Origin of the sequence: Nocardioides sp. NPDC058538 (genome assembly GCF_042719275.1) — a bacterium.
Taxonomy (GTDB): Bacteria; Actinomycetota; Actinomycetes; order Propionibacteriales; family Nocardioidaceae; genus Nocardioides.
In genome coordinates, this window is the sequence record NZ_JBHXNY010000006.1 from 54,430 (window position 1) to 109,553 (window position 55,124).

Genomic DNA, 55,124 nt, shown 5'->3' on the forward strand with positions numbered 1-55,124 from the left:
GGGTCTGGGACCGGCAGGCGAGGAGCCTGTCGTCATCGGCTTCGACGTGGTCGTGGTCGACGAGGACCAGCGGATCCGTGACGTACGCGGCTTCCTCGACAAGGTGCCCGCCTGAGATCAGGCGCGTGGCAGCACGCCCATCTCCGCGCCGCCACCGACCAGGCTGTCATCGGCGGCTACGGACCCGGCGGCTGTGGACCGTCTCCGGGGAGCTCACCGGCGTACGCATCCCTCCTGCTCAGTCGCGGGCCAAGGCTGCCAGAGCTTCGGTCTCGAGATCGAGGTAGCTCTCGTCGCTGACGTCGACCGCGACGCCGAGGATCTTCCCTCCGGTGAACGTGAACGGCGCCCGGTAGCTGCGGCTGACCGCATCGGCGCTGTCGAAGCCGACACAGAGGCCATCGCCGCACAGGGTGAACTTGCCGACCTGGGCGCGCATCTCCCCCGTGGCCACGATCTGGTCGTCGACGTACAGGTTGGTGGTGCCGACGGACTCCTTGTACCGCCCCGCGCCTTCGCGGATGAACTCCATGCCCAGCGCGTGCGGTCCCGGGGTCAGCGGCTCGGAGACGAAGGTCTGCTCCGGCGGGATGCCGAGGAAGTTGTAGACGTAGTGCAGCTTGCCGTCCTGGAGGAACAGCGCGTGGCCGCCGAACCGCGAGCCGTGCGCGAAGATCACGCCTTCGGCACCGTCGCTGATGTCGACGTCCGCGATGATCTTGTAGGACCGGCCGCGCACGCTGACCGCCACGCCCTCCGGAACCGCGCCGCTGCCCGGGTAGTAGATGTATCGGTTGCGCGCGGGCTCGGCCTGGGGTCGTTCGACGGTGATCATCTCCATCGCGGAGCGGTCGTCGAGCGGGAGTCCGTGATACTTCTCGGCCTCCTCGAACCAGGCCGCGACCAGTTCCTGCACCTTCTCCGGATACTGCTCGGCCAGGTTCTTCGACTCCGACCGGTCCTCGTCGACGTGGTACAGCTCCCACCGGTCCTGATCGAAGTGGCCCTTCCCGGTCAGCGGCGCGTGGGTGGCGGCCGCCTTCCAACCGTCCTGCCAGATGCCTCGGGTGCCGAGCATGCAGAAGTACTGGCGCTTCTTCAGGGTCGGCGCGTCGGCTGTGTCGAAGCTGTACGCCATCGACACACCCGGCAACGGCTCCTGCTCCACCCCGCGATAGACCTCCGGCATCTCGAGACCGGCGAGCTCCAGGATGGTCGGCACGATGTCGGTGACGTGGTGGTACTGGTGCCGGATCTCGCCCCTCGCCCGGATGCCGGCCGGCCAGTGGATGACCAACGGGTCACACGTTCCACCGGAGTACTGGCTGTACCGCTTGAACATCTGGAACGGCGTGCTGAACGCCGCCGCCCAGCCGGTCGGGTAGTGGTTGTACGTCTCCGGCGAACCGAGCTGGTCCAGCATCGCGAGGTTCTCGGCGAGCTCGTCCGGGTAGTTGTTGAAGAACTTGTTCTCGTTCACCGAGCCGGCGTCCGACCCCTCCCCTGAGGCCCCGTTGTCGGCGCAGTAGAACACGATCGTGTTCTCCAGCTGACCGGTCTCCTCCAGGTAGTCGACGACGCGGCCGACCTGGGCGTCGGTGTACTCGCTGAACCCGGCGAAGACCTCGGCCATCCGGGCGAAGAGCCGTTTCTCGTCGTCGCTGAGCTCGTCCCACGGCGTGACGTGGTCGGCCGGGTTGGCCTGGTCCTCAGCCACGGGGTTCCACGGGGTCAGCTCGGTGCCCTCGGGCAGAATGCCCCTCTCGATCATCCGGGCGAGCACCCACTCGCGGTAGACGTCGTAGCCGTCGTCGAACGCGCCCTTGTACTTGTCGATGTAGTCCTGCGGCGCGTGGTGCGGCGCGTGGTTGGCACCGGGACAGAACCACATGTACCAGGGCTTCGACGGGTTGGACGCCTTCTGGTCGCGCAACATCTTGATCGCGCGGTCGGCGAGGTCCTTGGAGAGGTGGTAGCCCTCTTCGGGCGTGTAGGGCTGCTCGATGTAGTGGTTGTCCTCGGCCAGGTCGGGGTACCAGTTGTTGGTCTCGCCACCGAGGAAGCCGTAGAACCGGTCGAAGCCCTGCTGAAGCGGCCACTGCTGGCGGCTGCCACCGGCGGAGTTGTCCTCCTCCGGGACGTTGTGGTTCTTTCCGAGCCAGAACGTGCTGTAGCCGTTGTCCTGCAAAATGTGCCCGATCGTGGCGCACTCCTCAGGGATCCGGCCGGCCTGACCCGGGAACCCGTTGGTCCCTTCCATGATCGAGGCGACCCGGTTCGTGGTGTGGTTGCGGCCGGTCAGCAGACATGAACGGGTCGGCGAGCACAGCGCGGTGGTGTGCCACTGGGTGTAGGTCAGCCCGTTGTCGGCCAGGCGCTGCAGCGTCGGCATGTTGACCCGACCGCCGTACGGCGACCACGTGGCCATGCCGGTGTCGTCGTAGAGGACGACGAGCACGTTGGGCGCGCCCTTCTTCGCTGCCGGAAGCACGTACGGGGACCAGTCCGGAACGGAGTCCCGGACGTCCAGATTGATGACGCCGTTGAATTCCTTGTCAGCCATGACTCGTCCTCTACTCAGCGGATCCGGGCAACCACCGACCACCACGAGACGTACGCCAGGACTGAACCTGCACCTGAGGAGGTCGGCCACGTCCACCCTTGGCGCACCCTGCCATCACTGCTTCACCCGGTTCGAGTGAGTCACCCCTCGGGTATCAGACCTGGTCGACGACCAGCGGCGAGAGCGGCCGCTCGAAGAAGGTCTCCAGAACCACCGTCGCCTGCGTTCCGCTGACGCCCTCGATGGCGTAGAGCCGGCGCAGCACGTCCTGCAGCTGCTCGGTGGTCGCGGTCCTGACCTTCACCAGCACCGAGGCGCTGCCCGCGATGATGTGCGCCTCCACGATCTCCGGAAGCTCGGCGAACGCCTGCGCCGAGTCCCCCATCCACGACGTCGAGTCGACCATGACGTACGCCAGGACGCCGCTGCCCACGGCGGCCGGGTCCACGTCGGCGGTGGTGCGCCGGATGACGCCGCCCTCACGCAGCTTGCGTACACGCTCGTGAGCCGCGCCCGCGGAGAGGCCGACGGCTCGGCCGAGCGCGGCGTAGGACTGGGTGGCGTCGCGCTGGAGCTCGGCCAGCAGCTCGCGATCGATCTGGTCCACAGGTACTCCATTCAGAAATATCTTGCGCGAACCGTACCTCATCTTGCAGTCTTCGCTTCAGGCCGATTCAGGTTCGGTCTTCCGATAAGAATGAGGAGTGGACTCCATGAGCAGCGATCGCCCTGGGCTGTACGAGATGCTTGACGACCGGTTCCGCACCGGGCGGTGCATGAACGGTGACGAGGCACTGGAGGTCCTGTTCACCGGCTGCCGCTGGGCCGAGGGGCCGATCTACCTGCCCGCCTGGCGCCAGGTGGTCTGGAGCGACATCCCCAACGACCGGATGCTGCGCTGGGACGAGGAGACCGGGAACGTGGGCGTCTTCCGCCGCACTGCCGGGCACACGAACGGCAACACTCTCGACCGCGAGGGCCGGCTGATCACCTGCGAGCAGGGCAACCGCCGGGTCACCAGGACCGAGCACGACGGCACGATCACCGTGCTGGCCGAGCGCTGGCAGGGCAAACGCCTGAACAGCCCCAACGACTCGACGGTGAAGTCCGACGGCTCGATCTGGTTCTCCGACCCCGACTTCGGCATCACCAGCGACTACGAGGGTTACCGCGCCGAGAGCGAGATCGGCTCCAACAACGTCTATCGGATCGACCCCGCGACCGGCGAGGTCCGCTTGGTCGCGGACTGCTTCGGCGCCCCGAACGGACTGGTCTTCTCCCCCGACGAGCGCCAGCTCTTCGTCTCCGACACCCGAGCAGGCAAGATCTGGGTCTTCGACGTACGCGAGGACGGCACCCTCTCCGACGGATCGGTCTTCGCCGAGGCCGCAGCCCGCGACGACGCCCGCTTCGACAACCTCCGCTTCGACGACGGCGGCCGGCTCTGGGCCGCCGCGATGAACGACGGCGTGCACTGCTACGACCCCGACGGCACCCTCATCGGCCGCCTGAACGTCCCCGAAGCCGTCTCCAACATCTCCTGGGGCGGCGCCAAACGCAACCGCCTCTTCATCACCGCCGAGACCAGCCTCTACTCGGTCGTCATGGGCGTCACCGGCACCCACCCGACCGGCCCCGGACGCCGGCCCTGGCGTTAGCCGATCGCGGCCGCCCTCCACGATCAGCTGAGCGATGGCTTCGGGTCCCTCACCTGAACCGGGGGATGCGACCGGACCCGCCAAGAGATCAGTGTCTGGAACACACGACCAGGGACGGAGACGAGATGGCCAAGCAGTTCAAGGGAATCGTCAATCTCGACGTGCGGGACTCGGTCCCGGACTGGACGCCCTTCCGCGAGCCGCCGGCCCCGGAGGGCGCTCCCAACGTGCTGCTGGTTCTCTACGACGACACCGGCATGGCCGCGTGGTCACCGTACGGCGGCCGCATCAACATGCCGACCATGCAACGCCTCGCCGACAACGGCCTGACCTACACCCAGTGGCACACCACGGCGCTCTGCTCGCCGACCCGCTCCTGCCTGCTCACGGGACGCAACCACCACGAGAACGGGTTCGCCCAGATCGCCGAAGGCGCCCAAGGGTTCCCCGGCCACACCGGCCACATCCCGATGGAGAACGCCACCATCGGCGAGGTCCTGCGCGAGAACGGCTACAACACCTTCTGGGTCGGCAAGAACCACAACGTCCCGCTCGACGAGTGGGCGGTCGGGGCGAGCAAGCGGAACTGGCCGCTGGCGCGCGGGTTCGACCGCTTCTACGGGTTCATCGGCGGCGAGACCAACAACTGGTTCCCGACCTTGGCCGAGGACAACCACTACATCGACCAGCCCTACCTCCCCGAGGACGGCTACCACCTCTCCAAGGACCTTGCCGACAAGGCGATCTCGTTCATCGCCGACAGCTTGACCTCAGCACCGAAGAAGCCGTGGTACCTCTGGTTCTGCCCCGGCGCCAACCACGCTCCGCACCACGCGCCGAAGGAGTACATCGCGAAGTACGCCGGCCAATTCGACGACGGCTACGAGGCCTACCGCGAGTGGGTGCTGCCACGAATGGTCGAGCGCGGCATCCTTCCCGAGGGCACGGAGCTCACCGACATCAACCCGCTGCCCGGCGAGGCTGCGCAGCCGATGGACCACGTACGGCCCTGGGAGTCCCTCAACGACGAGGAGAAGCGGCTCTTCGCCCGGTTCGCCGAGGTCTACGCAGGGTTCTCGGAGTACACCGACGCCCAGGTCGGTCGGATCATCGACTACCTCGAGGAGACCGGCCAGCTCGACAACACGATCGTCATGTACTGCGCCGACAACGGCGCCTCCGGGGAAGGAAGCCCGGACGGCACGGTCAACGAGAACAAGCTCTTCAACGCCTATCCCGAGGACCTCGATCAGAACCTCTCGATGCTCGACCAGCTCGGCTCCCCGGACACCTACAACCACTATCCGACCGGCTGGGCCACGGCGTTCTCCACGCCGTTCAAGATGTTCAAGCGCTACACCTACCAGGGCGGCGTCGCCGATCCGCTGGTCATCTCGTGGCCGAAGGCCATCGCTGCGCGCGGCGAGGTGCGCAACCAGTACCACCACGCCGTCGACATCGTGCCCACGCTCCTCGAATGCATCGGGCTGGAGATGCCGGAGGAGGTGCTCGGGTACACTCAGTCGCCGCTTCCGGGCGTCTCGATGAAGTACAGCTTCGGCGCGGATGGACCGACTCAGAAGGTCATCCAGTACTACGAAATGCTCGGGACCCGAGCGCTGTGGCACGACGGCTGGCACGTCGTCGCCCGGCGCGCACCGAACGCCGGCGGCACCGCGGCCGACCTTGTCAACGACACCTGGGAGCTCTACCACTCCGAGGCCGACCGGTCAGAGGCCCACGACCTCGCCGCGGAGGATCCTGAGAAGGTCAAGGAGCTGGTCAACCTCTGGTACGTCGAGGCCGGCAAGTACGACGTACTGCCGCTCGACAACCGGTCCATCGCCGACCTGGTCAAGGAAATGCCGGTCGCAGACATCCCGGAGGGCGGCATCTATCGCTACTACCCCAACACCTCGCCGGTCCCGGAGTTCGCGGCAGCGGAGATCCGCGGCCGGTCGTTCAAGATCCTTGCCCAGGTGGAGCTCGAGGCCGATGCCGAGGGCGTGATCATCGCGAACGGCGCCCGCTTCGGCGGGCACACGCTCTTCATCAAGGATCGAAAGCTCTGGTACGCATCGAACTTCCTCGGCATCCCACCCGAGCAGCAGCTGGTCTCACCGGCCGAGCTGGCGCCCGGAGCGCATGTGCTCGGGGTGGAATTCTCCAAGGAGAGTCACGGCGAGCACCAGCAGGCGATCGGAACGGCGACGCTCTACGTCGACGACCAGGCGGTCGCCAAGGGCGACTGGAAGACGCAGCCCGGCCACTTCGCGCTGTGCGGCGAGGGGCTCACCGTGGGCAAGGACGGCGCCGACCCGGTCTCGCGGGAGTACTCGTCACCCTTCGCTCTCACCGGGGCCAAGATCAGGGTGGTCGAGGTCAACATCGGCGACGACGTCTACCTCGACCTGGAGCGCGACTTCCACGCCGCGATGTCTCGAGACTGATGAGGATCCTCCCGTCCGGCGGGACGTGACTCATCTTCGGCCGTGTGATCGAGCAGACCGATCACACGGTCGAAGGCCGTTGGGCGTCATCAGAGGTTCTCGGCGATCTGCTTGATGGCAGCAAGGCGACGGTCCCACTCGATGCCGATGGCATCGAGGCGTCGGGCGACGGTGCTGAGTCCGGAGCCGACGACCCGATACTGGACCTCACGCCCGGCCTGGACGGTCTCCACCAGGCCGACCTCGTGCAGGACGGCGACGTGTTTGGCGATGGCTTGCCGGGTGATGGGCAGGCGCCGAGCGAGGGCGGACGCCGAGGCGTCGCCCTCCCCCAGAGCGGCAAGGATGCTCCATCGGCTCTCGTCGCCGAGTGCGCTGCAGATGTCGACCACGACCTGGTCCACGATATCGCCGTTGTTCATGAGGTCTGCTCGAGGAGGGCGACGAGCTTGTCGAGCTCCTCGTCCCAGCCGCCACGATGGTCTGTCATGAGCCCTGCCGGGTCGCTGGTGTGCTCGAAGCCCGTCTCGACGACGGTGAGCTGAGTCCCGCCAGGGGTTGCCTCGAGGGTGAACCGGAAGACCGTCGAGCGCTGTTCGTCGACCGCCTCCGGCAGCGGACCCTCCTCGTTGCACCAGCGGTAGGACACCTCCGAGGGCGGATCGAAGGTGTCGACCCGGATCGGCACTCTGCGCTCACCCGGCCAGCCGATCGTACCCACGGCGCCGACGCCGACACCGGTGAGAGTGATCTGGCCGAACCACTGCGAGATCAACTCGGGCTCCGTGACGGTTCGCCAGACCTTCTCCCGGGGGGCCTCGATGTGGATCGTACGGCGCACGGTGAACGTGTCGGCCTCGATCTCGGCCAGCGGGTTCTGTGTGTTCTTCATGAGTTTCCTTTTCTCTCGTGTCGGCATCAGCGGATGGCGACGAGTTCTGGTTCCGGTGTCCGATCTGGTTCGGTCGAAGTTGAGGACGCGGGACGCAGCGAGCGGCTGGCGATCGCGGCGGCGACGGCGACGGCGGCGAGGACCGCAGCGGTGAGGAGAGCTGCGTCGATGCCGCCGACGGTGAGCGCCTGCCCTCCGGTGAAGGCGCCGATGGCGTCACCAAAGTTTCCGGCGGAGGCGGGCAGCGACGCCGCGAGGATCGCACCAGGACCGGCGAGGCGTTCGACGCGGTGCTGCCACGGGGCAGTGATGCCCGCGCTGCACATGCCGAGGCAGAGGACCGAGAGAACCGCGACGACGGCGCTCGTCCCCCACTGGACCATCGCGAAGAGTGACGCCGCGGAGCCGACGGCGCCGACTGTCAGGGCGCATGCGGCACCGATGTCGGCGAACCTTCCACCGGCCAACGACCCGACTGCGGCGGCGATGCCGTAGCCCATCAGGCAGGCTCCGATCCAAGGCCCCGAGACCTCGGCCACACCACCCAGGAACGGGACAAGGTAGGTCAGCGCCGCAGAGACGCCGGCGAACAGCAGCACGCCGACCGCCAGCACCGCGAGCACGCGCGGGGCAAAGGCAAGCCGCAGCTGGCCGAGCATTCCGACCTCGCTCGCTGCAGGAACCCGGGGAACCACCAGGAACGCGACCACAAGGGCGAGCGTGGACGCCAGGACGACGGCGAGGAACGATGCCCGCCAGCCGACGGCTTCGCCGAGGAGCCGGCCCAACGGCATTCCCACCGCGCCGGAGACGGCGAACCCGGAGATCACCACCGCCATCGCTCGGCCAGCCCGTTCCGGGGGCACGATCGCTGTCGCCGTGGTGATGGCGGCCGCGATGAACAGCCCCTCCACGGCGCCGATCACGACCCGGGCGGCGATGAAGGCCTCCAAGCCGGCACCGAGCGCGGGAAGAAGGTTGAGCCCGGTGAATGCCGTGATCGCGGCCAGCAATACCGTACGCCGGTCGAGGCGGGCGGTGAGGAAGGCGAGAAGCGGGCCGCCAACCGCGATCCCGAGGGCATTCGCCGAGACCAGCACGCCCACCGCCGGGACCGGGACGGCCAGGTCCTCAGCCATGAGGTCGAGCATGCCCATCACGAGCATCTCGGCACACCCCATCACCAGCGTTCCCGTGAACAGCGCGCTCAGCGCGATCGCCGCTCGTGAACCGCCCGTTACCGAACACCCCTGTCGATGAGACATCTTTCCCCCAGGCATCTGCAACCCAATGGTTGCATGCCACTCTGGCACGCCTCACGCCGAATAGCAACCCCAAGGTTGCACTAACAGTCCTGGGTGACTTCGGGCTCCCCTGGCGATCAGACCTCCGACGTGGAGAGGGCGTCGACCAACCACACGTTCCGTTGCCCCAGCAGCTTCGTCATGTACCGGGTCAGCACGAGGGCGTTCAGCAACCGCCCGACCGAGCGGGACCTCAGTGGTGAGCTCGATCCGTGGCACCTGCCGATCCTTGGCGGGGCTCAGCCACGCCGATGTCTGATTCTGGGCAGAGCGATCCTGCGGCATGCCCCATCAGCAGCTTGGGGTAGTAGGACCAGGCGAACCATGGCGCGACGGTCGAGCGCCCCAGTGCACGGTCGAGAACGAGACCACCAGCGGTCAGAGCCAGCCCCAGGCTGCGCCGATGGGTCGGGGAACGTCGGATGATGGCGGTGGACAGCATCATGTAGCCGTACTGGGCCGCAGCCCAGGCGACGACGTTGTCGCGGGCACCCACGCGATGGTCCGCCCAGGCGACCACGGCAGGATGTCCGTGCAGCGCTGCGAACCTGAGGTGATCGGCATCGCCCTGGCCGGCACGCTCGTACCATCGGACGGACGCGCGAGTGTTGTTCACATACGCGCCACCGATCAGGTCGGCAGCCAGTACGGCCATGGTCGTCGTCGACCCGCCGCCCGCTCCACTGCGCTTCGCCCACATCGCTGCCCCGGCCAGTCCGACGACTGCGGACCCGAGGGCGATCGTGGTGTTCGCACGAGTGGCTTCCGGTCCCACCAGGTTCGCCCAGCCACGCTTGACGGATTCGGCCCATACGCTCATCGGTTGCCTCCAGAGGCGGTTCAAACGGTTGGGTGGCTCTCGGCAAGGTCCTGCGCGGCGGCGATCACCTCGGCAGAGTTGGTGATCATTGGTAGGTGCGCGCTGGCGATCTCGGTCACGCCGCTTGCGCCGAGCCGCCCTGCGTAGCCTCGCTGCATACTGACGGTCAGCTCGGCATCATTGGTGGTGACGACGTACTTCTTGAGCGGCACCGCGCGCATCGCGTCGTGCCCCGTCGTGCGGGTGGTGAAGTACTTCACCGGCTCGGGTTCGAGGTCGGCGATCAGCCGCTGCACGGTCTCTTCGTCGAGCCCCGCGGCGAGGCCCTTGCGGATCACTGACTCGGGTGGTCGGGTTCCCGCGACGCGGAGGATCAGAGGACGAACGACCTTGTTGGGGAACGGCAGCGACGAGGCGAAAGATCCACCGGAAGCGGGGATCACGGCGGCGACTCCGAGCACTGCGGCCACTCGACCCGCGGCGAGCCGTGCCAGCTCCGTGGCGACCACGCCTCCAGCAGAGTGAGCGACGACGCCAAATGATCCCTCACCCGGGCGCTGCTGCCCTCGGGGTAGCCGCACGGGCCCGGATGCCGAGGCAGGGCTCCTTCACCCCGGCGTCGGTCACGACCTCGGTCAGTCGAGGCCTTCGACGATGCGGAAGTCTCGCTCGACGCCGCCGGCGAGGGCGGCCAGCGCCTCCTGGTAGGCGGCGCTCTCGTGCGTCGCGACGGCCTGCTCGAAGCTGTCGAACTCGATCAGGACGGTGCGCTCGGCGATTCCGGCGTCATGCGCCTCGACCCGACTGCCACGACTGAGTACCCGACCGCCCCCTGCCTTGACGGCCTGCGGGGCCAGCTTGTTGTAAGCGGCCAGCTTTTCGGGGTCTGAGATGGTGCGGTAGGCGCTGACCCAGTAGCCCTTGGGCATGGAACCTCCAGTGTTGGGTTGAGGCGGGGACGTGTCATGCCCGCTCAGTATCACCCATGCGGATCACTCCGACGGCCCCCACTCATGAGCTGCGCCATTCGCCGAACCCCAGCGGAGCCACCGCTCGATCCGTGAGCGACGCGCCGGATGGGGTAGCCGCGGGGCGTACCGCTATCGCCTGAGTGTTCAGCCAGGCCAGGTCAGTGGGTCGAGACGCAGATAGAAGCTCCGACGCTCGGCGTCGAGACGGATCCCGTACAGCTCGGCGAACTCACGATCGGCCCGGGAAGCGGTGGCCTCATCACGCCATGTCTCACGAGCGTTCCCCAGCAGCAGCGCGATATCAGCGTACGGATCCGCACGACCGAGCCGCCCCAGGTCGATCAGTCCGGATACGCGCATCGTGTCCGGATCCACGAGGATGTTCGGAAGGCAGAGGTCGCCGTGGCACACGACAGACGCGCCGCGTTCTTGAACCGTACGCTGCGGCAGCTCGTCCTCGATCCCGTCGAGAATCATCGCCGGCGGCACCTGCTGCAGCTCTACTGGCAGGAACTCAGCCTGGGCCCGACCCGCGGCCACCACCTCACGTGCGAGCGGCATCATCGTCCCAAGGCCCCTGTCGAAGGGACACTCCTCCACAGGAAGGCCGTGCAGCGTACGAACGATCTCGGCGATACTCGGCCAGGCGCGTCGAAGCGCAACGGCATCCAGCTGGTCGGCCGAGACTCCGGCCACCGCACTGGTGATCAGGCACGCGCCATCGCCTGTCAAGCGCCAGTCGAGCACAGAGGCGACGGGGAGACCTTCCTCGCCGAGCCAGGTGATCCGCTCTCGTTCCGCAGCCAGGTCCTGCGCCGCAGCAGGAACGACTTTCGCATAGCGCGCCGCCTCACGGTCATGAAGAACAGTGGCACCGGATTCTCCGCCGGCGACCGGCGACCACTCCGCGTCGTCAGTCGGCAACAGCCCCGACGCGATCAGACCGTCGACAGTCATGACGCGAGTATCTCCCGCAGAGGCTCGGGCCCGGAGGTTCACCCGTTGAAGCGGAACTCCACCGCGTGCGGCATGGAGCAGCCTCTGGCCGATCGGCCCGGGTCAGCGGTGCGAGCCCTGCGGGTCACGCAAGTCGGTCATCGCTTCCAGCAGCGTGTCGTGGATATAGGCGAGCTCGGGCGACTCATCATCCCATCCCTCATCGGTGCCCTCGGCCGCCCACTCGTTCTCACCGTCCTGGGCATCCCAGACCGCATCACCGTGCTGCCAGATCCACCACAAGTTCGCGCTCGCGTCCTGCACGCGGGCGAACTGGGTGCCGAAGAAGTCGGTCGGCTTCGTGACCAGACGCGCCCCACGCGCGAGGGCGCGCTCGAGCACCGCGTCGAGGTCATCGACATAGACCTGGAGCATGCTCGGCGTGAAAGGCCAGCCCGGCTTGCGCTCGGCGAGCATGATGGTGGTCGTGCCGACGCGCACCTCGGCCTGCAGAAGGAGCCCGTCCTCATCGATGGTGCGGGCCTCTGCGCGTTCCTCGCCATCAAAGACCTCAATCACGAACCGGGTCAGTTCAACGGCGTCTGCCGTGATGATGAAGGGGTTTACCGTGGCATAGCCCTCGGGGGCGGCGGGTGCAGACATCGTTTGCTCCTGTCCTGGTGGTGGATGCGATGTCCTCAGTCCATCACCGAGCTAATATCAGTGTATTGAACAATTCCGCCATCATCGACCGGACAGCACCTGGGCCGGCGTCTGGCCATGGAAGACTCTCAGAGAACGAATCAGGTGAGCCTGGTCCGCGAAACCGCAGCGTGCAGCGCACTCGATCGGCGGCACGCCCTGCATCAGCAGAGCAAACGCTTCACGCGCCCGGGACAGTTGCTGGATCTGCTTCTGCGTAAGCCCTGTTGCGGCGCGGACCCGGCGCTGCCGGTGCCGCTCCGAGTAACCCGCATCATCGCCCGAGAGCACGCGTCGAACACCGTCGTCGCAGCGAAGGACGTCGAGTTCCAGAAGTCGATCGGTGAACGCCTCGAGGTGCGCGTACTCCGGGAACGGCACGGCATGCCGCGCAAGTGCGACCTGCCCGGCCTCGACAACGAGCTGCTGCTCCCCGCCGAGCAGGAGCTGTTTGCTCACTCCAGGCAGGACGACATGAGCCTTCAGCTGAATGCCCCAGCTGTGCTCCCCGATCGTGGAACGGACCCAGCGGTGACCAAGGGTCGGACCTGCCAGTCCAGCGCGTAGCTCTCCGTCTGGCGCACGGGTGAACCATAGATCCCAGTACTCGACCGCCGGGACGAGGTAGCGCTCGTCCCGACTCGCTCGCGCTTGCCACACGCACTCCAGCACGGGCGAGTCGGGATGATGCTCCTCGTACATGCGCTCCATCTGCCGTACGTCCCCCTCTGAGGACATTCGCCTCGGCCAGAAGTTAGTTCGAGAAGCGGAACTCCACCACGTCGCCGTCGGCCATGACGTAGTCCTTGCCCTCCATGCGGACCTTGCCGAGGTCGCGGGCCTTGGCGACGGAGCCGGCGGCGATGAGGTCGTCGTAGGAGACGATCTCGGCCTTGATGAAGCCCTTCTGGAAGTCGGTGTGGATGACACCGGCGGCCTCGGGGGCGGTGGCGCCCTTGGGGATCTCCCAGGCGCGTACTTCCTTGGGGCCGGCGGTGAGGTAGGTCTGCAGGCCGAGGGTGTCGAAGCCGACGCGGGCCAGGATGTCCAGGCCGGGCTCCTCGACGCCGGCGTCGGCCAGGAACTCGCGGGCCTCGTCCTCGTCGAGCTCGACCAGCTCAGACTCGAACTTCGCGTCCAGGAAGATCGCCTCGGCGGGGGCGACCAGCTCACGCATCGAGTCCTTCAAGGCCTCGTCGGCGAGCTCGTCGGAGTCGCAGTTGAAGACGAAGATGTAGGGCTTGGCGGTGAGCAGCATCAGGTCGCGGATCAGCGCCCGGTCGATCTTCGTGGCGATGATCGGGGTGCCGGCCTCGAGGGCCTCCTTGGACTCGACCGCGGCGGCGAGGTTCGCCTTGAGGTCGGGAGCCTTGCGCGACTCCTTCTCCAGCCGCGGGATCGCCTTCTCGACCGTCTCCAGGTCGGCGAGGATCAGCTCGGTCTGGATGGTGGAGATGTCGTTGGCGGGCTCGACCTTGCCGTCGACGTGGGTGACGTCGTCGTCGCGGAAGACCCGGGTGACCTGGCAGATCGCGTCGGACTCACGGATGTGGGAGAGGAACTTGTTGCCCAGGCCCTCACCCTGCGAGGCGCCGCGCACGATGCCGGCGATGTCGACGAACTGCACCGTGGCCGGCAGCAGCTTCTGGGAGCCGTAGATCTTCGCCAGCTCGGGCAGCCGCTCGTCGGGCACCCCGACGACACCGACGTTGGGCTCGATGGTGGCGAACGGATAGTTCGCCGCGAGTACGTCGTTCTTGGTCAGAGCGTTGAAGAGGGTCGACTTGCCCGCGTTGGGAAGTCCCACGATGCCGATGGTGAGTGCCACGATCGACAATCCTAGGTCCGAGCCTCCCCGAAGCCTGCTTCGGGGAACACGAGGAGATCGAGCGAGCGCGCGGCTGAGCCTGCGAAGCCGCGACTGCGGGTCGAGATACGTACGCCGACCCCAGCCGACACGCGGCCGCGCGACTCGGTCGCGTGGTACGCCGCCGCAATCGCCGATCCCGAATTCCGACGGTAAAGGGACCTCACCCAATAGGCTCGCGTCCCGTGAACGCCCCCGATGCACCACAGCGACTGCGCGAACCCGCACATCAGGTCTCAGAGCGCGCACCGGCGTACTGGCGTACGGCGGAGGCGATCGGCGCCGTGATCTGGCTGGCCCTCGCGGTGGGTGCGGTCGTGGCGGCGGTCCTCGTCCCGGAGGGCTTCTGGACCTGGATCCTCTGGATCGCTGCCGTGGTCTTCGTGCTGGCGCCAGTGCCGGGGCTGACCTTCGTGCCCTCGATCCGGTTCCGGATCCACCGGTGGGAGGTGACCGACATCGCCGTCCATGTACGCCACGGGTGGATCACCGTCGTCGACGAGATCGTGCCGCTCTCCCGGGTGCAGACGGTCGACTCGACCCAGGGGCCGCTGATGCGGCGGTTCGGGCTGCGTACGGTCAAGGTCTCCACCGCCTCCTCCGCCGGCATCGTCCAGATCGCCTGCCTCGACGACGCGCTCGCGCTCGAGGTCGTCGCGAAGCTGGTGGCGATCACCGCGGCGACGCCTGAGGACGCGACGTGAGCACGCCCGAGGTCCCTGACGTTCCTGAGATTCGCGAGGTCTCTGAGGTCCCTGACGCTCCGGTCGTTCCGGATGCGGAGTGGCAGCGGCTGGCCGGCTGGACCGCGGTCGTCAGCCCGCTCTCGACGCTGCGCCAAGCGATCATCCCGGCCGCGGTCGGTGCCTTCGGTGCAGGGCAGGCGAACGTGTTCATCGGTCTGCTGGTCGCGGCCGGCATCGCGGTGGTCGCTGCCCTGGCCGGCATGGTCCCGTGGCTGACCACGAGCTATCGGGTGACGCCGACCCACCTGGAGGTACGCAAGGGTCTGCTCAACCGCACCACCCTGACCGCGCGGCTCGACCGGGTCCGCAGTGTCGACCTGAGCTCGACCCTCATCCATCGCGCGCTCGGGGTCACCAAGGTCAATGTCGGCACCGGGGTCGACGAGGGCCAGATCACCCTCGACTCGCTCACCAAGGACGCCGCCGCGCGGCTGCGACGCGAGCTCCTGCACGCGGCCCCAGCGACATCGACATCCGCGCCAGCCGCGTCCGCCGCGCCCTCAGCTGAAGGTTCATCGCCAGAGACCGAGCCCGCCGAGACCCCGTCCGAAGGCGAGGTCATCGCCAAGCTCGACTGGTCCTGGATCAGGTACGCCCCGCTCAACCTCAAGAACCTCGCGATCGCGGTCGGCGGTCTGGGTGCGGTCTTCGGTGCCTTCTCCGACCTGATCCCGTGGGGGTCCTTCGGAGTCCGGGTCACCAACGGCGAGGTCAACGGCGTCCCGGTCGACGAGGTCGCACGCATGCTGTTCATCGCCATCCCGATCGCGATCGTCGGGGCGGCCGCGGTGTGGGCGATCGGGTCGTGCGTCGGCTACGCGGTGCGTTGGTGGGACCTCCAGGTCGTGCGCGAGCAGGGCCGGGAGGGCACCACGTTGCGGCGCAGCTTCGGCCTGACCAGCACCCGCGCGACGACGGTCGAAGAGGCGAAGGTACGCGGCGCCACCTCCACCGTCGGCCCGCTGATCGGCCTGGCCGGCGGCGCCGACCTCAACCTGCTGACGACCGGGCTCGAGGACAACTCCCCCGCTGTCCTGCCGACGGCCCCGGAGCAGGTCGTCTCCGAGGTCGGCACCGACATCCTCGGCGAGGATGCGTTCTCGGCGGCGCTCACCGGCCATGGGCCCCGGCCACGCCGGCGCTACTGGTTCCGGGCGGTCGTCGCCACCGTCGTATGGACGCTCGTCGCGCTGGTCCCGACCGTGCTGATCGGCGTCTTCGGCGACGTCTGGCTCTGGTGGATCCCGGTCGCCATGCTGGTGCTGGCCCTCGTTCTCGGGGTGCTCGGTGCCGAACTGCGTCACCGCCACCTCGGCCACGCGCTCACCGACCGCTACCTGGTGGTCCGCTCCGGCTCCTACACCGCCGTACGCACCGCACTGCAGACCGACGGCATCATCGGATGGCGGGTCAGGCAGACCTTCTTCGACCGCCGCATCGGCCTGGCCCAGGTCACCGCGATGACCGCGGCCGGCCAGGAGCACGTCGGCATCCCGGACGTGCCGCTCGAGACGGCCGTCGCCCTGGCGGCGGCGGCCACGCCGCGTACGGTCTCGGAGTTCGTCGAATAACCCGTTCCGCTTCGGACAGGCTTCGGTGGATGATCCGGCCATGACTATCCAGATCCGCCACCTCACCTTCGACTGCGCCGACCCCCGCAAGCTCGGGGAGTTCTGGTCGGCCGTCACCGGCTGGCACCTCTTCTACGACGAGGACCCCGAGGTGATCGTCGCCCGCAGCTTCCCGTCGAAGGAGCTGATGTTCCTCTTCATCCCGGTGCCCGAGGCGAAGTCCGCGAAGAACCGGGTCCACATCGACATCAAGCCCGAGGACACCACCCGCGACGAGCTCGTCGAGCGCGCGCTCTCACTCGGCGCCACTGTCTTCGGTGACCACCGCAAGGAGGACGGGACCGGCTTCGTCGCGCTCCGCGACCCCGAGGGCAACGAGTTCTGCATCGAGCGCGGCGAGCACGAGATGGCCCCGAGCGGCCCCATGAAGATCGGCCTCAAGATCTGACCGTCAGCGGCGGAGCACTCCGACCCGTCCGCCCGCACCGGCGGCCCAGCAGGTGCCCTGGGCGCAGTCGACGGTGTGGAAGCGGGTCTGGGTGGCGCCGAACGGCTTCCAGGAACGGCCGTTGTCGTGGCTGACATCGCTGCCGTTGGGGCCGACGGCGATCGCGGTGCGGCCGCCGATCCAGGAGACCGCTTCGCGGTATCCGCCCAGGTCGGAGTCGGAGTTGGTCCAGGTGCGGCCACCATCGGTGGAGTAGGCGGCGCGGTCGACGCCGTCGTCCTCGAGACCGAAGTCGCCACCGACGGCGATCCCCTGGCGCGGGTTGCGGAAGCCGAGCCCGAAGACGCCCGCGGCCTCGCCGGTCGCGATCGTGGAGTCGGCGGCGGACCAGGAACGACCACCGTCGTGGGTGGCGTAGATCTTCGCGGCGGCGCCGCCACCGCCGATCCAGGCGTCGCGCGCCCCCGCGGTGACCAGGCAGGTCCCGCTGGCCGAGTAGCCGAACTCGCCCGGCGCCTCCAGGCCGCGCGTGTCGGCGATCGTCCAGGTGTCGCCACCGTCGGAGGTCGTGATGATGCGCCACTCGCCGTCGACCGGGTCGCTCATCGCGACCCCGCGCTTGCCGCCGGGCCAGAAGTCGACGCAGTTGTAGAAGGCGGTCGGCTCCGCGGACCGGAACGTCTCGGTCCAGGTCGCTCCGCCGTCGACGGTCTTGTAGATCCGGCTCGCCTCGCCCTCGCCGATGGAGAGCACCACGGCCTCCCTCGCAGAGCGTGCTTCGACGTCGCGGAAGAGGAGCCCGTCGGATCCCGGCGGCGAGACCTCGTCCCAGGTCCGGCCGCCATCGGTCGTACGGAACACTCCCCCGCCGTCCCCACCGACCCACGCGGTCTTCGCGTCGACGGCGTCCAGCGCCCGGAAGCCCTGCGTCGTATCCACGTTCACAGACGTCCAGTCGTACGCACCCCCTGACTGCATTGACTGCACAGCCTGCGCCGCCGGCGCGAACGTGAGGGTGGTGAGAGCGAGAGTGGCCGCCGCTGCGGCTCCGACAACGATGCGCACGAAGGTTCACCTTGGCCCTGCGAGGCCGTTCTGTCCACCGATCCGGCAAAACACGTTCGCCGAATCAGCGGCAACGGCAGGCGAATCTGCAGTTGTGCACGACGAACGTCGAGTTTCGTCCTCCACAAGGCCGGATTCGCCGGGCCAGATGTGCGGACTCGGGAATTTTCTTCCGTGACCGGTTGGTAGCCCCTAGAGTGAATCGCCGTGCCGCGTACCAGCGGTACAGATGGGGAGGTTGTCATGAGCAGAACGACACTGACCAGACGCGGAAGGTTGGCGGCTGCGGGAATCGCGGCCGCGGTGGCGGTTGCGACGCCGTACGCAGCAACCCACGCCGCAGAGCCGGATCCGCCCGCGACGACCACCGCGCAGTCCACCTCGGGCAAGACACCGACGCAGCACGGCCAGATCGTCTCGCTGATGCGCCACATGTCGCTGCAGCAGAAGGTCGGCCAGCTCTTCGTGATCGAGGTCTACGGCCGCGACGCCAACAACGTCAGCGACACGGCGAAGGCCGGCAACCAGCGGCTCTACGGGGTGGACACCCCGGCTCAGGCGATCGCCAAGTACCAGCCCGGCGGGGTCATCTACTTCACCACCCGCGGCCCCGACAACATCGGTGACGCGGCCCAGGTGGCGACGCTCTCCAACGGTCTCCAGCGCGCCGCGCTCCAGCAGCGGCCCAAGATCCCGCTCAACATCGCTGTCGACCAGGAGGGCGGCGCGCTCGTGGCCCGCTTCGGTCCGGCCAGCGGCGCCACCCAGATGCCCGGCCAGATGGCGCTGGGCGCCGGCGGCTCGACCGAGGACGCAGCCCGATCGGCCGAGGTGATCGGCACCGAGCTGGCCGCCGTCGGGGTCACCCAGGACTACGCGCCCGTCGCCGACGTCAACCTCAATCCCAACAACCCGGTGATCGGGATCCGCTCGCCCGGAGCCGACTCCGCCGCGGTCTCCGACATCGTCTCCGCCGAGGTCGACGGCTTCGACGACGGCGACCTCTCCTCGATCGCCAAGCACTTCCCGGGCCACGGCGACACCGGCACCGACAGCCACTACGGCCTGCCCGAGGTGACCCATAGCCGCGAGGAGCTCGAGGCGATCGACCTGCCGCCTTTCGAGGCCGCCATCGAAGCCGGGATCGACGCGATCATGACGGCCCACGTGACCGTGCCCGCGATCGACCCGAGCGGCGAGCCGGCCACCATGTCCGAGCCGATCCTGACCGGTCTGCTCCGTGAGGAGATGGGCTTCGACGGCCTGATCGTGACAGACGCCCTCGACATGCAGGGCGCGAGCGCGACGTACCCGCCCGACGTCGCTCCGGTCGAGGCGTTCCTCGCCGGCGCCGACCAGCTGCTCATCCCGCCGCAGATGGATACGGCGTACGCCGCGGTCCTCGACGCCGTCAAGAACGGCACCATCTCGCGCAAGCGGCTCGACGAGTCGGTCTACCGGATCCTGAAGCACAAGCTCGACAACGAGATCTTCAAGAGTCCCTACGTCGACCCGGCTGCCGCTCCGGCGGTCTTCAGCAACCCGGCGCACAAGGCCGACGCCCAGGCGATCTCCGACCGCACCACCACGTTGGTGAAGAACGACGACGGCCTGCTGCCGCTGGCGTCCGGGGCGAAGGACGTCCTGGTCGCGGGCTGGGGCGTGGACACGACGGCGGGCATCGCGGCCGGGCTCCAGAAGCGCGGCGCGACGACCCAGGTGCTGCAGTCAGGCACCACTCCGACCGACGCGCAGATCGATGCCGCGGTCGCGGCGGCCGCGGGCAAGGATCTGGTGGTGGTGCCGACCAACAACGCCTGGCAGATCAACCCGGCGACCGCCCAGCCGACCCCGGCGGCCGTGGCCCAGACCAAGCTGGTCAAGGCGCTGCTCGCCACCGAGGTCCCGGTGATCGTGACCGCTATGCGCAACCCCTACGACGTCACGTCGTTCCCCGAGGCCGCAACGGTTCTCGACACCTACGGCTACACCTCCCACCAGCTCGAGTCGCTAGTGCGGGTGCTCTACGGCGAGGTGAACCCGAGCGGCAAGCTCCCGGTGGAGATCCCGGATCTCTTCCCGCTCGGCCACGGGCTGTCCTACTAGAAACCCCATGAGAGCGGCCCTCCCGGGAGACCGGGAGGGCCGCTCTCTTGCTGCCGGTGGATCAGGAGCCGTACAGCGCCCGGATCCCGGCCGCGTCGGAGGCCTGGAACTCCAGGTCCTCCGAGCCACCGTTGCACTGCGGGTAGTGCATGATCGAGGACGAGTCGTACGGGGTCAGCGCACGCCAGTTGTTGTCCTCGAAGCAGGTCGCCGACTCGGGCCGGGTGTGCTCGTGGCGGAACCCGAGGGTGTGACCGAGCTCGTGGCCGAGGATGTCACCCGCCTCCCAGTTGCCCGACGAGAAGATCGAGTCGTCGATGAGGACGTTGCGGGAGCGCTTCGAGGTCGACGGGAAGAACGCCCGCGCGATGTACTGCGAGGTGCTCACCGGCTCGACCGAGAAGAGCACGTTGGAGTTGCGGGTGTTGCAGGACGCGTCCTGGGCGGGGACGTAGATGAACTCGACCGCCGAGCTGGCCGCCTCCCACATACCCTCGCCCTGCGCCATCGCGGTGACGATGGCGGCCTTGTCGGTACCGAACTTGTTCGAGACGCAGTAGGTCAGGTTGAGCGCCTGAGAGGCCGACCACTTGTCGTCCTTGCCGCTGACGGTGTTGACGATGAGGCCGTCCTCGGGGACGTGCTTCGGCGCCGAGACCATCGACTCGTAGAACTTGTGCAGGTCACCCTGGTTGGAGACGACCTCGTCGCCGTTGACGACGTACTGACCGTCGAAGTCGACGTACGTGGACGCCTCGAACTCCTTGTAGCTCGGTGCCTCTTGGGCGAATGCGGGAACCATCGACGCAGTCAGCGCCGCGGCACCCGCAGCCGCGGCGATCATCATGGGAATACGAACTCGCATAGCTCTTCCTCCTGGATTTGTGAACGGCCGCCGGCGATTGACGCCGGCAGCCACAGGAGATTCAAGCGTTGGGACTAGGGATGGGCTATAGAAACTTCGGTGAAATTGCCGTTGAACAGGCAAAACTTTCGAGTGGAATTCCCTCGTTTGCCATCAGGAGCGTCACGGAGCGGGCCAGATCACCTTGTCGTTGTCGTCGACGACCGCCTCCGCGAAGGACGTGTCGAACCAGGAGGCGGCCTGCTCGGGCGTGACCTTCTGACCTGCGTACGCCGTCACGACCCCGGCCAGCGCCGCGACGTTGTCCGGGTCGACCGAGCCGAACCGGCCCGGCAGCGGGTTGTCGGCCGCGACCGCGACCTCGGTGCGCCAGATGGCGGTCTCGTGCTTCTCGTCGGACTCGGCACCGGCCCGGTCGTGCTGGTAGCCGATGCACTCCTCGACGTGCTCGTCGGCGGCGCAGTAGCTGTAGGCCTTGAAGACGGCCCGGAGGAAGTCCTCGACGGCGGTGGGGTGCATCCGTGCCCAGGCGGGGTTGACGGAGTAGGCGCCGAGGGAACCGGGCACCTCGAAGTCGGTCGGTTCCCAGACCGTGACCTCCTCGCCGGCCTCCTCGAGCTGGTTGGGCTCGTTGGAGACGAACCCGACCAGCGCATCGACCTGACCGCGCGGCAGCACGCCGGGGTCGTAGCCGACCTTGACCTGCTTCACCTTCGCTATGTCGACGCCGGCCTCGGCGAGCATCGCCTGCACGCCGACCGGGACCCAGCCCTTGTGGCCGAGGGTCTTGCCCTCGAGCTGCTTGAGGTCGGTGATCTCGGGGCCGGTCATCAGCACGTCGAGGCCGGCGTTGGAGTAGGATGAGACGCCGAGCACCTTCAGCCCGCTCGCGTTGGAGGTCATGATGTCCTGCTCGGAGAGCGGCCCGACCTGCACCTTCCCGGCGGCGATCAGCTTGGCGTTCTGAGAGACGTCGCCCGAGCCCGGCTGGAGCTCGACGTCGAGGCAGAGATCTTTGAAATAGCCCAGCTGATCTGCGGCGATGGCCTCCATGATCGAGGCCGACGCCTGCCAGTAGTAGCCCGACATGTAGGTGATCTTGCCGGCCTTCTCGTTCTGCTCGCAGCGCTCGGCCGAGACCGCGCTCCCCTGCTCACCCGCGGAGTCCTGCGAGGACCCGCAGGCGGTCAGCGCACCGAGCAGGACGACCGCCGACGTGAGGGCAGCGGCGAACGGACGTACGCGAGACATGAAGGGCTCCTTCAACTCAGGTCAGGACTCGTGCCAGTGGAGCACTCGACGCTCGGCGAGCGTCACGAGCCAGAACAGCAACGACCCGAGCGCCGCGAGGACGAAGATCGCTGCCCACACCGTAGCCAGTCTGTTCTGCGAGCTGGCCACCTGTATCACGCTGCCGAGGCCGTCGGCCGACCCCGCGGCGGAGAGCTCGGCCACGACGGCGCCGATCATCGACAGCGGGAAGACGATCCGGAGCGACGCGAAGACGTAGGGCAGCGAGGCGGGCACCCGCAGGTGGCGCAGCATCTCCAGCCGGCTCGCGGCCACGGTGCGGTAGACCTGCAGCACCGGCGAGGGCACCGCCCGAAGCCCGGTCGCCACGTTGATCAGGATCGGGAAGAAGCAGACCAGGGCGGTCAGGACCACCTTCGGCCCCATCCCGAACCCGAGCGCGACCACGAGCAGCGGCGCGATCGCCACCAGCGGCGTCACCGAGAGCACGACGGCCACCGGCATCACCGCCCGCCGCACCACCGCGATCTCGCTCACGACTACGGCGAGGGCGAAGGCGGCGACGAAGCCGATCCCGAGCCCCACCAGCGCCTCACTGAGCGTGACCAGGGTGTTGCTCAGGAAATAGCCGGGGTCCTCGGTCAGCACGCTCGCGATGTCGCCGAGCGGCGCGAACAGGTAGGGCATCCGCCGCGCGCCCAGCTCCCAGGCGAGCCCGAGCACCACGACGAGGAGGACGAACGGGAGCCAGTAGCGCGGGCGGAGCAGCCGGGTGCGGCGGCGCAAGCGACGCGCGGCGAGCTGCTCGGAGGTGGGGACGACCAGATGTGGCCGCTGCCGAGGGGCCGGCTGCGTACCTGAGTCCAGGGTCACGAGACGACCTCTCCGTGGCTGAAAGCGTCCCTCAGGCTGCCCCGGAGGGCGAGCTCGTAGGCGTGGAACTCCGGCGAGGTGAGGAGCTCCTGGTGGCGGGGGCGGGGCAGATCGATGTCGATGACGTCGGTGATCCGGCCAGGTCGCGGGGCCATCACGACGACCTTGTCGGACAGCCTGACCGCCTCGGAGATCGAGTGGGTGACGAAGACGACCGTCGCGCGGGTCTGCTCCCACAGCTCCAGCAGCTGCTCCTGGAGCGCCTCGCGGGTGAACTCGTCGAGCGCACCGAAGGGCTCGTCGAGAAGGAGTACGTCGGGGCGCAGCCCGAAGGCGCGTACGATCGCGGTCCGCTGCTTCATGCCGCCCGACAGCTCGGCGGGGAGCTTGTGGAGCGACTCCCCCAGGCCGACCTCGCGCAGCATCGCCTCGAGATCGGGCCGGCCGCGGTCGTACTTGTCTCTTGGGCGCTGGCGGTTCGCCCCGCGCCGATTGACCTTGTGCGGCAGGGTCACGTTGCCGAGCACGCTCAGCCAGGGCAGCAGCGCCGGCGACTGCGGGACGAACCCGAAGGCCTTCGCCTCGGCCGCCTCCTTCGGGGTGAGGCCGCACACGGTGATCTTCCCGGCGTCGGCCGACTCCTGCCCGCTGATCAGCCGCAACAGGGTCGACTTGCCGCAGCCCGAGGGCCCGATGATGCTCACGAACGTGCCGGGCTCGATGGTCAGGTCGATGTCGTCGAGGGCGATCAGCTCGGCGAGATCTGCCTGCTCGTAGAGACGACGGACTCCGTGCATCTCGATCGTCGCGCTGCCCACGCCTCAAACGGTAGTCCACGACGGCCAGTCGATAGTCTGACGGGCGTGCGTATCGCCACCTGGAACATCAACTCCATCCGCTCCCGCATCGACCGCGTCGAGGCCTTCGTCGAGCGGCACTCGATCGACGTGCTCGCCGTGCAGGAGACCAAGGCCAAGCCCGACCAGATCCCGACGATGGGGCTGGAGGCCCGCGGCTACGAGGTCGCCTCGGTGGGCTACGACCAGTGGAACGGCGTCGCGCTGATCTCCCGGGTCGGGTTGTCCGACATCCAGGTCGGGTTCGAGGGGATGCCCTTGTTCAAGGACGTCGCGGAGGCTCGGGCCCTCTCGGCGACGTGCGGGGGCGTGCGGGTGACCTCGGTCTACGTCCCCAACGGCCGCAAGCCGGACGATCCCCACTACGCCTACAAGCTGGAGTGGCTCGCGGCCCTGCAGAAGGCCTCGCAGGCCTGGCACGACGGACCCTCGGCCATGGTCGGCGACTGGAACGTCTGCCCCTTCGACGAGGACTGCTTCGACCCCAAGCAGTTCGTCGGCAAGACCCACCTCACCCCCGCCGAGCGCGACGCGTTCTTCGCCATCGAGAAGGACTTCAAGGACGTCGTACGCCCCTTCGTGCCCGGCCCGGAGGCCTACACCTACTTCGACTACTACCGGCAGCGCTTCGAGCGCAACCGCGGTCTGCGCATCGACTTCGTCCTCGGCTCACCGACCTTCGCCTCACGTGTCACGGGTGCCTTCGTCGACCTGGACGAGCGCAACCCCGCCATCGGCACCGGCTCCCCCTCCGACCACGCCCCGGTGATCGTCGATCTCGCCGACTGACGACGATGCCGTGAAACGGGAGCGCCCGGGAACGGTCTGGTCCCGCGGCACGGTCTGCGCGGTCCTCCTTCTCGTCATCGCCGGCGCGATCCTCTTCCGCGCCCATCTCCCATCGGCGTTCGGCATCGGCAGCCTCGTGGAGACGTTCCTGCCGTGGCTCGGCGCCGTGGCGGTGCTGGTCCTGCTCGTCGGGCTGGCGCGACGGTCGGCCGCCGCGGTCATCGCGTTCATCGTGCCCGCCGTGGCCTGGGGCTGGACGTTTCATCCCAAGCTCTCCGACGTTCCCGTCTCGAACCACGATCTGGTCGTCGTCCAGCACAACGTGAGCGACACCAACACGGATATCAGCGGGACCGTCCGCCAGATCCTCGCTGCCTCGCCCGACATCGTGACGCTGAACGAGGTGGTTCCCGAGCGGGTCGACGACTACAGCCGGGCGTTCGGAGATGTCCTCCCGCACCACGAGACGTACGGCACCGTCGGGGTGTGGTCGGCACGACCTCTCGAGGACGCGACACCTCTCGATCTGCGCCCGGCGGGCGTGGACGCGTCGTGGAGACGCGGGCTGCGGGTCGAGACGAGGCCGGCCGCCGGCGCCCCGGTCGTCGCGGTCTACGCCGTGCACCTGCCCTCGATCCGGCTGGGCGTCCGCGGCCTCGATGTCACGGCGCGCAACGGGAGCATCAAGCTTCTCGCCGAGGCCTTGCGGACCGACGACGCCGAGGCCGTGATCGTCTCCGGCGACTTCAACGCAGACGCGGGCGACCGCGCGCTACGTCCGGTCATCTCCCAGGTCAGTGAACCGCAGGACCGCTTCGGGTTCACCTTCCCGGCAGCCCTCCCGGCCATCCGCATCGACCACGTCTTCGCCCGTGGCGCCGAGGTCGAGGACGTACGACCGTTGGACCGGACCGGGAGCGATCACCTTCCCGTGGTCGCGCTACTTCGGTGGCAGTGACTCGGCGACGGCGACGCCGCGCTCGACCCAGCCGGCGAGGGCATCGCCGTTGAGCAGGTCGGCGGCGACGTTGACGTAGCCGGACATCGTCCGGGCGCCCATGATCATCGGCTCGGCGCCTGCCGCGAGGGCGGCTTCGTAGGCCGACCTCCCGGTGCGAACGAGCAGGTCGTCGGCGCCGACCGCGCACGCCATGTTGCCGTTCACCATGAACGCCAGCCCACCGAACATCTTCACCTCGGTGGCGCCGGTGGGCATCAGGTCCCGCACTCGTTCGGCCAGTTCGACGTTGTAGGCCATGTCTCCATAGAACCACGAACGACCGGCCGTGCCCATCCGAACAAATTGTCGGTGCTCCCTGCGAGTATCGATGTCATGGAGATCTGGATCCTCGTGCTCGGACTGGCGATCGGTCTTGCCCTGGGCGTCGTGCTCGGGGTGCTGTGGGCGCGGGCGCGGAGCGTGGGGACGGTCGCGGCGGGGATGGTCGATCAGGCCGAGGTGATGCAGGGGCTCGACCGGCTCAGCGACCAGATGCAGCATCTCGACCGGGAGCGGGCCCGCTGGCAGGGGCAGTTCGAGACGGAGGTCGGGCGACTTCAGACCGAGACCCGGTCGCTGTCGACGGCGCTGCGCAAACCCCAGGTCAGGGGCCGCTGGGGCGAGATGCACCTGCGTCGCGCGGTGGAGCTCGCCGGCCTGGTCGACAAGTGCGACTTCTCCGAGCAGGTCCAGCTCGAGGACGGGCGCCTGCGCCCCGACCTGGTGGTGCACCTGTCCGGCAACAAGGAGCTGGTCGTCGACTCCAAGGTCCCCCTGGACGCCTATCTCGACGCCGCGTCCGCGGACAACGAGGACGACTACCGCGCTCACCTGCGCAGACACACCGCCCAGCTGCGTACGCATGTGGACCAGTTGGCCTCGAAGTCCTACTGGCGCTTCCTGGAGGAGTCGCCCGAGTTCGTCGTCCTCTTCGTGCCGGCTGAGTCGTTCCTCTCGGCGGCGCTGGAGACCGAGCCCGGCCTGATCGAGTACGCCGCGGAGCGCCGGGTCGTGCTGGCCTCACCGACGACGCTGATCGCGCTGCTCCGCACGGTGGCGCACGGCTGGTCCCACGAGGCGCTCGCCGAGCAGGCCCGGGAGATCCACCGGCTCGGCCGGGAGCTGCACCAGCGCCTGTCCACGATGTCCACCCACCTGGACGGGATCGGGCGCTCGCTGAACACCGCGGTGACCCGCTACAACCAGGCGATCGGATCCCTCGACAATCGGGTCCTGGTGGCCGCGCGTCGTTTCAATGAGTTATCGGTAACTGATGATGTACTCGAGACGCCGCGTCCTGTGGAGATACGCGCTGTGGAGCGACTGAGCAGCGTAAGGGAGGATGATCGGCGCGCCGCCGAGAATGACGGTGTGCCGGGCCCTACCGTGGGTTCTGATACACAGGCTGCATTCGAGAGATCGTGACCCCATGAGCGAGCGCCAGCGAGCGACCATGAGCCTCAGGCCGTCGCGTCCGTACCATGGCGCTTGCGCAACGGAGGCGGCGGCATGAGTCAGCGCACCATCTGGGAGGAAGGACGCGAGTCCGGCCGCCATGTCGTCGCGCTCGGATCCGCCACCTCACTGACGGTCACCTTCGTCGATCTGCTCATCGACGACCAGATCGGCCTGCTCTTCGACTTCACCTTCGTGGCGATCGCGCTGACGCTCGCGCTGATCGTCAGACCCAGCGACTTCTTCGTGGTCGGCGTGCTCCCGCCGCTGATCATGCTCGGCATCTTCATCCTGCTGGCCGCGACCCAGCCCGGGTCGATCGCCGACGCCGGGGACGGCTTCGTCCAAGCCGTGGTCAGCGGCCTCGGACACCACGCGATCAGCCTGTTCATCGGCTACGCCCTGTGCCTGGGCTGCCTGGTGATGCGCCGCCGCGTCCTGAGACAGCGCATCGAGACCCGCGACGAGGTCGAGCGCGAACGCGCGCTCGCCTCCTAGAGACAGTCAGTCCAGAGCCAGGAACCCGGAGACGTCGCCGGCACCTTCGCGGATGACCTCGGGCTCGCCGTCGGACCAGTCGATGACCGTGGTCGGCTCGGCAGGGGTCTCACCGGCCTCGATGACGATGTCGACCTGGTGGTCGAGCGCCTCCTTGACGTTCCACCCGAAGACCTCCGGCTCGGTCTCACCGGGCAGGATCAGCGTCGAGGACAGCAGCGGCTCACCGAGCTCCTCGAGCAGCGCCTGCACGACGGCGTGCTCGGGGATGCGTACGCCGACGGTCTTCTTCTTCGGGTGCATCAGCCGTCGCGGCACGTCGGGGGTCGCCGGCAGGATGAACGTGTAGGGCCCCGGCGTCGCGTGCTTGATCGCCCGGAAGGCGCTGTTGTCGACGTGGACCATCGTGCCGAGCTGCGCGAAGTCCTTGCAGATCAACGTGAAGTGGTGGCGGTCGTCGAGACCACGGATCTTGAGGATCCGGTCGCGACCGTCCTTGTTGCCGATCCGTGAGCCGAGCGCGTAGCCGGAGTCGGTCGGATACGCGATCAGCTGGTCGTCACGCAGGGCATCGACGACCTGGCTGATCAGACGGGACTGCGGGTTGTCAGGGTGTACGTCGAGAAATCGGGCCACCCCTCGACCCTAACGCCCATCCCGGGTCGGGGATCAACCCCTCGCGGCAGCGGCTTTCAGGTCCTTGCGGAGTTCGGTGGGCAGCGCGAAGATCAACGACTCCTCGGCGCTCTTGTGTGCCAGGGCATCGGGGAAGCCACGCTCCTTGAGGAACTCGACGACACCCTCGACCAGCTTCTCGGGCACGCTGGCTCCGGAGGTTACCGAGACGCTGCGTACGCCGTCGAGCCAGGACTCGTCGATCTCACTGGCGTCGTCGACGCGGTAGGCGGCCTTGGCGCCGGCCTCGAGGGCGACCTCGACCAGGCGAACCGAGTTGGAGGAGTTGCCGGAGCCGACGACGATGACCAGGTCGCTGGACCCGCCGATCTCCTTGACGGCCTGCTGGCGGTTCTGGGTGGCGTAGCAGATGTCGTCGCTGGGCGGGTCGAGCAGCTCGGGGAACTTCGCCCGGAGCGCGGCGACCGTCTCCATGGTCTCGTCGACCGAGAGGGTGGTCTGGGAGAGCCAGACGACCTTGGAGGGGTCGGCGACCTCGAGGCCGGGTACGTCACCGGGACCCTCGACGAGCGTGGTCGCCTCCGGCGCCTCGCCCATGGTGCCCTCGACCTCCTCGTGACCGGCGTGGCCGATCAGCAGGATGCTGTAGCCCTCGCGCGCGAACCGCTTGGCCTCCAGGTGGACCTTGGTGACCAGCGGGCAGGTCGCGTCGATCGTCTTCAGCTCACGCACGGCGGCGTCGGCGTGGACCGCCGGGGAGACACCGTGGGCGGAGAAGACGACGGTCGCACCCGAGGGCACCTCGTCGAGCTCGTTGACGAAGATCGCGCCGCGGTTGCGCAGATCGTCGACGACGTGCTTGTTGTGCACGATCTCCTTGCGCACGTAGACGGGCGCGCCATAGAGGTCCAACGCCTCCTCGACGGTGATCACGGCCCGGTCCACCCCGGCGCAATAGCCGCGCGGCTCCGCGAGGAGGACAGCCTTCTCGTCGTCGGAGATCAGGCGTGGGGTGCCGAGGTCGATGCTCATGCTCCCAGTCTAGAGACCGTGGCGTGACGATCCGATTTGGCTGGGTCTCGACCCGCAGTCGCAGGTTCGCAAGCTCACCCGCGCGCTCGCTCGACCTCCCTTCGACAAGCTCAGGACATCGCCTCGCGTTTCCCGACGCAAGCGCCGGCAAGGCTCGGATGTCGGTGGCCCGCTCTAGGGTTGGCGGCATGGCGTTGGACACCTCCCCCGAGTCGCCCGCTCCGGTGCGGCAGATCGCGAACGCGATCGGCGGCTGGATCGACAAGCTCGGCGCGGTCTGGGTGGAGGGGCAGGTGGCCCAGATGAGCCGGCGGCCGGGGATGCAGACCGTCTTCCTGACCCTGCGTGACTCGGTGGCCGACATCTCCGTGCCGGTGACGTGCACGCGGTTCCTGCTCGACAGCCTGAATCCGCCGCTGGTCGAGGGCGCCTCGGTGATCATCCACGCGAAGCCGTCCTACTACGCCAACCGCGGCACCTTGTCGCTGCAGGCCCGCGACATCCGTCCGGTCGGGCTCGGTGAGCTGCTCGCCCGGCTCGAGCAGCGCCGGCAGCTGCTGGCCGCCGAGGGGCTCTTCGCTGCCGAGCTGAAGCGCCCGCTCCCCTTCCTGCCGACCAAGGTCGGGCTGCTCACCGCCGCGAACTCCGCAGCCGAGCGGGACGTGCTCGAGAACGCGAAGCGGCGGTGGCCGCAGGTGCGGTTCGAGGTGGCGTACGCCGCGATGCAGGGCGCGCGCAGCGCTGCCGACGTCGTCGAGAAGCTGCAGCGGCTCGACCGCGACCCCGAGGTCGACGTGATCGTCATCGCCCGCGGCGGCGGCTCGGTCGAGGACCTGCTGCCGTTCTCCGACGAGCACCTGATCCGTGCGGTGCACGCCGCGCGCACCCCGGTCGTCTCCGCCATCGGCCACGAGCCCGACTCACCGCTGCTGGACCTGGCCGCCGACGTACGCGCCTCGACGCCGACCGACGCCGCCAAGCTCGTCGTACCCGACGTGGTCGAGGAGCAGCGGATCGTCGCGACCGGACGCGACCGGCTCCGCGGCGGGATCGCCGCGCTGATCCACCGCGAGCAGACGCTCCTGGACGCGTTGCGCTCGCGGCCGGTGCTGGCCGACCCGCGCTCCCTGATCGACGCCCGCCGCGACGAGGTCACCTCGCTGCGCGACCGTGCCCGCCGCACCGTCGGGCACGCCATCGACCGGGCCGCCGACGACATCGGCCACCATCGCGCCCGCGCTCGCGCGCTCTCACCCCTCGAGACGCTGAGACGGGGGTACGCCGTCGCCCAGGATGCCGACGGACACGTACTCACCAGCGTCGCCGACGCCGCCGAGGGCGAGGCGGTCAGCATCCGCCTCGCCGACGGCCGCCTGACAACGACCATCACCTCGATCGAGAAAGACCCAGCCGATGACTGACGCCGACGACAAGAACCTGTCCTACGAGCAGGCCCGCGAGGAGCTGGTCGAGGTCGTCCGCAAGCTCGAGGCCGGCGGCATCACCCTCGAGGAGTCCCTGGCCCTGTGGGAGCGTGGCGAGAAGCTGGCCACCCTGTGCCAGGAGTGGCTCGACGGCGCCCGGAAGAAGATCGACGCCGCGATCGCCGACGACTGATCGCCGAGACGTCACCCAGGTCGCCCGAGCCGTCGCCCCCGTCGGCCGAGGCGTCACTCCCGCTGGCCGAGGCGTCACTCCCGCTGGGCGAGGCGTCACTCCCGCTGGCCGAGACGTCACGGCGATGCCATCTCGGCCAACGCAGGCGACCCTTCGGCCGACGTAGGCGACCCTTCGGCCGACGCAGGCGACGCCTCGACCGACGTACGTGACCTCTCGCCCGACGCAGGCGACCTCTCGCCCGACGCAGGCGACCTCTCGACCGACGCAGGCGACCTCTCGCCCGACGCAGGCGACCTCTCGCCCGACGCAGGCGACCTCTCGACCGACGCAGGCGACCTCTCGACCGACGCAGGCGACCTCTCGACCGACGCAGGCGACCTCTCGACCGACGCAGGCGACCTCTCGACCGACGTACGTGACCTCTCGCCCGACGCAGGCGACCTCTCGACCGACGTACGTGACCTCTCGCCCGACGCAGGCGACGCCTCGACCGACGTACGTGACCTCTCGGCCGACGCGGGTGACGCCTCGCTACTTCTTCAGGGGCTCGGTGGTGACCAGGGCGAGGTAGTCGCGTACGTCGCCGTCCTTGGGGCCCCAGAGCATCAAGGTCTGGCCGTCGACCTCGGCGGAGTAGCCGGTGTCGCCGCCGGAGTCGGACCATTCGGTCCAGGTGTCGGCGACGTCGGTGTCGATGCTGACCTCGTCGCCCTCCTTGGCCTGGGTGTCGACGTTCTTCTGAGCCAGCACCTGCGCCGAGCGGGAGGAGAGCTCCAGGCCGACGTAGGAGGTCTCGCCCTTGACGAACGACATGGTCCACGACGGCTCCTCGCCGCCCTGGTAGGACGGGTCGGTGTTGGCGTACCAGCCTGAGGGCAGCTCGCGCGGGTAGACGACGTCGAGGTCGGCGACCTGGGCGCTGCGTACGGCCTCGGCCCAGTCGGCCTTGTAGGTCTCGTTGGCTCCGCTGACCTCGCGCTCGAGGTTGCCGCGCCACTGCACGATCAGCACGATCGGGACGACGAGGACGAGCAAGAAGATCATCGACCCGATCAGGGCACCGAACGTGCGTGGGTAGCTGCGCGCCGGGGTCTCCGGCTGCTCGCCCGCCGGCTGATTCGACGGCTGGGCGGGCTGCTGCTGATCGGTGTCGCTCACGCCCTCCATGGTCCCACTTGGTCGATGTTCCCTCGAATCGTGGTCCCGACGAGCTCGGCCACCGAGTCGAATCGTTCCGCAGGTGAGGACAGTTCGCGCGTGATTTCGCCGCAGATGCGATACTCCTCCCGTGACCACCTACCGTATCGCCGAAGCCGCCGGCCTCCTCGGCGTCAGCGACGACACCGTGCGCCGCTGGATAGACGCGGGACGGATCGAGGCGAGCACGGAGAACGGCCGGGCGGTCATCGACGGCATCGTTCTGGCCGGGCTGGCCTCGGAGCTGGCCGATGCCCCCGACCCGGACCGGGCGAAGGCGGTCAGCGCCCGCAACCGGATGCTCGGGATCGTCACCAAGACCACCCTGGACACCGTGATGGCCCAGGTGGAGATGGTCTGCGGGCCCTACCGGATCGTCTCCCTGATGAGCGCCGAGGCCGCCATCGAGCTGGGCCTCGAGCCCGGCGTCAGCGCGGTCGCGTCCATCAAGTCAACCAACGTCGTCGTGGAGCGCCCATGATCAAGGACCCTGGAATCGGTGCCACCGTCGCGGTGGCGGCCGTCCTCGCGCTCGCCGGCTGCGCGAGCTCGAGCGAGGGGTCGGAGGACCGGGAGCTGACCGTCTTCGCGGCGGCCTCGCTGACCGACACGTTCACCGAGCTGGCCGAGCAGTTCGAGAAGGACCACCCCGGCGTGAAGGTGACCACCAGCTTCGGCGGCTCCTCCGACCTGGTGGCCCAGATCGAGGACGGCGCCCCGGCGGACGTCTTCGCCTCGGCCGACACCAAGAACATGGACAAGCTCGGCGACCTGGCCGCCGACCCGCAGGACTTCGCCGCCAACACGCTGGAGATCGCCACGCCACCGGGCAACCCGGCCGAGATCACCGGCTTCCAGGATCTCGCCGAGGCCGGAACCAAGGTCGTCGTCTGCGCGGCCGAGGTCCCCTGCGGCAACGCGACCGCTCAGATGGAGGAGGAGACCGGCGTCGACATCGAGCCGGTCAGCGAGGAGCAGTCGGTCAGCGACGTACTCGCCAAGGTCACCTCCGGTGACGCCGATGCCGGGGTCGTGTACGTCACCGACGTGACCGCCGCCGGCGACACTGTGGCGGGCGTCGAGTTCGACGAGGCCGACCAGGTCGTGAACACCTACCCGATCAGCACCATCGACGGCTCCGACGACGCCGACCTCGCGCAGGAGTTCGTCGATCTGGTGCTGAGCGAGACCGGGCAGAAGGTACTGACCGATGCCGGCTTCAGCCAGCCCTGATCTTCTCGGGGCCGCCAGGCGGACGGACCGGCAGAGGGGGGTCGGTCCGTCCGTCGGTATGCCACGCTGGCTGTGGTTCCCGGCGGCCCTCGCGGCGGCGTTCATCATCCTTCCGCTCGCCGCGATCATCCTCCGCGTCGACCTGGCGAGCTTCCCGGCGCTGATCACCTCGCCATCCGCGCTGGAGGCGCTCTGGCTCAGCCTGCGCACCTCGGTGGCGAGCACCGCGCTGTGCATCCTCCTCGGCGTACCTCTCTCCACCGTCCTCGCCCGCACCAGCTTCCGGGGCCAGGGGCTGCTGCGCTCGCTGGTGCTCCTTCCGCTCGTGCTGCCCCCGGTCGTCAGCGGGCTGGCGCTGCTCTACACCTTCGGCCGCCGCGGGCTGCTGGGACAGTCGCTGGACCTGATCGGCATCCAGATCCCGTTCACCACCCTCGCCGTGGTGATGGCGCAGACGTTCGTCGCGCTGCCGTTCCTGGTGATCAGCCTCGAAGGCGCGCTGCGCACCAGCGGCACCCGCTACGAGGCGGTCGCGGCCACCCTCGGCGCCCGCCCGACCACCGTCTTCCGGCGCGTCACACTCCCCCTGGTCGGCCCCGGCCTGCTCTCCGGGTCGGTCCTGGCCTTCGCCCGCTGCCTGGGCGAGTTCGGCGCCACCATCACCTTCGCCGGCAACCTCCCCGGGGTCACCAGCACGATGCCGCTGCAGGTCTACCTGCTCCGCGTCGACGACCCGGACGCGGCGGTCGCGCTCTCGCTGGTGCTGGTCGTCGTCGCGGTCGCCGTGATCGGCTTCGCCCGCCATGGGAGAGCCCTATGAGCAAACTTCATCTGCGTGCGGTGATCCCTCAGCGCGGCATCGACGTCACCCTCGACGTGGCCGCCGGCGAGACGGTCGCGCTCACCGGTCCCAACGGCGCCGGCAAGTCGAGCATCCTCGGCGTGATCGCCGGGCTCCTGCGTCCCGACGAAGGAGAGGTACGCCTCGGTGACCGCATCCTCGACCGCACTCCCCCGCACGCCCGCGGGATCGCGCTCCTCGCGCAGGACCCGCTGCTCTTCCCGCACCTGTCGGTGCTGGCCAACGTCGCCTTCGCGCCCCGGGCCCGTGGCGTACACCGCCGCCAGGCCAACGAGCTCGCCGCCCGCCACCTCACCGAGGTCGGCGCCGAGATGCTCGCCGGGCGCAGACCCACGCAGATCTCCGGCGGTCAGGCCCAGCGCGTGGCGGTGGCCAGGGCCCTCGCGGCCGACCCCGAGCTGCTCCTGCTCGACGAGCCGATGGCCTCGCTCGACGTCGACGTACGTCCCGCGCTGCGGCAGACGCTGCGTACCGCCCTCGAGGACAGGACCGCGATCATCGTCACCCACGACGCTGCTGACGCCCGCGCGCTCGCCGACCGGGTGGTGGTGATCGAGCACGGTCACATCGTCGAGGACGGCCCGACCGAACAGGTTCTGAACGACCCGCAGTCGGGCTTCGCTGTGAGGCTTGTCTCTGGATCGATCAAGTGACACCGGGGCCGCTCCACCGCGCCCGGCGGATAGATTGACCCCTATGAACGACACCCAGCCGCTCGGCGTCGCCCCCACCGCTCCTGACCGCAACCTGGCTCTGGAGCTCGTGCGCGTGACGGAGGCCGCGGCGATGGCCGCCGGCCGCTGGGTGGGTCGCGGCGACAAGAACGGCGCCGACGGCGTCGCGGTCAACGCGATGCGCACGATGATCTCCACCGTCGCCATGAACGGCACCGTCGTGATCGGTGAGGGCGAGAAGGACAACGCCCCGATGCTCTACAACGGCGAGGACGTCGGCGACGGTACCGGCCCCGACTGCGACGTCGCGGTCGACCCGATCGACGGCACCACCCTGTGCGCGAAGGGCATGAGCAACGCGGTCGCGGTGATGGCGGTCGCTCCGCGCGGCAGCATGTACGACCCCAGCGCCGTCTTCTACATGGAGAAGCTGGTCACCGGCCCCGAGGCCGCCGACGTCGTCGACATCCGCCTGCCCGTCGCCGAGAACATCGCCGCGGTGGCCAAGGCGAAGGACACCAAGGCCTCCGACATCACCGTGATCGTGCTCGACCGGGCGCGCCACGACAAGCTGGTCGAGGAGATCCGCGAGACCGGTGCCCGGATCAAGTTCATCGTCGACGGCGACGTCGCCGGCGCGATCTCGGCCGCCCGCGCCGGCTCCGGCGCCGACCTGCTGATGGGCATCGGCGGCACTCCCGAGGGCATCGTCGCCGCGTGCGCGATGAAGGCGCTCGGCGGCACCATCCAGGGGCGGTTGTGGCCCAAGGACGACGAGGAGCGCCAGCGCGCCCTCGACGCCGGCCACAACCTCGACCCCGACTTCGTACTCCACACCGACGACCTGGTCACCGGCGACGACTGCTTCTTCGTCGCCACCGGCATCACCGACGGCGACCTGATGCGGGGCGTGCAGTACCTCCCCCACGGCGCCATCGTCACCGACTCCCTGGTGATGCGCAGCCGCTCGGGCACGATCCGCAAGGTCACCTCGGAGCACCAGCTCGCCAAGCTCCAGGCGTACAGCGCGATCGACTTCTGATCCTCGCCGGCGCTTGCGCCGGACCACATGCGCGGCAAGGACCTCCTGGTCCTTGCCGCGCTTCTCGTTGTCCTTCTCGTCGCCGAAGAGACCATCCGTGGTGCCAGTTTGTTGCTATCTTGTGGTTCGACACGAGCATCAATGAGCGTCTCAGGTGTATGTCACTCGGGGAGGCATCAACGTGACGGACCCATTCTTCGCCGCGCTGCGCGAGCGTCGCCCAGACGTCGACATCGTCATCCTGCCTCCGGCAGATCCTCCCGAGCCGCTCCCCGAGGCGACGGCTGCTGACCTGAGCCGGTCGGCGCAGGTGGTCGATGCGACCCTCGCGGCCATCGCCGCACGAGTGCCGGAGCCGTCCTCGGACGGGCCGAGGTGGGAGGCGTACAACAGCGAGAACGTACGCCGCTGGGCCCAGCTCGAGGCTCGAGCAGCCGACGGCGACGCGATCCTGGTCGGCCTCGATCAGGCGTTCCGAGACGCGAAGTGGCACTCGACGGTCGCGGTGAAGGCGTTCCATCGATGGACCGCTTCGCGAGCGGATGTCCAGATCGTCGGCACCTGGTCGGAGCGCCATCACGGACTCGTGGTGACCGTGACCGGCCGGATCCTCCGGCCCCCTGCGAACGTGCGGGAGGCGCTGGTATGACGCTGCACGTCGAACCGGCGAAGGTCCAGTCCACTGCTGCCGCGTGGGATATGGAGAATCTCCATCTCACCGCTGCGGCGAAGCAGATCCACGGTGTCGGCGCAGCTGGTTTCACGCCCACCGTGGCGAGTCTGGTCGGGCAGTTCATCGAGGCGTGGCAGGCGATCGCGACGAGGTCCGCCCGCTCCGCAGAGTCCCAGGCCGACGGGCTGAGGAGCACCGCGATCGGCATCCTCGAGACCGACGCGAAGACCGACATCAACGCATCCTTGGTGCTGAGCAGCATCAGGGAGATCCGGTGACCGTCACCGTCTCCCTGCCCCCGAGGCCGAGCCAGACGCCCGAGTTCACCGCGGACGGTCAGAAGGTGCAGGAGATGGGATCCACCGTGCGTACCTCGTCGTCGATCTTCGACGACCACGGCTCGTTCGTCGGCGGAAAGGCCAAGGACTCCGGCCTTCTCGACGGCCAGGCGGCCGCCGCGTACGCGCAGGCGCTCAGCCCCATCGGCACGCACGCCGACGCCTGCTCGCTGGCGCTGCGCGCCGCGGCCAACGCCGTCCTCGGCCATGGCGACGACCTGGTCGACCTCGAGCGACGTCATCAGGATCTCAAGGGCGAGCGCGAGCGCCTGGCCCGCCAGGTCGACGAGCTCACCGCTCGAGCGAACCCGCTGCCCACCGACGAGGCCGAGCTGCGGATCCTCAAGTCGGACTGCGACCGCTGCACCGACCAGGTCGAGACGTATGAGTCCGATCTGGTGAGGTGGACCGAGGATCTCGAGGCCAGCGAGGAGAAGGTCGCGGCCGCGCTCCGCGGTGCGATGACCGAGCGGCAGGTCGACCAGAAGTACGCGGGAGTCACCGATCCTGCTGACACCGCCAGGGACTCGATGCCGTCGAGCAAGGACCCCCAGGCGGTCAACGCCTGGTGGGACGGCCTCACCGACGAGCAACGAGCGGGCATGACCGCCGCGTACCCCGAGATCGTGGGGAACACCGACGGCATCCCCGCGGCCGACCGCAGTGACGCGAACACGATCTCGCTCGACCGTGACCTTGCCGAGCTCGGCGCCATCCCCGAGGACCAGCGCACCGAGGACGAGCAGACCCGCTACGACAACGCGAAGGCCGCAGATGTCGCGCGCGACAAGATCGAGAGGTCCAAGGACCCGATGACGAATGAGTACTACGACGCCCAGGTCTACATCTATGACCCGATGGCGTTCGGCGGCGACGGGCGTGTCGCGATGGCGGTCGGCGACCTCGACACGGCGAGCAACGTATCGGTCAGTGTGCCGGGCTTGACCACCGACATGGAGTCGTCCCAGTCGAACGCCGAGGATGTGATCAACCTCCATCAGGCGGCTTCGTTCGAAGGTGGCACCAGCACAGCCACCATGTTCTGGATCGGCTATGACGCGCCCAGCGGAGCCGACTCGGCCGGTGTGGCGACCGAGGGCATGGCCAAGGCCGGCGGCGAGCGGCTCGCCGACACCCTCGACGGCCTCAATGCCATGCGGTCCGACGACTTCCACCTCACCGCCATCGGCCACAGCTATGGGTCCACCACCGTTGCCCACGCCATGACCGACCACCACCCCGATGCCGACGACGTCGTCCTGCTGGGCAGCCCTGGTGCCGGCGACGCCGGCTCGGCCGACGAGCTCGGCGTCGGCTCGGACCACGTCTTCGTCGGCACGAACAGCGAAGACCTCGTCGGCAGGCTGGGCCAGACGGGATGGGTCAGTCCCTCAGCAGTCGGCGCCGGCGTACTCACCGGGCCCATCGGCGGAGTCATCGCTCAGATGGCCGATGCCGGTCTCGGAGACAACCCGGCCGAGGACGACTTCGGTGCCGTACGCTTCCAAGCCGAGAGCACCAGCAGAGGGTCGGTCCCCAACATCGACGACCACGTCAAGTACTACGACCACGACACGGAGTCCCTCGCCAACATGGCTCACATCGTCAACGGGCAGTACGACCAGGTCAGCCGCGCCGATCAGGTCTACGACCCCTGGTACCGCGACCCCGTCGATCCCGAGAGCGGCCGCACCCCGACCACCCCGGACACGGACGGCCGATGAGGGCCCGAGCCCTGGCCGCCATGATGGCGACACTGACGATCCTGTTTGCCGGGGGATGTGGTGGAGTGAGCGACAAGACCTACGCCGAGCTCGAACAACAGCGAGACGAAGTACTCACGTGGGCACGCGAGCTGTCGGCCGCTGCTTCAACGACACTTGCCACATCCCCCAAAGACGCGACGGAGGCGTACGACGGCGTTGATCAGAAGGGGTTCTCGGACAAGTACAAGTCGTACAAGTACGACGTCCAGGCCGACTTCGTCACGGAGCAACAGGACCCGCTCAACGCGCTGCGCGACGAGCTCGAGGAGTTCAGCCCGACGTTCAGTGGGAACTCGCTGCGGCTTTCGCACGGTGACCTGACCGCCCACTTCCAGACCTACCCGAATGCCCCCGGGGCGGTCGGCCTCGTCGTTCAGGGGCCACCGCTCGAGATCGATCAGGAAGACATGAGCGACTGGGACGGCTTCGTCGTCGGCGAACCGGTCGACCTGCAATGACGACCCGGTAAAGTCTGTGTATGACCACCGCCGCCGAGCCGACCGAGTCCACCGCTTTCCTCCCCGGAAGGGTCGAGCTGGCGTACGACACGTTCGGCAGTCCCAGCGCTGATCCGCTGCTGCTGATCATGGGTCTCGGCGGCCCGATGACCTGGTGGAACACTCAGCTGTGCGAGCAGCTGGCCCAGGCCGGGTTCTACGTGGTTCGCTACGACAACCGCGACATCGGCCACTCCTCGCCGCACCCCTCCGACGAGCGGATCACGCTCGCGAGGCTGGCCCGGGCGTTCGCGGGGCTGCCGACCCAGTCGCCGTACGCGATGGACGATCTCGCGGACGACGCCGCCGCGCTGCTGACCCATCTCGGCATCGACTCCGCGCACGTGTGGGGCGTGTCGATGGGCGGGATGATCGCCCAGACCCTCGCCATCCGCCACCCCGACCGAGTGCGCTCGGTCTGCTCGACGATGTCCACCACCGGCCGTCGCGGGGTCGGCTTCCAGCACCCGACCCTGCTGCCCGCGCTGGTCATCAAGAGGCCCGGCCTGGAGGGCTACATCGAGCGCCAGATCAAGGGCGGCCTCCAGATCGGCTCCCCCGGCTTCCCCGAGCCCGAGGACGAGGTACGCCGGCGGGCGATCGACACCTGGAACCGCGGCGTCAGCGGGCCCGCCGTCGCGCGGCAGATGCTCGCCGTGCTCACCCAGCCCGACCGCACCGAGGAGCTCCGGCGCATCAAGGTCCCGTTCAGCGTGATCCACGGCCTGACCGACAAGATGGTCCATGTCTCCGGCGGCCGGGCGACCGCCGCGGCCGTTCCCGGCTCGGAGATCACCCTGTTCAAAGGCATGGGCCACGACCTGCCCCGAGCGCTGTGGCCGGCCTTCATCAAGGTCGTACGCCGCACCGCTGACCGAGCCGCCGACCAAACCGTCTCCGCGTAGCGGATGCGCACCACGGTCCCCGAGGGCGAGTCGGGCTCGATGCTCGCGAGGGCGCTCTCGGACCTCACCGAGCCCATCGAGGACGAGGCGGTGACCGCGAAGCTCCTCGACGCCGCCGCGGAGCAGTTCCGCCAGATCGGGATCAGGCGCACCACCATGGAGGAGGTCGCGAACCGCGCCGGGGTCGCCCGGATCACGGTCTACCGGCGCTTCGCCAACAAGGACGCCCTGGTCGAGCAGGTCGTACGCCGCGAGTTCCGGCGCTACTTCGACCAGTTCGTGCTCGACATCGCCGATGCGGCCGACGCGGCCGAGCGCGTGGAGATCGGCTTCGCCAGCGCGATGCGGGCGATCCGCGGAAACCCGCTCATCGGGGGCCTGCTCACCGTCGAGACGGACTCGCTGGTGCACTCCATCGTCGGCGACGGCGGCCGCACCGTGGCCACGATCGCGCGCTTCGTGGCAGGCCAGCTACGTCGCGAGCAGCGGGCCGGGAACGTACCTGCCGAGATCGATGTCGACCTCGTCGCCGAGCTGATGGTCCGCACCTCGACCTCGTTCCTGGTCACCCCGAGCGAGGTCGTCGACATCGACGACGAGACGCAGCTGCGCGCGCTCGCCCGGCTGTTCCTGGTGCCGCTGATCGACCCCGGCAGCCGCCCGAAATAACCTTCGTCCGGGCCCCGGAGATACCGTGAGACCATGCACGACCACGGCTCCCTGCCCCCGCTCGGTTGGTCCGAGTTCTTCACCACCTGGAGTCTCCAGCCCGGCTGGCTGCTCGCCGTGGTCATCCTCGCCGCGGGCTATCTCACGCTCCGCAACGCCGCCGGCCCTGCCTCGACGGTCAAGGGCTGGCGGGTGGCGTCGTTCCTGACCGGGCTCGGCCTGATGTACGTCGTGGTCGCCTCGGCCATCAACGGCTACGCGATGGCGCTGGCCTGGATGCACATGGTGCTCCACCTGACGCTGATCATGGTCGTGCCCACGCTCCTGGTGCTCGGCCACCCGCTCACCGTCATCGCCGAGACCGGCCCACGGGCCGAGCGGGCGATGCGCTCGCTTCCGGTCACCATCTTGGTCCACCCGATCACCGGCACCGTGCTCTACTCGGTGGTCATCATCGGCACCCACCTGTCCGGATTCATGGATTCGATGGCGCAGAGCACGTCGCTGATGGTCGGCGAGCAGGTGCTCTACGTCGTCGCCGGCTTCCTCTTCCTCACCGGCACGATCGGCGAGGAGAAGGTGCGTTCCGACCTGCCCTACCTGGGCCGGATCTCGCTCCTCGTGGTCGGCATGGTGCCCGACACGATCGTCGGGATCGTGATGCTGCAGACCGAGCGCAACCTCTACCCGGTCTACTCCGCGGCCCGACCCGAGTGGGCGCTCGACGCGGTGCGCGACATCCAGACCGCCGGTGGCCTGATGTGGGCCGCAGGTGACGCCGGGATGATGTTCCTCGCCATCGGCCTGGTCATCGCCGTCGTCTCCTCACCCCAGCGCCGGGCCAAGATGACCGGCCGCTTCCTCGATGGCGTACGCAGCAGCCGGCTCGCCGAGGAGAGCGCCCGGGGCTCTGCCATTGATGGAGCGGAGGGCCCCGCCGAGCCGGGATCCGTGGATCCCGACAGCGACGAGGCCCTCGATGCCTACAACGCGATGCTGGCTCGGATGAACCAGCAGCACTGAGTGCGTCGGTCGGCGGTCAGTTGACGCGCAGGCCCGACTCGGTGTCGAAGACGTGGACGTCCTCGGGGTCGGTGGTGACGTAGATCGTGTCGCCCTTGCTGACGTGGTCCTTGGACGAGACCCGGACGATCAGGGTCGAGGGGACACCCTCGACGTCGCTGGTGCCGTAGACGTAGGAGTCGGAGCCGAGCTCCTCGACGACGGTCACCTGGACCGGCAGTCCGCCCTGGCCCTCGCCGATGACCCGGAAGCTCTCCGGGCGCACGCCGACGGTGATCTGCGTGGGCATGTCGGTGGTGCCGACCGGAACGACGTACTCCCCGATCTTGGCGCCGCCGCCATCGGCGGCGGTGGCCTTGATGAGGTTCATCTGCGGCGAGCCGATGAAGCCGGCGACGAAGAGGTTGACCGGCTTGCGGTAGAGGTTGAGCGGGGTGTCGACCTGCTGCAGCTCACCGTTGTTCATCACCGCGACGCGGTCGCCCATCGTCATCGCCTCGACCTGGTCGTGGGTGACGTAGACGGTGGTGATGCCGAGGTCGGCCTGGAGCTTGGCGATGTCGGTGCGGGTCTGCACGCGCATCTTGGCGTCGAGGTTGGACAGCGGCTCGTCCATGCAGAAGACCTGCGGCTGGCGGACGATCGCGCGGCCCATGGCGACGCGCTGGCGCTGACCGCCGGAGAGCGCCTTCGGCTTGCGGTCGAGGTAGTCGGTCAGGCCCAGGGTCTTGGCGGCGTCGGCGACGAGCTTGTCACGCTCGGCCTTCGGGACCTTGGCCATCTTCAGCGAGAACGCCATGTTCTCGGCGACGCTCATGTGCGGGTAGAGCGCGTAGTTCTGGAAGACCATCGCGATGTCGCGGTCCTTGGGTGCCACGTTGGTGACCTCGCGGTCGCCGATCTTGATGGCGCCCGAGTTGACCTCCTCCAGCCCGGCGAGCATGCGCAGGGTGGTGGTCTTACCGCATCCGGACGGGCCGACGAGCACCATGAACTCGCCGTCCTTGATCTCGAGGTCGATGCCCTTGACCGCGGGCTCGTTGGCGCCGGCGTACCAACGCTGCGCCTTCTCAAAACTGACTGTTGCCATGATTCCGTTGTCTCCTTCACCGGCAGGTACGTGCCGGACGATCCGTTGTGAAGTGACCGGGGCCACATCGGCCCCGGCTGGGACACCATAGCCGATCGATCCCGAACGCGCAGCAGGTGTAACCCTGCGAGCAGCACGGGAAACCACCCGGAAACAGTTCGTTCATAGCCTCACCGTTGACCGATCTCGAGGCTGTGTGCCGCCTCCGGATCCCACCCCCAGCGCACGTGGTAGGAGTCAGCAATGTCAGCAAGCGACCCGTCAGGAGCGCACGCACGAGGCGTCGACGAGCATCTGGAGTCAGCGGCGTACCTGCAGAGGCGCCAGCTGAGATCGGGCAGCGCCGGGTGGCTGCTCCTGGCCGGCCTCGGGGTCGGCTACGTGATATCCGGTGACTACTCCGGATGGAACTTCGGCCTGGAGCAGGGCGGCTTCGGCGGCCTGGCGATCGCGTCCGTCGTGATCGCGGGCATGTACCTGGCACTGGTGCTCGGCATGGCCGAGCTGTCCTCGGCGCTCCCGGCCGCGGGCGGCGGCTATACCTTCGCCCGCCGTGCGCTGGGCGCATGGGGCGGTTTCGCCACCGGGACGGCGATCCTCATCGAGTACTCGATCGCGCCTGCTGCCATCGCGACCTTCATCGGCGCCTACGTCGAGTCCCTGGGCCTGTTCGGCATCACCAACGGTTGGTGGATCTACCTCGCGGCGTACGCGCTGTTCATCGGGATCCACCTGGCAGGGGTTGGTGAGGCGCTGAAGGTGATGTTCGTGATCACCGCCGTCGCACTCATCGGCCTGGTGGTGTTCGCGGGCGCTGCGGTCGCCCACTTCGACCTGGCCAACCTGACCGACATCGCGCCGACCGACGCCGTCGGTGCCTCAGCGTTCCTGCCCCACGGATACCTCGGCATCTGGGCGGCCATCCCGTTCGCGATCTGGTTCTTCCTCGCGGTCGAGGGCGTGCCGCTGGCAGCCGAGGAGACCGCGAACCCGGAGCGCAACGTGCCGCGGGGCATCATCGCGGCGATCGGGGTGCTGCTCGTGACCTGCGTGGTGGTGCTGGTGCTGACGACCGGTGCCGGTGGCGCCGAGCAGATGTCGGACTCCGGCAACCCGCTGGTCGAGGCGCTCGGGGACGGTTTCTCGGCCAAGCTCGTCAACTACATCGGCCTGGCGGGCCTGATCGCGAGCTTCTTCTCGATCATCTACGCGTACTCGCGCCAGCTGTTCGCGCTGTCTCGGGCCGGTTACCTGCCCACCGTCCTCTCGGTGACCAACTCCCGCAAGGCACCGACGCTGGCGCTCGTCATCCCCGGCATCATCGGGTTCGTTCTGTCGCTGACAGGACAAGGAGCCCTGTTGCTCAACATGGCCGTCTTCGGAGCCGCGCTGAGCTACGTTCTGATGATGGTCAGCCACATCGTCCTTCGGGTGCGCGAACCGAACATGCCGCGGCCGTACCGCACTCCTGGCGGCGCGGTCACCACCGGCTTCGCGCTGGTCATCGCCGTGATGGCCGTGATCGCCACGTTCCTGGTGGACCCTGTCGCCGCGGGTTGGTGCCTGGTCGTGTTCGCTGGGTTCATGCTCTACTTCGCCGTCTACAGCCGGCACCGCCTGGTGGCGAACTCACCCGACGAGGAGTTCGCGGTGCTCGCCCAGGCCGAGAGCGACCTGAAGTGATCTACCGGCAGCAGGTCTCAGGCGTGACCTACGCCTTCGACGGGCTCGTCGAGGTGATGGCCAAGGCGACACCGCTTCGTTCGGGTGACCAGCTGGCCGGCTGTGCCGCCGAGAGCGACGGCGAACGTGCGGCCGCCAGCTGGGTGCTCGCAGATCTGCCGCTGGAGATCTTCCTCGACGAGGAGATCGTCCCGTACGACACCGATGAGGTCACGCGGTTGATCATCGACGGGCACGACCGCGGCGCGTTCACGCCGATCTCCCATCTGACGGTCGGCGGGCTGCGGGACTGGCTGATGGAGATGGCCGCGCACGATCACGGTGCCGAGCACCTGGCCGCGGTCGCACCGGGACTGACTCCGGAGATGGTGGCGGCGGTCAGCAAGATCATGCGCAACCAGGATCTGATCGCCGTCTCCGCCGCCGTGCAGGTGACGTCGGCGTTCCGGACCACCATCGGCGGCCACGGAACTCTGGCCACGCGGCTGCAGCCCAACCATCCCACCGACGACCCTCGCGGCATCGCCGCGGCTGTGCTCGACGGGCTGCTGCTCGGGTGCGGAGACGCGGTGATCGGGATCAACCCGGCCACCGACTCACCACAGGCCACGGCCGACCTGCTCCACCTGCTCGACTCGATCCGTACGCGCTACGACATCCCGGCCCAGTCCTGCGTGCTGTCGCACATCACCACCACGCTCGGGCTGGTGGAGGCGGGAGCTCCGGTGGATCTGGTGTTCCAGTCCATCGCCGGCACCGAATCAGCCAATGCCGCGTTCGGGGTGAACCTGCAACTGTTGCGCGAGGGCAACGAAGCGGTACGCAGCCTCGACCGCGGCACCGTCGGCGACAACGTCATGTACCTGGAGACCGGGCAGGGCTCCGCGCTGAGCTCGGGCGCGCACCTGGGTGTCGGCGGGGCGCCGGTGGACCAGCAGACCCTGGAGACCCGCGCCTACGCCGTGGCCCGCGATCTGCGGCCGCTGCTGATCAACACCGTCGTCGGGTTCATCGGCCCGGAATACCTCTACGACGGCAAGCAGATCATCCGGGCCGGCCTGGAGGATCACTTCTGCGGCAAGCTGCTCGGTCTGCCGATGGGCGTGGACGTCTGCTACACCAACCACGCCGAGGCCGACCAGAACGACATGGACAGCCTGCTGACGCTGTTGGCCGCGGCGCGGGTGCCGTTCGTCATCGCCGTTCCCGGAGCCGACGACGTGATGCTCGGCTACCAGAGCCTGTCGTTCCACGACGTGCTGACCACTCGTCGCACGCTCGGTCTCCGACCGGCCCCCGAGTTCGATGCCTGGCTGCGCAGGGTGGGGATCGTCGACGACGCCGGCAGGCTCACCCCCTTCGACCTGGAGAGCTCGCCGCTGCGGTCGCTGGCTGTGACGCCATGACCTCGAACGACCCTGTCGTCCAGGGGTTCTGGGATGAGCTGCGCGGGACCACCCAGGCCAGGATCGGGCTGGGCCGGGCCGGCACCGCGCTGCCCACCGAGCGCGTGCTCGAGCTGGCAGGCGCACACGCCGCGGCGCGCGATGCGGTCCACATCCCGCTGGACGTCGAGCGCCTGGCCGCGCAGGTCCGCGAGATCGGGATCGGCGAGCCGGTGCTGGCCACCAGCCGCGCCACCTCGCGCGAGGAGTACCTGCGCCGGCCCGACCTCGGACGGCAACCGGCGCCCGACACCGATATCCCCGAGTCCGGCGCCGACATCGGCCTCGTCCTCGCCGACGGGCTCTCGCCGACCGCGCTCGACCGCCATGGAGCGGCCCTGCTCGCCGAGCTGGTGACCCGGCTGCGCGACCGGTACACGCTGGCGCCGCCCGTCATCGCGACGCAGGCGAGGGTGGGGCTGGGCGACCACCTCGGCGAGGCCGCCCGGGTCCGCACGTTGCTCGTGATCATCGGAGAACGGCCCGGTCTGAGCGTCTCCGACAGCCTGGGCATCTACCTCACCCACCTGCCCCGGCCCGGGCGCACGGACGCCGACCGCAACTGCATCTCCAACGTCCACCCACCCGACGGGCTAGGGTACGCCAGGGCCGCCCAGGTAGCCGCGCGCCTCGTCGACGGCGCCCTCGCGCTGGGACGCTCGGGGGTCGACCTGAAGGACACCTCCCGAACCGGAACGCTCGCACCACCGGCGTCAGATCGCACCTGAGGCTTCGACGTCACCCGACCCGTCCGGGTTGGGCCTATCGGGTCAGTGCCCGGCACACAGCCGGGGCACACCCGTCGTAGGCCTCGAGCCGGCGCATCAGGTCACGGGCGTACGGCTTCGCGTGGTCCTCCGCGAAGACGTTGCGGTCCTCCCACGGCCGGTCGTAGCGGTAGAGCTCGTAGGCGTGGTCGGTGCCCTTCCAGGACTTGTCCAGGTCGAACCTGACCAGCAGCCCTCGCGAGCCGCGCACCGCGATGTAGGACGGGATGATGTCGATGGTGCCGCCCGAGCCCTTGTCGAGATCGACCTCGCCGGGGTGCGACTTGGCGTAGGTGTGCTCGAAGAAGGCGTACCGCCCACCCGGCAGCCGCGGCCGACTCAGGGTCTCCGCGAACGAGCTGCCGGAGACGTGGGACGGGGTCGGGGCGCCGGCGATGTCGAGGAAGGTCGGCGCGAGGTCGATGTTGTTGACGAACTGGCTGCGCTTGCCGGGGACAACGTCCGGGCCGACGACGACCATCGGCACACGGGTGTCGGAGTCGTACGGAGCGCCCTTGCCGCCGTTGAGCTGGTGCTGGCCGAGGTGGAAGCCGTTGTCGGAGGTCAGCACGATGTAGGTGTCCTCGCCTGCGGCCTCGCGCACCTGGGTGATCATCCGGTCGATCGACTGCACCATCCGGGCGCGGTCGCGGTACTGGCTCAGCGCGGTCTGGTCGGTCAGCGAGACCTTGTTGGTGCGCCAGGCAGGGGCCTGTGAGGTACGCCCCCCGCGGCCGAGGTAGGTGGGCGCGTTGTCCCAGCGGTCGTCGCCGTAGCCGACCAGGTCCTTCAGCGTCAGGTCGGCGCACGCGACCCGGCCGCAGTTGCCGCCCGCGGGATCGCCTGCGGGCGCCTGGTCGGCGAAGGCGGGCGGGAACCAGGTGTCCAGGCCCGGGTAGTGGTGGCCGAGGCGCGAGTGCGGCCCGTAGGCGGCGATCTCGAGGAAGTAGGGCTCCTCGTCGTCGCGGTGCTCCTGGATGAAGGCGAGGGCGTAGTCGCGGGTGACGTTGGTGGCGTACCCGGCGTCCTTGACCGCCGGGCGGGCCGAGGTCGGCGGCCGCGGGTGGTTGCGCAGCTGTACCGCGCCCTTTCCGTCTAGGTAGGTGCTCTGGTAGCCCCAGCCGCCATAGGCGCCGCCGAGGAGCGCGTTCCAGGAGTCCCAGCCCGGCACCTTGGGCGGCGGGAGGCGCTTGCCGTCGGAGCCGATGGTGGCCTCGTAGGCGTTGATGTACTTCCCCACGAACCCGGTCGTGTAGCCGGCCTCCTGGAGCCCGATGCTGAACTGCTTCTCGACGTTGCCGTAGCGCTCGAACGCCGACCAGCCGCCGACCGGGTGCTCCGGGTCGTTCTGGGTGTTGGTGAGGACCTTGGTGTGGTGCGGGGTCTGCCCGGTCAGCAGCGCCGCGCGCGAGGGGCAGCAGAGCGAGTCGATGACGAAGGAGTTCTGGTACGTCGCACCCTCGGCCGCCATCCTGATCGCCTCCGGCATCGTGCGGAGCAGCTCCATGGAGAAGTCGTCCATCAGGATCAGGACCATGTTGGGGCGCTCGTCGGTCGTGGCGGCCAGCTCCGCCGCGTCCTCGACCGGCGCGGCCGACGGGTCGGCGGTGGCAGAGCCGGCGGCCACCGTCTTCGGGCCGAGGACCAGGAGTCCGGCGATCAGGGCCACGACGGCCAGGAGTGCGGCGCCCAGCAGTGCGCTCCACTTCGGCTTCATCCCGAGACTCCTTTGTTTAGTATTTAACTGCACTATATCTTGTTCAAGCGAGGTTAGTGCCTCATTTCCAGGCACGACGAAATGGGTCCGCGGAGCGGACCATCCCCGAGATGGTGTTGCTCAGTGCAGCTCGTGCGGCGGCGGCATCTTCAGCTGCCGCGAGCGCTTCGCTTCCTTCAGCGGCTTGCGGATGACGGTGACACCACCCATCAGCGCCAGGCCCTTCACCCGCAGCACCGGACCGCCGGTCGGCTCGATGCCGCGCGGACCGACGTAGCCGCCCATGATCCCGACCCCCTGCATCACGACCTGCACCTCGGGGCCGACGGTGATGTTGACCCCGCCCATGATCGCGTTGGCGTAGATCACGGTCTCCTGCGCGGAGAACTGCGCCTGACGCATGTCGAGCTCGGCGCCGCCCATCAGGGCGATCACGTTGCCGGTCGCCGGCACCGTCCAGACCCCGCGCCGGTCGACGCCGCTCATGATCGCGACATAGAGCTGGCTCTCGATCGGATTGGTGGCGAAGACCGCGGGGCTGCTCGCGGCGGCGGGCTTGGACACCGGTACGGGCGGCGCCGGGGTGCCCACGGCCGGCAGGTCGACGGTGATCGGGATCAGGTCGGCGTACGTCTTGGCCTTGAAGGTCGCCTCGAGGCGGTCGTCGAGCTCGTCGATCTCCAGGCGGCCCTCGCCCGCGGCCTCGCGCAGGATGTCGGCCACCTTGTGGCGGTCGGCATCGCTGATCCGGAGATTCGGATCAGGATTCTGGCCGCGAAATGGCTCGGGGGTCGTTCCCATGGGGCGAATGCTAGTGGGGGCTTCGGCCGAGCGCCTCGGCATACCTCAATTGATCCCTCACTCAAGGCCGAGATGCTGCTTCAGCGTGCGCTTCGGCCCGCGTGGACCCCGGCGCTTGACGGTCACGTCGCCCAGCACCGCGATGCCGCGCACCCGCACCACCGGCGAGTCCGCCGCGAGCACCTCGGGCACCTTCTCCGACGGCTCCTTGAAGTCGCCGAGGACGCCGTTGCCCTCCACGATCACGTGCACGTTCGGCGGGACGGTGACCTTCACGCTGCCCAGGACGGAGGTGGCGTTGATGACCACCTCACGCGCTGAGTAGTGCGCCTCACGCAGGTCGATGTTGGCGTCGCCCAGCACCGCGTGGACAGAGAACTGCTGCGGAACCACCCACACGCCCTTGCGCTCGACGTTGCTCAGGAACGCGCTGGCGCTGTCGCTCGTCTCGCCCTCGCTGTAGACGACGGGCACTGCCGCGCCGGCGGGTACCGCGGGCATCACCGGCGCCTGCCCCGCGACCGGCAGGTCCTGCGTGATCGGCTCCAGGTCGGCGTACGTCTTGGCCTTGTAGGTCTCCTCGAGCCGCTCCTCGAGCTCGTCGATGTCCAGCCGGCCCTCGCCCGCAGCCTCGCGCAGGATGTCGGCGACCGCGTGGCGGTCGGCATCGCTGACGCGCAGGTCGGCTCGGCGGGGCTGGCCAGGTTGCGGTTCAGGGAGTCCCATGGTCCTGAATGCTATCGGCGTAGGTGTCGCCCGTCTCTCAGGTTCAACCCTGAGGCTGGGCACTGACCATTTGGTGCGTGCCCCAGTAAATAGTGGGTACTCCCGCAGCCCGGCGACGTCCGCCAGCATGGATGACGTGTCAGAAACCGATAGAGACCCGATCCCCTCGACCGACGTCACCGTGCTCGGCCTCGGCGCGATGGGCAGCGCGCTGGCGACCGCGTTGCTCGACGGCGACCGCTCCGTGACCGTCTGGAACCGCACCCCTGGCCGCGCCAAGGACCTGGTGGCCCGCGGCGCCGGTGCCGCGGACTCGGTCCCCGCGGCGGTGCTGGCCAGCCCCGTGGTCGTCGCCTGCCTGCTCGATCACTCCTCCGTCGAGGAGACCCTCGGGCTGGCGGTTGACGAGCTGCGCGGCCACACCCTGGTCAACGTCACGACCACGACACCCGACGAGGCGCGTGCGCTCGCATCCTGGGCGGCCGAGCACGGCATCGACTACCTCGACGGCGCCATCATGGCTGTGCCCGCGATGATCGGGTCCCGCGTGGGGCAGATCTTCTACAGCGGCTCGCGGGCGGCGTACGACGCCCTCCTGCCGACGCTGGACGTCTGGACCACGAGCGAGTACCACGGCGAGGACGCCGGCCGGGCGTCACTGGTGGATCTGGCGATGCTGTCGGGGATGTACCAGATGTTCACGGGCTTCTTCCACGGTGCTGCGATGGCCGCCACCATGGGGATGAGCGCGTCGGACTTCGCCGCCCGACAGGCTCCCTTCCTCGCCGCCATGACCGAGGAGCTCGCCGGCTACGCGAAGGTCATCGACGGCGGCGACTACACCGTCGCGGGCCAGCAGAGCCTGGAGTTCTCCGACCTCTCGCACATCGTGCGTGCCAGCGAGGAGCAGGGGATCGATCCCGCCCCGATCGCCGCCGTCCAGGCGCTGATCAGCAGAGAGATCGAAGCGGGGTACGGCTCGGAGGGACTCCCCAGGGTCGTCGAGAGCCTGCGCGCCGACGGGTAACGCTGAGGGCGACGGTGCCCTGGCCGCCGGTCGGCCAGGGCACTGTCGCGTCGGGTCAGTCGGCGAGCGGGAGATACACGCGACTCCCCGCTGCCGCGAACTCCTTCGACTTCTCCAGCATCCCGGCCTCGATCTCCTCGGGGGATGCGCCGTTGTCGCCGCCGAAGCGGTCGCGTACGTCCTGGCTGATCTTCATCGAGCAGAACTTCGGGCCGCACATGGAGCAGAAGTGGGCGGTCTTGGCGTTCTCGGCCGGCAGGGTCTCGTCGTGGAAGCTCTCCGCGGTGACCGGATCCAGCGAGAGGGCGAACTGGTCGCGCCAGCGGAACTCGAAGCGGGCCTTGGAGAGCGCGTCGTCGTGGTCGCGGGCGCCCGGGTGGCCCTTGGCGATGTCGGCGGCGTGGGCGGCGAGCTTGTAGGTGATCACGCCCGTCTTCACGTCGTCCCTGTCCGGCAGGCCGAGGTGCTCCTTGGGGGTGACGTAGCAGAGCATCGCGGTGCCGTGCATGGCGATCGTGGCCGCGCCGATGGCGCTGGTGATGTGGTCGTAGCCGGGTGCGATATCGGTGGCGAGCGGGCCCAGCGTGTAGAACGGCGCGCCGTGGCACCACTCCTGCTGCAGCCGTACGTTCTCCTCCACGAGGTTGAGCGGGACGTGCCCGGGGCCCTCGACCATGACCTGTACGTCGTGCTCCCAGGCCCTCTCGGTGAGCTCGGCCAGCGTCCGCAGCTCGCTGAGCTGGGCCTCGTCGTTGGCGTCGGCGGTGGAGCCCGGGCGGAGACCGTCGCCGAGGGAGAAGGCGACGTCGTACTGCTTGAAGATCTCGCAGAGCTCGTCGAAGTGGGTGTAGAGGAAGCTCTCCTGATGGTGCGCGAGGCACCAGCCGGCCATGATCGAGCCGCCTCGGGACACGATGCCGGTGACGCGGTTCGCGGTGAGCGGGACGTATCTCAGCAGGACTCCCGCATGGATCGTCATGTAGTCGACGCCCTGCTCGGCCTGCTCGATGACGGTGTCCCGGAACACCTCCCAGGTCAGCTTGTCGGCCTCACCGTTGACCTTCTCCAGGGCCTGGTAGATCGGGACGGTGCCGATCGGGACGGGTGAGTTGCGCAGGATCCACTCGCGGGTGGTGTGGATGTCGTCGCCGGTGCTCAGGTCCATCACCGTGTCCGCGCCCCAGGTGATGGCGTGGGTGAGCTTGTCGACCTCCTCCGCGATGCTGCTGGTGACGGCGGAGTTGCCGATGTTGGCGTTGATCTTCACCAGGAAGCGCTTGCCGATGATCATCGGCTCGGACTCGGGGTGGTTGACGTTGTTGGGGATGATCGCCCGGCCCGCCGCCACCTCCTCACGGACCAGCTCGGGGTCGCAGCTCTCGCGCACCGCGACGTAGGCCATCTCCTTGGTGATGATGCCTTGGCGCGCGTAGTGCATCTGGGAGATGTTGGCGCCCTTTCGCGGCTGCCGGCGCTCGCCCTGCCATTCCTCGGTGGCTGCTCCGCGGCGTACGGCGGTCTTGCCATTGTCCCGGAGGTCCGTCGGCCGTCCTTCGTACTGCTCGGTGTCGCCGCGTTCCTCGATCCATTCGAGGCGGCGGGGCGGGAGGCCCTCTTCCGGACGGGATCCCGGGCCCTCGGTGCAGTAGCGGTCGAAGGTCTCGCCGTTGGTCAGCGCGACCCGGGTCACCGGGACCTTCAGGTCGCCGAGCTCGAGGCGGGTGTGGGCGGGGTGAACGGTCATTTCTTCTCCTGGGTGTGGGCGATCGGTCCCCGGCCTCTTCCGAGGGTCCAGGTCCTGCTGATGGCGAGCTGTCGGGTGACGTACGCAGCGGCCCGCTCGGCCGCGTCGTGAACGGTGGCGCCGTGCGCGAGGTGGGCGGCCAGGGCCGAGCTGTAGGTGCAGCCGGTGCCGTGGTCGTTGGCCGTGGGGATGGCGGGGTGGCTTATCGGGACGGGCGGCTCCCCCGGTTCGGCGAACCAGTCGGTGCACTCGCCCGTGGCCGCCGGGTCGCCACCGGTGACGATCACGGCGCACCCGCTGGTCTCGACACGCCTCCGCCTAGCGGCTCCGGCGGCTCGACCAGCGAGGGCAACCGCGAGCTCTTCCGGCGAACCATCGTGGTCGAGCAATGCCCGGGCCTCGTCGAGGTTGGGGGTGACGACGGTGGCGACGGGGAGGAGATGGTCGAGGTAGGCCCGGCGTACGTCCTCTCCGCCGAGAAGCGCGCCGGAGGTGGCCACGAGGACGGGGTCGACGACGAGCGGGCGGCCGGCGCAGACGCGCGCGACGAGCTCGACCGCGTCGGCGCTGCCGAGCATGCCGGTCTTGACCGCTGCGACGGGGAGATCGTCGAACACGGCGTGGAGCTGGGCCTCGACCGTGGCGACCGGGACGGCGTGGATGTCGCTGACCCCGGTCGTGTCCTGGGCGGTGACAGCGGTGATCACACAGGCACCGTGGACCCCGAGCGCCGCGAAGGTGGCCAGATCGGCCGCCGTCCCCGCCGCTCCCCCGGAGTCGGTGCCCGCGACGGTGAGCGCGACCGGTGGGTTCATCGGGCCACCCCCGTCGTGGCCAGGACGGCCAGCAGGTCGCGCACGACCGCGGCCGGCTCCTCCGCGCGCATCACCGCCCCCATCACGGCGACCCCGTGGGCCCCCGCCGCCACCGCCGCCGCGGCGTTGGCCGGGGTGATCCCGCCCAGGGCGTACGTCGGGAGCGGCAGGCCAGCGAACGCCTCCGGCCCGAGCGGCGGCCCGTAGCCCGGCTTGGACTCGGTCAGCGCGTACGGGCTCAGCATCGCGTAGTCGAACCCCTCCTCGGCGGCCGTGGCGACATCGGTGGGGCTGTGGCAGCTCCGGCCGAGGTGTAACACGCTGTTCGTAGGTCTATCCGGTCGTTCCGATAGGGCGAGTAGTCCTACGAACGACGTGTTACAGCTCGCGGAGGCGGGCAGGTGCAGGCCGACTGCGGCGGGGAGAGGGGTGTGGGCGGCGATGACGTTCAGGCCGAGTCCAGCGAGCAGCTCGGCCAGCTTTGCTCGATGCTCAAGGGGCTCATCGAGCTCACGGAGAACGACGTGGGTCAGGCCGGCCTCGGCGCACGCTGCCATCGTCGCGACCAGGCTGCGGCCGAGCGGCAACTGGGAGCGGTCGGTGAGGACGAGCAGTCGCGGCAGCCCGGTCATGCGATCCGGCCTTCCATCGGAGACGACGCCCGCGCGACCGCTTGGCGCGGGATCCGGCCGGCGGCGCGGGCAGCGTGCCCGGCCTCGACGGCCAGCCGCAGAGCGCGAGCCATCCCGACCGGGTCGTCGGCGCGGGTCACCGCCGTGGCGGCGAGGACGGCGGAGCAGCCGAGCTCCATGGCCAGGGCCGCGTCCGAGGCGGTGCCGACCCCGGCGTCGAGCACGACCGGCACGGACACGGCAGCGACGACCGCCTCGATCGCGTACGGGTTCAGCAGCCCCAGCCCTGACCCGATCGGCGAGCCGAGCGGCATCACCGCCGCGCAGCCGGCGTCCTCGAGGCGGCGGGCCAGGACGGGGTCGTCGGTGGCGTACGGAAGGACCGTGAAGCCTTTGCGCACCAGCTGCTCGGCGGCCTCGACGAGCTCGACGGCGTCGGGCATCAGCGAGGTCTCGTCGCCGATCACCTCCAGCTTGACCCAGTCGGTCTCCAGCGCCTCGCGGGCGAGCTCGGCGGTCAGCACCGCCTCGCGTGCCGAGAGGCAGCCCGCGGTGTTGGGCAGGATCGGCATCTTCGCCGCGCGAAGCGTCTCGAGCAGCCCACCGGAGGCCGTCGAGGACGTACGCCGCATCGAGACCGTCACCAGACCCGGCTCAGCCGCGTCGATGACGTCGGGGAGCAGAGCCAGGTTGGGCAGGCCACCGGTGCCGAGGAAGAGGCGTGAGGACAGCTCGCGGCCGGCGATCTTCAAGATGTCGCTCATCCGCCCTGCACCGCCGTCACGATCTCGACGACATGACCGTCCTGGAGCTGCCATCGCGC

The 55,124-nt window shown here is 68.8% G+C and carries 59 protein-coding genes (2 of these 59 only partly in view); 29 read left to right on the top strand and 30 right to left on the bottom strand.

Annotation, left to right across the window (positions count from 1 at the left end; all coding sequences use genetic code 11):
* On the top strand, window positions 1-115 hold the 3' portion of the coding sequence (locus ACFWQC_RS07470) for a nuclear transport factor 2 family protein (RefSeq protein WP_378675261.1). The gene continues 239 nt to the left of window position 1, outside the view; the window shows 115 of its 354 coding nt (coding positions 240-354); its start codon lies off the left edge, out of view; it ends in the stop codon at window positions 113-115.
* A 123-nt stretch (window positions 116-238) separates the two neighbouring features.
* Here the strand turns inward: ACFWQC_RS07470 and ACFWQC_RS07475 are convergent, their stop codons facing one another.
* Both ACFWQC_RS07475 and ACFWQC_RS07480 read right to left on the bottom strand, forming a co-directional pair.
* Complete coding sequence (locus tag ACFWQC_RS07475; RefSeq protein ID WP_378675264.1) at window positions 239-2,563, bottom strand: arylsulfatase; 2,325 nt, start codon at window positions 2,561-2,563, stop codon at window positions 239-241.
* Window positions 2,564-2,717: 154 nt separating this feature from the next.
* A complete protein-coding gene (locus ACFWQC_RS07480; RefSeq protein ID WP_378675267.1) occupies window positions 2,718-3,170 on the bottom strand; it encodes an Lrp/AsnC family transcriptional regulator in 453 nt (150 codons plus the stop codon).
* Window positions 3,171-3,276: 106 nt separating this feature from the next.
* On the opposite strand from ACFWQC_RS07480, the gene ACFWQC_RS07485 reads away from it, so the two are divergent.
* Both ACFWQC_RS07485 and ACFWQC_RS07490 read left to right on the top strand, forming a co-directional pair.
* Window positions 3,277-4,221: an SMP-30/gluconolactonase/LRE family protein gene (locus tag ACFWQC_RS07485; RefSeq protein ID WP_378675270.1), complete on the top strand. Its 945-nt coding sequence runs from the start codon at window positions 3,277-3,279 to the stop codon at window positions 4,219-4,221.
* Window positions 4,222-4,346: 125 nt separating this feature from the next.
* Window positions 4,347-6,671 (top strand): arylsulfatase, encoded by a 2,325-nt coding sequence (locus ACFWQC_RS07490; RefSeq protein WP_378675273.1) that lies wholly within the window; start codon window positions 4,347-4,349, stop codon window positions 6,669-6,671.
* A gap of 89 nt (window positions 6,672-6,760) precedes the next feature.
* Here the strand turns inward: ACFWQC_RS07490 and ACFWQC_RS07495 are convergent, their stop codons facing one another.
* The 10 genes from ACFWQC_RS07495 to ychF all read right to left on the bottom strand — a co-directional run bounded on the left by ACFWQC_RS07495 (window position 6,761) and on the right by ychF (window position 14,124).
* Entirely contained in the window at window positions 6,761-7,093 is a 333-nt protein-coding gene (locus tag ACFWQC_RS07495) for an ArsR/SmtB family transcription factor (RefSeq protein ID WP_378675276.1), read from the bottom strand.
* On the bottom strand, window positions 7,090-7,563 hold the full coding sequence (locus tag ACFWQC_RS07500) for an SRPBCC domain-containing protein (protein WP_378675279.1): 474 nt from the start codon (window positions 7,561-7,563) through the stop codon (window positions 7,090-7,092). The genes ACFWQC_RS07495 and ACFWQC_RS07500 overlap by 4 nt, the downstream gene beginning before the upstream one ends.
* Before the next feature lie 26 nt (window positions 7,564-7,589).
* Window positions 7,590-8,828, bottom strand: a complete 1,239-nt coding sequence (locus ACFWQC_RS07505) for an MFS transporter (protein WP_378675282.1) — start codon at window positions 8,826-8,828, stop codon at window positions 7,590-7,592.
* A gap of 232 nt (window positions 8,829-9,060) precedes the next feature.
* Window positions 9,061-9,687, bottom strand: a complete 627-nt coding sequence (locus ACFWQC_RS07510) for a hypothetical protein (RefSeq protein WP_378675285.1) — start codon at window positions 9,685-9,687, stop codon at window positions 9,061-9,063.
* A 20-nt stretch (window positions 9,688-9,707) separates the two neighbouring features.
* Complete coding sequence (locus ACFWQC_RS07515) at window positions 9,708-10,268, bottom strand: alpha/beta hydrolase (protein WP_378675288.1); 561 nt, start codon at window positions 10,266-10,268, stop codon at window positions 9,708-9,710.
* 54 nt (window positions 10,269-10,322) lie between these two features.
* The gene (locus ACFWQC_RS07520; RefSeq protein WP_378675291.1) at window positions 10,323-10,616 is read right to left on the bottom strand and encodes a DUF1330 domain-containing protein; all 294 of its coding nucleotides are present in this window, start codon (window positions 10,614-10,616) and stop codon (window positions 10,323-10,325) included.
* A 186-nt stretch (window positions 10,617-10,802) separates the two neighbouring features.
* The gene (locus ACFWQC_RS07525) at window positions 10,803-11,615 is read right to left on the bottom strand and encodes an APH(3'') family aminoglycoside O-phosphotransferase (RefSeq protein WP_378675294.1); all 813 of its coding nucleotides are present in this window, start codon (window positions 11,613-11,615) and stop codon (window positions 10,803-10,805) included.
* 102 nt (window positions 11,616-11,717) lie between these two features.
* On the bottom strand, window positions 11,718-12,257 hold the full coding sequence (locus ACFWQC_RS07530; protein ID WP_378675296.1) for a VOC family protein: 540 nt from the start codon (window positions 12,255-12,257) through the stop codon (window positions 11,718-11,720).
* Between the two features lie 81 nt (window positions 12,258-12,338).
* A complete protein-coding gene (locus ACFWQC_RS07535) occupies window positions 12,339-12,998 on the bottom strand; it encodes a helix-turn-helix domain-containing protein (RefSeq protein ID WP_378675299.1) in 660 nt (219 codons plus the stop codon).
* Between the two features lie 52 nt (window positions 12,999-13,050).
* Window positions 13,051-14,124 (bottom strand): redox-regulated ATPase YchF, encoded by a 1,074-nt coding sequence (gene ychF, locus ACFWQC_RS07540; RefSeq protein ID WP_378675302.1) that lies wholly within the window; start codon window positions 14,122-14,124, stop codon window positions 13,051-13,053.
* Between the two features lie 224 nt (window positions 14,125-14,348).
* Here ychF and ACFWQC_RS07545 point away from each other — a divergent pair, with 224 nt between their 5' ends.
* Genes ACFWQC_RS07545 through ACFWQC_RS07555 form a run of 3 tightly spaced genes read left to right on the top strand, consistent with a single transcriptional unit; the run spans window position 14,349 to window position 16,928 of the window.
* Complete coding sequence (locus ACFWQC_RS07545) at window positions 14,349-14,867, top strand: PH domain-containing protein (RefSeq protein ID WP_378675305.1); 519 nt, start codon at window positions 14,349-14,351, stop codon at window positions 14,865-14,867.
* On the top strand, window positions 14,864-16,480 hold the full coding sequence (locus ACFWQC_RS07550) for a PH domain-containing protein (protein WP_378675307.1): 1,617 nt from the start codon (window positions 14,864-14,866) through the stop codon (window positions 16,478-16,480). Before ACFWQC_RS07545 ends, ACFWQC_RS07550 begins: the two co-directional genes overlap by 4 nt.
* 40 nt (window positions 16,481-16,520) lie before the next feature.
* On the top strand, window positions 16,521-16,928 hold the full coding sequence (locus ACFWQC_RS07555; protein WP_378675310.1) for a VOC family protein: 408 nt from the start codon (window positions 16,521-16,523) through the stop codon (window positions 16,926-16,928).
* A 3-nt stretch (window positions 16,929-16,931) separates the two neighbouring features.
* Here ACFWQC_RS07555 and ACFWQC_RS07560 read toward each other — a convergent pair whose 3' ends face one another.
* Window positions 16,932-17,993, bottom strand: a complete 1,062-nt coding sequence (locus ACFWQC_RS07560) for a WD40/YVTN/BNR-like repeat-containing protein (RefSeq protein ID WP_378675313.1) — start codon at window positions 17,991-17,993, stop codon at window positions 16,932-16,934.
* A gap of 243 nt (window positions 17,994-18,236) precedes the next feature.
* On the opposite strand from ACFWQC_RS07560, the gene ACFWQC_RS07565 reads away from it, so the two are divergent.
* On the top strand, window positions 18,237-20,099 hold the full coding sequence (locus ACFWQC_RS07565) for a glycoside hydrolase family 3 protein (protein WP_378675316.1): 1,863 nt from the start codon (window positions 18,237-18,239) through the stop codon (window positions 20,097-20,099).
* Window positions 20,100-20,160: 61 nt separating this feature from the next.
* Here ACFWQC_RS07565 and ACFWQC_RS07570 read toward each other — a convergent pair whose 3' ends face one another.
* The 4 genes from ACFWQC_RS07570 to ACFWQC_RS07585 form a co-directional block, all read right to left on the bottom strand.
* On the bottom strand, window positions 20,161-20,964 hold the full coding sequence (locus ACFWQC_RS07570; protein ID WP_355018500.1) for a M57 family metalloprotease: 804 nt from the start codon (window positions 20,962-20,964) through the stop codon (window positions 20,161-20,163).
* Between the two features lie 162 nt (window positions 20,965-21,126).
* Window positions 21,127-22,215, bottom strand: coding sequence for an ABC transporter substrate-binding protein (locus ACFWQC_RS07575; RefSeq protein ID WP_378675319.1), 1,089 nt, complete (start codon window positions 22,213-22,215; stop codon window positions 21,127-21,129).
* A gap of 21 nt (window positions 22,216-22,236) precedes the next feature.
* Window positions 22,237-23,088: an ABC transporter permease gene (locus tag ACFWQC_RS07580; RefSeq protein WP_378675322.1), complete on the bottom strand. Its 852-nt coding sequence runs from the start codon at window positions 23,086-23,088 to the stop codon at window positions 22,237-22,239.
* Window positions 23,085-23,906, bottom strand: a complete 822-nt coding sequence (locus ACFWQC_RS07585) for an ABC transporter ATP-binding protein (RefSeq protein WP_378675325.1) — start codon at window positions 23,904-23,906, stop codon at window positions 23,085-23,087. The genes ACFWQC_RS07580 and ACFWQC_RS07585 overlap by 4 nt, the downstream gene beginning before the upstream one ends.
* Window positions 23,907-23,951: 45 nt before the next feature.
* Between ACFWQC_RS07585 and ACFWQC_RS07590 the strand changes: the two genes are divergently transcribed.
* Window positions 23,952-24,734 (top strand): exodeoxyribonuclease III, encoded by a 783-nt coding sequence (locus ACFWQC_RS07590; protein WP_378675328.1) that lies wholly within the window; start codon window positions 23,952-23,954, stop codon window positions 24,732-24,734.
* A gap of 10 nt (window positions 24,735-24,744) precedes the next feature.
* Window positions 24,745-25,692 (top strand): endonuclease/exonuclease/phosphatase family protein, encoded by a 948-nt coding sequence (locus ACFWQC_RS07595; RefSeq protein WP_378675331.1) that lies wholly within the window; start codon window positions 24,745-24,747, stop codon window positions 25,690-25,692.
* On the opposite strand, the gene ACFWQC_RS07600 is transcribed toward ACFWQC_RS07595, so the two are convergent.
* On the bottom strand, window positions 25,675-25,992 hold the full coding sequence (locus ACFWQC_RS07600) for a TfoX/Sxy family protein (RefSeq protein ID WP_378675334.1): 318 nt from the start codon (window positions 25,990-25,992) through the stop codon (window positions 25,675-25,677). The two genes, ACFWQC_RS07595 and ACFWQC_RS07600, sit on opposite strands and share 18 nt — an antisense overlap.
* Before the next feature lie 75 nt (window positions 25,993-26,067).
* Here ACFWQC_RS07600 and ACFWQC_RS07605 point away from each other — a divergent pair, with 75 nt between their 5' ends.
* Window positions 26,068-27,159: a DNA recombination protein RmuC gene (locus ACFWQC_RS07605; protein WP_378675336.1), complete on the top strand. Its 1,092-nt coding sequence runs from the start codon at window positions 26,068-26,070 to the stop codon at window positions 27,157-27,159.
* Window positions 27,160-27,243: 84 nt separating this feature from the next.
* Complete coding sequence (locus tag ACFWQC_RS07610; protein WP_378675339.1) at window positions 27,244-27,687, top strand: DUF6542 domain-containing protein; 444 nt, start codon at window positions 27,244-27,246, stop codon at window positions 27,685-27,687.
* 6 nt (window positions 27,688-27,693) lie between these two features.
* Here ACFWQC_RS07610 and ACFWQC_RS07615 read toward each other — a convergent pair whose 3' ends face one another.
* Both ACFWQC_RS07615 and ACFWQC_RS07620 read right to left on the bottom strand, forming a co-directional pair.
* Window positions 27,694-28,323 (bottom strand): L-threonylcarbamoyladenylate synthase, encoded by a 630-nt coding sequence (locus ACFWQC_RS07615; protein ID WP_378675342.1) that lies wholly within the window; start codon window positions 28,321-28,323, stop codon window positions 27,694-27,696.
* 33 nt (window positions 28,324-28,356) lie between these two features.
* A complete protein-coding gene (locus ACFWQC_RS07620; protein ID WP_378675344.1) occupies window positions 28,357-29,355 on the bottom strand; it encodes a 4-hydroxy-3-methylbut-2-enyl diphosphate reductase in 999 nt (332 codons plus the stop codon).
* Window positions 29,356-29,543: 188 nt separating this feature from the next.
* Between ACFWQC_RS07620 and xseA the strand changes: the two genes are divergently transcribed.
* Window positions 29,544-30,776 carry an exodeoxyribonuclease VII large subunit gene (xseA, locus tag ACFWQC_RS07625; RefSeq protein WP_378675347.1) on the top strand — a complete coding sequence of 411 codons (1,233 nt, stop codon included), beginning with the start codon at window positions 29,544-29,546 and terminating at the stop codon, window positions 30,774-30,776.
* On the top strand, window positions 30,769-30,972 hold the full coding sequence (locus ACFWQC_RS07630; RefSeq protein WP_378675350.1) for an exodeoxyribonuclease VII small subunit: 204 nt from the start codon (window positions 30,769-30,771) through the stop codon (window positions 30,970-30,972). The genes xseA and ACFWQC_RS07630 overlap by 8 nt, the downstream gene beginning before the upstream one ends.
* Window positions 30,973-31,506: 534 nt before the next feature.
* On the opposite strand, the gene ACFWQC_RS07635 is transcribed toward ACFWQC_RS07630, so the two are convergent.
* The gene (locus tag ACFWQC_RS07635; protein ID WP_378675353.1) at window positions 31,507-32,133 is read right to left on the bottom strand and encodes a DUF4245 family protein; all 627 of its coding nucleotides are present in this window, start codon (window positions 32,131-32,133) and stop codon (window positions 31,507-31,509) included.
* Window positions 32,134-32,263: 130 nt separating this feature from the next.
* Between ACFWQC_RS07635 and ACFWQC_RS07640 the strand changes: the two genes are divergently transcribed.
* The 12 genes from ACFWQC_RS07640 to ACFWQC_RS07695 all read left to right on the top strand — a co-directional run bounded on the left by ACFWQC_RS07640 (window position 32,264) and on the right by ACFWQC_RS07695 (window position 41,854).
* The gene (locus ACFWQC_RS07640) at window positions 32,264-32,653 is read left to right on the top strand and encodes a molybdopterin-binding protein (RefSeq protein ID WP_378675356.1); all 390 of its coding nucleotides are present in this window, start codon (window positions 32,264-32,266) and stop codon (window positions 32,651-32,653) included.
* The gene (gene modA, locus ACFWQC_RS07645) at window positions 32,650-33,405 is read left to right on the top strand and encodes a molybdate ABC transporter substrate-binding protein (RefSeq protein WP_378675358.1); all 756 of its coding nucleotides are present in this window, start codon (window positions 32,650-32,652) and stop codon (window positions 33,403-33,405) included. Before ACFWQC_RS07640 ends, modA begins: the two co-directional genes overlap by 4 nt.
* A gap of 58 nt (window positions 33,406-33,463) precedes the next feature.
* Window positions 33,464-34,225, top strand: a complete 762-nt coding sequence (locus ACFWQC_RS07650; RefSeq protein WP_378675361.1) for an ABC transporter permease — start codon at window positions 33,464-33,466, stop codon at window positions 34,223-34,225.
* Window positions 34,222-34,920 carry an ATP-binding cassette domain-containing protein gene (locus ACFWQC_RS07655; RefSeq protein WP_378675364.1) on the top strand — a complete coding sequence of 233 codons (699 nt, stop codon included), beginning with the start codon at window positions 34,222-34,224 and terminating at the stop codon, window positions 34,918-34,920. Before ACFWQC_RS07650 ends, ACFWQC_RS07655 begins: the two co-directional genes overlap by 4 nt.
* A 43-nt stretch (window positions 34,921-34,963) precedes the next feature.
* Window positions 34,964-35,983, top strand: coding sequence for a class II fructose-bisphosphatase (glpX, locus tag ACFWQC_RS07660; protein ID WP_378675367.1), 1,020 nt, complete (start codon window positions 34,964-34,966; stop codon window positions 35,981-35,983).
* A gap of 181 nt (window positions 35,984-36,164) precedes the next feature.
* Window positions 36,165-36,632, top strand: coding sequence for a hypothetical protein (locus ACFWQC_RS07665; protein WP_378675370.1), 468 nt, complete (start codon window positions 36,165-36,167; stop codon window positions 36,630-36,632).
* Complete coding sequence (locus ACFWQC_RS07670) at window positions 36,629-36,934, top strand: hypothetical protein (RefSeq protein WP_378675373.1); 306 nt, start codon at window positions 36,629-36,631, stop codon at window positions 36,932-36,934. The genes ACFWQC_RS07665 and ACFWQC_RS07670 overlap by 4 nt, the downstream gene beginning before the upstream one ends.
* On the top strand, window positions 36,931-38,718 hold the full coding sequence (locus ACFWQC_RS07675) for an alpha/beta hydrolase (protein WP_378675375.1): 1,788 nt from the start codon (window positions 36,931-36,933) through the stop codon (window positions 38,716-38,718). Before ACFWQC_RS07670 ends, ACFWQC_RS07675 begins: the two co-directional genes overlap by 4 nt.
* Window positions 38,719-38,783: 65 nt before the next feature.
* Entirely contained in the window at window positions 38,784-39,218 is a 435-nt protein-coding gene (locus ACFWQC_RS07680; protein WP_378675377.1) for a hypothetical protein, read from the top strand.
* Between the two features lie 20 nt (window positions 39,219-39,238).
* A complete protein-coding gene (locus tag ACFWQC_RS07685) occupies window positions 39,239-40,162 on the top strand; it encodes an alpha/beta fold hydrolase (RefSeq protein WP_378675379.1) in 924 nt (307 codons plus the stop codon).
* 3 nt (window positions 40,163-40,165) lie between these two features.
* Complete coding sequence (locus tag ACFWQC_RS07690; protein ID WP_378675382.1) at window positions 40,166-40,831, top strand: TetR/AcrR family transcriptional regulator; 666 nt, start codon at window positions 40,166-40,168, stop codon at window positions 40,829-40,831.
* Window positions 40,832-40,864: 33 nt separating this feature from the next.
* Window positions 40,865-41,854 carry a cytochrome c oxidase assembly protein gene (locus tag ACFWQC_RS07695; protein WP_378675385.1) on the top strand — a complete coding sequence of 330 codons (990 nt, stop codon included), beginning with the start codon at window positions 40,865-40,867 and terminating at the stop codon, window positions 41,852-41,854.
* Window positions 41,855-41,870: 16 nt separating this feature from the next.
* Here the strand turns inward: ACFWQC_RS07695 and ACFWQC_RS07700 are convergent, their stop codons facing one another.
* A complete protein-coding gene (locus ACFWQC_RS07700) occupies window positions 41,871-42,944 on the bottom strand; it encodes an ABC transporter ATP-binding protein (protein WP_378675388.1) in 1,074 nt (357 codons plus the stop codon).
* Between the two features lie 243 nt (window positions 42,945-43,187).
* On the opposite strand from ACFWQC_RS07700, the gene eat reads away from it, so the two are divergent.
* The 3 genes from eat to eutC are packed head-to-tail and all read left to right on the top strand — an operon-like array spanning window position 43,188 to window position 46,800.
* A complete protein-coding gene (gene eat / locus ACFWQC_RS07705) occupies window positions 43,188-44,627 on the top strand; it encodes an ethanolamine permease (protein ID WP_378675391.1) in 1,440 nt (479 codons plus the stop codon).
* Window positions 44,624-46,033, top strand: coding sequence for an ethanolamine ammonia-lyase subunit EutB (locus ACFWQC_RS07710; protein ID WP_378675393.1), 1,410 nt, complete (start codon window positions 44,624-44,626; stop codon window positions 46,031-46,033). The genes eat and ACFWQC_RS07710 overlap by 4 nt, the downstream gene beginning before the upstream one ends.
* Entirely contained in the window at window positions 46,030-46,800 is a 771-nt protein-coding gene (gene eutC, locus ACFWQC_RS07715; RefSeq protein WP_378675395.1) for an ethanolamine ammonia-lyase subunit EutC, read from the top strand. Before ACFWQC_RS07710 ends, eutC begins: the two co-directional genes overlap by 4 nt.
* 34 nt (window positions 46,801-46,834) lie before the next feature.
* Here eutC and ACFWQC_RS07720 read toward each other — a convergent pair whose 3' ends face one another.
* The 3 genes from ACFWQC_RS07720 to ACFWQC_RS07730 all read right to left on the bottom strand — a co-directional run bounded on the left by ACFWQC_RS07720 (window position 46,835) and on the right by ACFWQC_RS07730 (window position 50,083).
* Window positions 46,835-48,556, bottom strand: a complete 1,722-nt coding sequence (locus ACFWQC_RS07720; protein ID WP_378675398.1) for a sulfatase-like hydrolase/transferase — start codon at window positions 48,554-48,556, stop codon at window positions 46,835-46,837.
* A 120-nt stretch (window positions 48,557-48,676) separates the two neighbouring features.
* Window positions 48,677-49,357: a DUF1707 domain-containing protein gene (locus ACFWQC_RS07725; protein WP_378675401.1), complete on the bottom strand. Its 681-nt coding sequence runs from the start codon at window positions 49,355-49,357 to the stop codon at window positions 48,677-48,679.
* 57 nt (window positions 49,358-49,414) lie between these two features.
* Window positions 49,415-50,083 carry a DUF1707 domain-containing protein gene (locus tag ACFWQC_RS07730; protein WP_378675404.1) on the bottom strand — a complete coding sequence of 223 codons (669 nt, stop codon included), beginning with the start codon at window positions 50,081-50,083 and terminating at the stop codon, window positions 49,415-49,417.
* Window positions 50,084-50,210: 127 nt separating this feature from the next.
* On the opposite strand from ACFWQC_RS07730, the gene ACFWQC_RS07735 reads away from it, so the two are divergent.
* Complete coding sequence (locus ACFWQC_RS07735) at window positions 50,211-51,110, top strand: NAD(P)-dependent oxidoreductase (RefSeq protein WP_378675407.1); 900 nt, start codon at window positions 50,211-50,213, stop codon at window positions 51,108-51,110.
* A gap of 55 nt (window positions 51,111-51,165) precedes the next feature.
* On the opposite strand, the gene thiC is transcribed toward ACFWQC_RS07735, so the two are convergent.
* The 5 genes in view from thiC to thiS are tightly spaced (each overlapping or abutting the next) and all read right to left on the bottom strand, a layout consistent with a single transcriptional unit that may run on beyond the window.
* Window positions 51,166-52,854, bottom strand: a complete 1,689-nt coding sequence (gene thiC, locus ACFWQC_RS07740; RefSeq protein ID WP_378675410.1) for a phosphomethylpyrimidine synthase ThiC — start codon at window positions 52,852-52,854, stop codon at window positions 51,166-51,168.
* On the bottom strand, window positions 52,851-53,669 hold the full coding sequence (gene thiD, locus ACFWQC_RS07745) for a bifunctional hydroxymethylpyrimidine kinase/phosphomethylpyrimidine kinase (protein WP_378675412.1): 819 nt from the start codon (window positions 53,667-53,669) through the stop codon (window positions 52,851-52,853). The genes thiC and thiD overlap by 4 nt, the downstream gene beginning before the upstream one ends.
* Window positions 53,666-54,301 (bottom strand): thiamine phosphate synthase, encoded by a 636-nt coding sequence (locus ACFWQC_RS07750; RefSeq protein WP_378675415.1) that lies wholly within the window; start codon window positions 54,299-54,301, stop codon window positions 53,666-53,668. Before ACFWQC_RS07750 ends, thiD begins: the two co-directional genes overlap by 4 nt.
* Window positions 54,298-55,065: a thiazole synthase gene (locus ACFWQC_RS07755; protein ID WP_378675418.1), complete on the bottom strand. Its 768-nt coding sequence runs from the start codon at window positions 55,063-55,065 to the stop codon at window positions 54,298-54,300. Before ACFWQC_RS07755 ends, ACFWQC_RS07750 begins: the two co-directional genes overlap by 4 nt.
* Window positions 55,062-55,124, bottom strand: the 3' end of a protein-coding gene (thiS, locus tag ACFWQC_RS07760) for a sulfur carrier protein ThiS (protein ID WP_378675421.1). Its footprint extends 138 nt past the window's final position; 63 of the gene's 201 nt are visible here — the last part of the coding sequence; its start codon lies off the right edge, out of view — the gene reads right to left on this strand; its stop codon occupies window positions 55,062-55,064. Before thiS ends, ACFWQC_RS07755 begins: the two co-directional genes overlap by 4 nt.

Excerpts from the sequence above, each read along its gene's own strand:
- ACFWQC_RS07475 (WP_378675264.1), bottom strand. The coding sequence starts at position 2,563 with ATGGCTGACAAGGAATTCAACGGCGTCATCAATCTGGACGTCCGGGAC.
- ACFWQC_RS07485 (WP_378675270.1), top strand. The coding sequence starts at position 3,277 with ATGAGCAGCGATCGCCCTGGGCTGTACGAGATGCTTGACGACCGGTTC.
- ACFWQC_RS07490 (WP_378675273.1), top strand. The coding sequence starts at position 4,347 with ATGGCCAAGCAGTTCAAGGGAATCGTCAATCTCGACGTGCGGGACTCG.
- ACFWQC_RS07495 (WP_378675276.1), bottom strand. The coding sequence starts at position 7,093 with ATGAACAACGGCGATATCGTGGACCAGGTCGTGGTCGACATCTGCAGC.
- ACFWQC_RS07500 (WP_378675279.1), bottom strand. The coding sequence starts at position 7,563 with ATGAAGAACACACAGAACCCGCTGGCCGAGATCGAGGCCGACACGTTC.
- ACFWQC_RS07505 (WP_378675282.1), bottom strand. The coding sequence starts at position 8,828 with ATGTCTCATCGACAGGGGTGTTCGGTAACGGGCGGTTCACGAGCGGCG.
- ACFWQC_RS07510 (WP_378675285.1), bottom strand. The coding sequence starts at position 9,687 with ATGAGCGTATGGGCCGAATCCGTCAAGCGTGGCTGGGCGAACCTGGTG.
- ACFWQC_RS07520 (WP_378675291.1), bottom strand. The coding sequence starts at position 10,616 with ATGCCCAAGGGCTACTGGGTCAGCGCCTACCGCACCATCTCAGACCCC.
- ACFWQC_RS07525 (WP_378675294.1), bottom strand. The coding sequence starts at position 11,615 with ATGACTGTCGACGGTCTGATCGCGTCGGGGCTGTTGCCGACTGACGAC.
- ACFWQC_RS07530 (WP_378675296.1), bottom strand. The coding sequence starts at position 12,257 with ATGTCTGCACCCGCCGCCCCCGAGGGCTATGCCACGGTAAACCCCTTC.
- ACFWQC_RS07535 (WP_378675299.1), bottom strand. The coding sequence starts at position 12,998 with ATGTACGAGGAGCATCATCCCGACTCGCCCGTGCTGGAGTGCGTGTGG.
- ACFWQC_RS07555 (WP_378675310.1), top strand. The coding sequence starts at position 16,521 with ATGACTATCCAGATCCGCCACCTCACCTTCGACTGCGCCGACCCCCGC.
- ACFWQC_RS07565 (WP_378675316.1), top strand. The coding sequence starts at position 18,237 with ATGAGCAGAACGACACTGACCAGACGCGGAAGGTTGGCGGCTGCGGGA.
- ACFWQC_RS07570 (WP_355018500.1), bottom strand. The coding sequence starts at position 20,964 with ATGCGAGTTCGTATTCCCATGATGATCGCCGCGGCTGCGGGTGCCGCG.
- ACFWQC_RS07575 (WP_378675319.1), bottom strand. The coding sequence starts at position 22,215 with ATGTCTCGCGTACGTCCGTTCGCCGCTGCCCTCACGTCGGCGGTCGTC.
- ACFWQC_RS07600 (WP_378675334.1), bottom strand. The coding sequence starts at position 25,992 with ATGGCCTACAACGTCGAACTGGCCGAACGAGTGCGGGACCTGATGCCC.
- ACFWQC_RS07605 (WP_378675336.1), top strand. The coding sequence starts at position 26,068 with ATGGAGATCTGGATCCTCGTGCTCGGACTGGCGATCGGTCTTGCCCTG.
- ACFWQC_RS07610 (WP_378675339.1), top strand. The coding sequence starts at position 27,244 with ATGAGTCAGCGCACCATCTGGGAGGAAGGACGCGAGTCCGGCCGCCAT.
- ACFWQC_RS07620 (WP_378675344.1), bottom strand. The coding sequence starts at position 29,355 with ATGAGCATCGACCTCGGCACCCCACGCCTGATCTCCGACGACGAGAAG.
- xseA (WP_378675347.1), top strand. The coding sequence starts at position 29,544 with ATGGCGTTGGACACCTCCCCCGAGTCGCCCGCTCCGGTGCGGCAGATC.
- ACFWQC_RS07630 (WP_378675350.1), top strand. The coding sequence starts at position 30,769 with ATGACTGACGCCGACGACAAGAACCTGTCCTACGAGCAGGCCCGCGAG.
- modA (WP_378675358.1), top strand. The coding sequence starts at position 32,650 with ATGATCAAGGACCCTGGAATCGGTGCCACCGTCGCGGTGGCGGCCGTC.
- ACFWQC_RS07650 (WP_378675361.1), top strand. The coding sequence starts at position 33,464 with ATGCCACGCTGGCTGTGGTTCCCGGCGGCCCTCGCGGCGGCGTTCATC.
- ACFWQC_RS07655 (WP_378675364.1), top strand. The coding sequence starts at position 34,222 with ATGAGCAAACTTCATCTGCGTGCGGTGATCCCTCAGCGCGGCATCGAC.
- glpX (WP_378675367.1), top strand. The coding sequence starts at position 34,964 with ATGAACGACACCCAGCCGCTCGGCGTCGCCCCCACCGCTCCTGACCGC.
- ACFWQC_RS07670 (WP_378675373.1), top strand. The coding sequence starts at position 36,629 with ATGACGCTGCACGTCGAACCGGCGAAGGTCCAGTCCACTGCTGCCGCG.
- ACFWQC_RS07685 (WP_378675379.1), top strand. The coding sequence starts at position 39,239 with ATGACCACCGCCGCCGAGCCGACCGAGTCCACCGCTTTCCTCCCCGGA.
- ACFWQC_RS07690 (WP_378675382.1), top strand. The coding sequence starts at position 40,166 with ATGCGCACCACGGTCCCCGAGGGCGAGTCGGGCTCGATGCTCGCGAGG.
- ACFWQC_RS07695 (WP_378675385.1), top strand. The coding sequence starts at position 40,865 with ATGCACGACCACGGCTCCCTGCCCCCGCTCGGTTGGTCCGAGTTCTTC.
- ACFWQC_RS07700 (WP_378675388.1), bottom strand. The coding sequence starts at position 42,944 with ATGGCAACAGTCAGTTTTGAGAAGGCGCAGCGTTGGTACGCCGGCGCC.
- eat (WP_378675391.1), top strand. The coding sequence starts at position 43,188 with ATGTCAGCAAGCGACCCGTCAGGAGCGCACGCACGAGGCGTCGACGAG.
- eutC (WP_378675395.1), top strand. The coding sequence starts at position 46,030 with ATGACCTCGAACGACCCTGTCGTCCAGGGGTTCTGGGATGAGCTGCGC.
- ACFWQC_RS07720 (WP_378675398.1), bottom strand. The coding sequence starts at position 48,556 with ATGAAGCCGAAGTGGAGCGCACTGCTGGGCGCCGCACTCCTGGCCGTC.
- ACFWQC_RS07725 (WP_378675401.1), bottom strand. The coding sequence starts at position 49,357 with ATGGGAACGACCCCCGAGCCATTTCGCGGCCAGAATCCTGATCCGAAT.
- ACFWQC_RS07730 (WP_378675404.1), bottom strand. The coding sequence starts at position 50,083 with ATGGGACTCCCTGAACCGCAACCTGGCCAGCCCCGCCGAGCCGACCTG.
- ACFWQC_RS07735 (WP_378675407.1), top strand. The coding sequence starts at position 50,211 with ATGGATGACGTGTCAGAAACCGATAGAGACCCGATCCCCTCGACCGAC.
- thiC (WP_378675410.1), bottom strand. The coding sequence starts at position 52,854 with ATGACCGTTCACCCCGCCCACACCCGCCTCGAGCTCGGCGACCTGAAG.
- thiD (WP_378675412.1), bottom strand. The coding sequence starts at position 53,669 with ATGAACCCACCGGTCGCGCTCACCGTCGCGGGCACCGACTCCGGGGGA.
- ACFWQC_RS07750 (WP_378675415.1), bottom strand. The coding sequence starts at position 54,301 with ATGACCGGGCTGCCGCGACTGCTCGTCCTCACCGACCGCTCCCAGTTG.
- ACFWQC_RS07755 (WP_378675418.1), bottom strand. The coding sequence starts at position 55,065 with ATGAGCGACATCTTGAAGATCGCCGGCCGCGAGCTGTCCTCACGCCTC.